Raw genomic sequence first — 57671 nt, 5'->3', positions numbered from 1 at the left:
TAGAGCAAGTAACATTAATGAATTTTGTTTTTTTTAAAAGGAAATCTTCAATCATAAAGTGTTCTGAAATAGCTGCTCATAGTTTTAGTAAGGAAATATTAGGAGCAAAATTTCTTCCTAATATATATGATTATTTATATTTAATAGAATTGGGTAAAATATCTTTAGATGATTTTAAGAAAATAATAATTTGTTTAGAGCAAGAATTGAATAATATGTTATAACTACTAATAAAGCTTAACCCCCTATAATACAGTACTTTGTAAAATTCGTATTATTTGAACAGACTGTTACAATTTGATATAATATATGATAGTATTGTTTTAGGAATGATTAAATTCTGTATATTATTCAAGTTAAAATATACGGATAATCAGGGAGGGCTTTTTAATGAGAAATACTGTTCCAGCAGTTATTGCAAAGATAATTTCAAGACAAAAAAATTTGACTTTTAGTGAAAATGAAATAGCGAATTTTGTCATAAACAATGCAGAATTTGTTATCAATAATACAATTACTAATATAGCAATTGAAACAAAAGTATCTGAAACTAGTATAAATAGATTTTGTAAAAAAATAGGATTCAAGGGATTTAATGATTTTAAAATAGCTTTAGCTCAAGATAATTTTTATCGAAATCTTAAGGCAAATGATAAGAGTAGAGATAACAATAGTCTTATTGATTCTATAGCTTCAGATTATAATGAATTGATACTCAATACATGTTCTTTAATAAATGAAATGGATTTAATTAAAGTAGTTGAAATGATTAAATCTGCTAAGAAAGTTAACATATTTAGTGTATTTGGTTCATGGCAGTCGGCTATTGAACTTAAACAAAGACTAAATATGATGGGAATAAAAGCTGAATCTTATAATGATGTGTATAGTATGAAGCTCTGTAGTGCTAATTCTTCTCAAGATGATTTAATTATAGGTATAACACGTAATATATCAGTAAGAGATATTCAAGAACCTTTAATTAGTGGGCGACAAAATAATGCTAAGATTGTGACAATTACAAGTTATGATTCTCCAAAACTTAGTGAACTTACAGATATTAAGATAATTACTTCAGATAAGTTAGCTATTGAAAATAACACGGTTATTTCAGATAATATGACTTTTCTGTTTACTATTGATGTTATAGTAGGAATGCTTATTAAATCTAACAAGAAGTATTTGCAAAAGAAATTGGATAGCGATGCATTATTTGAAAGTGAACAAGATTACAGTAATTACTATTATAATCTTTAAGATGCAAGGCTAAAGACAAGACTGGTATAGGATTTAAGTTCAACTCCAGTCTTTTTTTTAACTGTTTATAAGTCTTATCTATATTAAGTCTATTAATCTTACCTATATTATTTAATGAAAATCATTATAATAAATTTCGGAAAACAAATCATAAATCTTGTATATTTTAAATGAAGGGATAATTTTGAATCTTTGTATCCAAAATATCCGGAAAAAATGAAAAAAAATTTCAAAAACTATTTACAATGATTCGCGTAAATGATATCCTTTAAATAAGGATATTTAATTAATTTGTGATAAAACCAGGAGGTTAAGGAGGAGATTGTATGGCTAAGAAGGTTAGAATTGGTATCGATGTAGGTGGAACTTTTACCGATGCAGTAGTAATAGATAATGATACATATGAAATTATTGCAAAACAAAAAATAAGTACAACACATAGTGAAGCAGAGGGAGTTGCAGGTGGTATAGTCAAAATAATAAATAAAGTATTGACTGACAATAATATATCCCCTGATGATGTGGTGTTCATTGCTCATGGAACAACACAAGCAACTAATGCTTTGCTTGAAGGGGATGTAGCACAAGTTGGTATAATAGGTATGGGAACAGGTATGGATGCTGGAAGTGCAAAAAATGAGACAAATACAGCAGATATAGAATTGGCTCCTAAAAAATATTTAAAAACATATCATACTTTCATAGATTCTAAGAATTTAAATAGCAAAATTGTAGAGAAATCAATTAATGAACTTCAAAGTCAAGGTGCAGAAGTTATAGTTGCATCAGAAGCGTATAGTGTTGACAATCCTAAAAATGAGCAGGATGTAATAGAGATAGCTAATAATAAGTCACTATATGCAACAGGAGGACATGAAATATCACAGCTATATGGTTTGAAAACGAGAACACGAACAGCAGTAGTAAATGCGAGCTTAATCCCTAAGATGATGGAAACAGCAAATATGACCGAAAAGGCAGTAAAGAATGCACAAATAAAATCTCAATTAATGATAATGAGATGTGATGGTGGAGTAATGAGCGTTGATGAAGTGAGAAAACGTCCTATACTTACAATGCTATCTGGTCTTGCAGCGGGAGTTGCTGGGGCTCTTATGTATGAAAAAATTTCAGATGGAATATTCTTTGAAGTTGGAGGTACAAGTGTAGATATTTCTGTTATTAAAGATGGAAAGGTAATGATAAAAAATGCACAGGTTGGTGGACATAAAACTTATTTAAGATCACTTGATGTTCGTACTTTAGCGGTAGCAGGCGGTAGTATGATAAAAATAGAAAATAATAAAATTAGTGATGTAGGACCAAGAAGTGCACATATAGCTGGAGTGGATTATGAATGTTTTGCAGATCCTGAGAATATCCAAGAACCTAAAATCAAATTCATAAGTCCAAGGGAAAGCGATCCAAAGAATTATGCAATTATTGAGTGCTCAAATGGAAAGGAATTTTCTTATACACTTGCAGGTGCTTCAAATCTTTTAGGTTATGTACCAGAGGGGGATTATGCTAGAGGTAATGCGGAAAGTAATAAAAAAGCATGGCAGGTTTTAGGAGATTACTTAAATATTTCTGCTGAGGAAGCAGCTAAGCAAGTTATGGATATAGCGGTAAATAAAGTAATGAAAGTCGTTAACGAAATGGTTGAAGAATATGAATTAGATAGAAAATTCATTACACTTGTAGGTGGTGGCGGAAGTGGAGCTGTGCTTGTTCACGCACTTGCTGATAAAGGTGGATTTAAATCAAAGGTAGCAGAAAATGCACCTTACATATCCACAATTGGTGTTGCGCTTGCTATGGTTCGTGAGCAGATAGAAAGATCGGTAGTTGCTCCTTCAGAAGATGATATTAAGAAAATTAGAGAAGATATAATTGAAAAAATAGTACAGTCTGGAGCAAATGAAGCTACTGTTGATGTAACTATCGAAATAGATTCGCAAAAAAATATACTTAGAGCAATTGCAACAGGATCAACTGAACTTAGATCAAAAGACCTTGCTCAAAGTGTTGCATCAGAAGATGATATGAAGGAAGTAGTATCAGGTGCACTTAGTGTTGAAAAATCAACAGTTGAATTAGTATCTAATACAGGAAGATGGTATTTATTTAAGGCTGTTACTCAAAAGAAAGCTTTTTTTGGACTGTTCAAAAAAACATTAAACAATATTTGTATGGTTGATAGAGAAGGCGTCGTTCGTTTAAAGAGAGAAAATGCATATAACTTAACGTTTAGAAAAGATGCAACTTTATCAGATTTTGTAGCTTTTCTTGATCAACACACAATATATTCTGATGCTAATGCTACTATACCAAAGGTATTCCTATTCTATAAAGAGAAGATGCTTGATTTAACAGGCATGCAAACAAAGGAACAACTTCTTTCTATAATAGATGTAGAAACTAAGTTTATGGAAAATGATGAAAAAATTATTACTGTTGTATATAAGTAATTATAATAACACAGAAATATTTTATGGTAGGAGGTATGGGAGTGAAAATAGAAAAGATAACGTGGTCTGGAGAAGAAGCAGTATATTTCACTGCTGGAGATTATGAAGCAGTCATGATACCTAAAATCGGAGCTAATATTATTGAATTAAAGCATAAAGTACTAGGTTGCAATATCATAAGAACTCCAGAAACATTAAAGGAATTTAAGAGTAAGCCAATAATATTTGGAATTCCAATTTTATTTCCACCAGGAAGAATTGAAGATGGAAAATATTCAGTTAATGATATGGCATATGAACTTCCAATAAACGACACTATAAGAAATAATCATTACCATGGAATAATAAATAAATTGCCTTTTACAGTAACTAGCACTAAGGTTAATAAGATTGAAGAGTATGTCGAAATTGAAGTATCCTTTTGGAGTAATTCATTTAATGAAGATGTATTTAGGTATTTTCCACATGAGTTTCAATGCCAAATGACCTATAAATTATCTAAAAAAGGATTAGAACAAAAAATAACCTTTATAAATTGTAGTGAAAAACTAATGCCTTTAGGAGTCGGATTCCATACAGCTTTTAATGTTCCATTTCAAGCTGACAGCAAAAAAGAAAATTATGCATTAACTTTATCAGTAGGAGATAAGTGGTTAGTTAATTCAAGATATTTACCCACTGGGAATAAGGTTAATTTATGTGATTATGAGAAGAAATACAGGGATGGTGGAGTAATTCCGCTTGAACATCCGGTGAACGATACATACACAGTACAGCCTTTAAGTTTTCAAGGTACACCTTTTAATGGTGCTATTATTGAGGATAAAGAAAAAAATATAAAGTTATATTATGAGTTTGGTAAAGACTATAAATTTTGTACAGTATGGAATAATGAAGCTTCATCAGATTTTATTTGTATCGAGCCACAAACATGGATGAATAATGCACCAAATTTAAAATTGTCTTCAGAAGAGACAGGCTTTAGAGTATTACTATCTGGTGAGAAGTGGAGCGAAACTACTAAAATATTTATAGAGTAATGGATAAACTTTCTCTTAAATTATTCAATAGTTGAACCATATTATTTTGGCGTTCACTTTCATTATTAGAGGGTGAACGTTATTTTTATTAAGGTGGAATTAATAAACAGTGGTGTGAGTGGAAATACTAGTACTCAGAGACTTGAGAGAATAGAAAAAGATATTCTTACTCATGGAAAAAAGGAATAAATCTAAAGTAAATATATTCAAGCAGTAAGAGAAATAGATAAAGCAAAAAAATAGATACTATAGATATTAGAGCTATATATGAAAGATATAGATAGATATAAATTCTTGAGGTCATTGCAAAAGCACATTTGTGCTGATGGAGTTCATCAACATATATTTGGAGCATCAATATATGTATAACTTATTGGAGATCACCTAGATGAAAAGTATATTTGATGATAAATGTGAATGTTAAATAAGAGAAAATGTATGAGTATCTGATAAGTAAATAAGGAGGATTTAAAAATGAAATATTTTATAGGAATTGATATAGGAGGCACCAACTTAAGAGCTGCCATTTTAGATAATGAATATAATTTAATTGATAAATTTAAAATAGATAATATTGTAGAAAAGGGAGCAAAATGCAATATAGATAATTTAATAAATATGATAAAAGAAAAATGGAATAAATATAAAGTTGAAGCTATTGGTGTAGCATGCCCAGGCCCTTTGGATATAAGAAATGGAGTGATAATCAATCCTCCTAATTTAAGAGGATGGGAAGGCTTTAAGATAAAGAAATATTTTGAAGAACATTTTGAATTACCTGTAATTGTAAATAATGATGCAAATTTAGCGGGATATTGCGAAGCCAAGATAGGTGCAGCTAAAAATGCTGAAAGTGTATATTACATTACTCTATCAACAGGAGTAGGTGGTGGATTTATTTATAAAAATCAAATAGTCAATGGCTTTAACAATATAGCTGGAGAAGTATGCAACATGATAATAAACGAAGATGAATATAGACATGCAGGTTTAAATTCAGGAGGATTAGAAGGACAATGCAGTGGTGTAAGTATTTCTAGAATAGGCAGTGAGAAATGTGGACAAGAATTTTCTACAAAAGATATTTTTGATAAAGCGAGTGGAGGAGACGTAGACTGTTTAGACGTTTTAAATGAATGGACTATAAATTTATCTAAAGCAATTGCTAATATAATAACTACAGTAGATCCAGAAGTTATAGTACTTGGCGGATCAGTTATTTTAAACAATTCTAATTACTTAGAAAAATTAATTAATGAAGTTAAGCTAAGAGTATTTAACAATATTAATGTAAATATTAAATTGGCTAAAATAGGTGATGATGCAGGATTGCTTGGAGCGGGTATTCTAGCATCTTGCTTAAACTGATAGATATAATAAATGCAGATAGTGGATTTCAAAGGTTGCGTTTTACCTCGACAATTAACCCCCTCGACAGAAGTGTTGAGGGGGTTATCATTTTCTGAATTAATTTTGATTAGATAACACTTGATGACAGTTTTTTAATATTCAAATTTTCACTTCTTATAAGTTAGAAGATTCAGCGACATTCTTATAGTTTTCGGAATAAAAATATTTATAGATTCGGTAATACATTACATAAGATGTACTAATGATATGCTTGTAACGATAAAAGAAAAGAAAAATTATAGGAACCACAAAGAAACTAAAGAATAAAGTAGTTAGAGTATGTAACTTATTCAGCTGTGGTGTTAAAGAATTTAACATAATATATTCTCTTAATTCTTATAAAAATCAACTATTCCCCTCAACTTTATTATACCATATGAAATTTTTAAATAACAGGCTTATAATATGTGCTTATTCTGTGTATCATAGGAACAGAATCACTTCGTAGAAATTGCTTCACTCGTATATAGAAAAGGAATTAAAAGTTTAAATGGTTTTTAACGAGAAGTATAAGAGTGCGAGCAAGTGAATTAAACTACTCAGGGTTCCGACTTAAAAGAGGAAGGGGAATGTGTATGAATTCATATGTACTTAGCTTTCAGGAGATTGATAAAACAAAGATTTCCATGGTTGGAGGGAAAGGCGCTAATCTAGGAGAATTATCTAGAATTACTGAAATTTTAGTACCAGAAGGTTTTTGTGTTACAACAGAAGCGTATAAAAAAATAACTGAAAATAATGAAGAACTTAAAGGTTTATTAGATGAATTATCGCATTTTGGAGTAGAAGACATAGAAAAAATAAGAGAAATTAGCAGTGAAATTCGCAAGGTAATTGAAGGGATAACTATACCTGAGGTTATTAACGAAGAGATTGCAAGATTTATATTAAGACTTGGTGAAAAAGATTCATATGCTGTACGTTCTAGTGCAACCGCAGAGGATTTGCCGACAGCCTCTTTTGCAGGTCAGCAGGATACGTATTTAAATATTATTGGAAAGGAATCAATTTTAAAACATATCAGAAAGTGCTTGGCATCACTGTTTACAGAGAGAGCAGTAATTTATCGTATTCAAAACGAATTTGACCACAATAAAGTGCACCTTTCTGTGGTTGTTCAGAAGATGGTATTCCCTAAGGCGGCAGGAATTTTGTTTACTGCTGATCCTGTTACTTGTAATAGAAAAGTGGTATCTATTGATGCAAGCTTTGGACTAGGAGAGGCTTTGGTTTCTGGATTAGTGAATGCTGATAATTATAGAGTACGCAACGATAAGATAGTAGATAAGAAAATATCTACTAAGAAGCTAGGTATCTATTCTTTAAAAGATGGTGGTACCGAAAAGTTGGCGATTGAGCCTGAGATGCAAAATAGTCAAGTGCTCACAGATGAACAGATTTTGAGACTTACGCATATGGGTAGAAAGATTGAAGAGCATTTTGGATGTCCACAAGACATAGAATGGTGTTTGGATCACGATACCTTTTATATTGTTCAGAGCCGACCAATCACTACTTTATATCCAATTCCTGAAACGAATGATGAAAAAAAACATGTCTATTTATCTGTGGGGCATCAACAAATGATGACCGATCCTTTGAAGCCACTCGGAATGTCTTTAAAGGAGTTAATATCTTTTGGTCGATGGTTTAAGGCTGGTGGAAGGTTGTTTGTTGATGTAGCACCAATGCTCGCTTCACCAGATGGCAGAAAAAACTTATTAAATAATATGAAACAACTCGAACCTCTCACAGAAGATGCAATTATGACCATAATAGAGCGAGATTTCATAAAATGCTTACCAAATGATAAAGAGGAACAGAGCGACATTAAAAGTAAATCAGCTGCAGGTTCAGAGCCACAAAAGGAATTGGATCCGACAATCGTTTCTGAGCTGATTAAGAAGAGTCAATCATCCATAGAGGAGTTAAAACAAAAAATCCAAACTAAATCAGGAGTAGATTTAATTGATTTTATTCTAGAAGATATAAATGAGTTAAAGAGGATTTTATTTGACCCACAAAGTACAGCTGTATTTATGTCTGCTATAAATGCTTCGCTTTGGACTAATGAAAAGATGAACGAGTGGTTAGGTGAAAAAAATGCAGCCGATATCATTTCTCAATCAGTACCAAACAACATTACTTCGGAAATGGGTCTAGAGTTAATGGATGTGGCAGATGTGATACGTCCTTATCCAGAAATAGTTGATTTTTTACAACATGTAAAAGATGATAACTTTTTGGAGGAAGTGATTAAGTTTTATGGTGGAAAGGAAACCAGAGATGCAATCTTGTCTTATCTTAGGAAATTTGGGATGCGCTGCAGCGGAGAAATAGATATTACTAGAACTAGATTTAGCGAAAAACCAATTACACTTGTCCCTATGATTTTAAGCAATATCAAAAACTTTGAGCCGAGTGCTGGCAAAATGAAATTTGAGCAAGGGCGACAGGAAGCTTTGAATAAAGAACAAGAGTTATTAAGTCGGTTACGAGAGTTACCTGATGGTGAACAAAAGGCAAAAGAAACAAAACGAAATATCGACTTGATCAGGAATTTTATAGGTTATCGTGAATACCCAAAATACGGTATGATTAGCCGCTATTTTGTTTATAAGCAGGCCCTAATGAAAGAAGCGAAACGACTCGTACAAGATGGTGTTATTCATGAAAAAGAAGATATTTATTACCTTACTCTTGAGGAACTTCGCGAAGTAGTACACACAAATAAACTTGATTATGATATTATAATCAAGCGAAAAGACGAGCACAAATTAAATGAAAAACTAACACCACCACGTGTTATGACCTCTGATGGTGAAATCATTACAGGTAAATATAAACGAGAAAATCTTCCAGCTGGTGCGATTGCAGGTCTAGCTGTTTCGTCTGGAGTAATCGAGGGAAGAGCACGTGTCATCTTAAACATGGAAGATGCTGTGCTAGAAGCAGGAGATATATTAGTCACCTCCTTTACAGACCCTAGCTGGACACCATTATTTGTATCAATAAAAGGTCTAGTGACTGAAATTGGTGGACTCATGACTCATGGAGCCGTTATCGCGCGTGAATATGGATTACCAGCAGTTGTAGGTGTAGAGAATGCTACTAAACTGATAAAAGATGGGCAGAGAATCCGAGTGAATGGAACTGAAGGATATATAGAAATTTTATAGTGATGTAGATAGTGTCAAATGAAATTACCAGACAGAAGGGTGGAAACTTGATAAAAATAATTACTGAGGACCAACCAATATTCATTTGACTATAATATTGATTCCAAAGAGGTCAGAAATTAAAAATAAAAGAACTGAAAGGAGTGAGTACTCTATGACAGGACCAGACAAGGAAAAGCTATATCCAAATACAAATATAAAGACGGTTTGTTATATAAGTAATCTACCTAAAAAATCTAATGTTGAGATTGGAGAATATACTTATTATAGTGATAATAAAAAATCTCCTGAGAAATTTTATGATAATATAGAGCATCATTATGAATTCCTGGGAGATAAACTTATAATAGGCAAGTTTTGCGCAATTGCAGAGGGGATTAAGTTTATCATGGATGGAGCAAACCACAGAATGGATGGAGTTACAACTTATCCCTTCAATATCTTTGGAGGTGGTTGGGAAAAGGTCACTCCAACAGTAGAACAGTTGCCTTTTAAGGGAGATACAGTAATTGGAAATGATGTGTGGATGGGTCAAAATGTAACTATTATGCCAGGGGTCAAGGTTGGTGATGGTGCGATTATTTCTACAAATTCAACTGTAGTGAAAGATGTTGAGCCGTATACTATTTATGGCGGTAATCCAGCCAAGTTTATTAAAAAGCGTTTTAGTGATGAAAAAATTGAATTTTTACTGAAGCTTCAATGGTGGAATTGGGACGAAGAGAAGATATTTAATAATATTGAAAAGTTAACATCAGAAGTTGGTTTAGATCAATTAATGAAAGAATATATATAAATCATAAGCTATGTATAGCTTGGACAATAATATAGGCTAACAAAATTTCATATATTCGAAAATGAATTTGCTGGAGGCCATATATCATTAGAAGACTACAAGTTAAAAATGTCAAATATAAATAATGATAATAAGGTTTTTTTAAGCTAAAAAGTATGGTAGAAAGTTAAATGAGGAAGTTTATTTTCCTCATTTAATACATAATATTAAAGGATTTCCTATTGGCAAGTAAGTTCAAAAATTTCTAATAGTCTAATTTAGTGCGTAGTTCATTTTTATATAATCAATCCATTCGTTATGAAGCTCATCTTCGGTTATTCCGAAAACATCTACAAAACTATTAGGTTCTTTTATCAAATTGCACAGCTTGTCATAGCCAAATAATTTGATTATTGATTCTACTATAGTATATGAGTATTGATATCCATCATATTTGAAAAAAGTTTCAAAATCATCGCCTGTATCTAAATCTTTAAATGTAGGAACAATATCATTTGCTAGTCCATTTTTAACAGTTTTTATTATCCAGTTTTCATTATTGTCTTTTACTTCATAACATGCAATTCCTTCATCCAACCATCTTGGTGTATTCTCATTTATTTTATTTACTATGATTATGAACAAATTCGTGAACAGCTGCAGCGGATTATAAAATGCTGAGTTTTTTCTAAATAGGAATGATTTTATTTATTCATAAAACTATACTAGCATCAAGGCTATAAATACGCAGATTATTTTTTACCATAAATATGGTGAAGAATAAATATTCTAAACAATATTTATGGTAAAGAATATTAGAATATATATTCTTCAGAATATGCTTGAATAATGCGGGTTCGAAGGCCACGAATTTAAAAACTCCTGGATTTTCACATAATTTAAGATAGGAAAATTTTGAGTTGATAATAAAATAAATAACTTCAACAGGCTACTAGAAATAAAAGACCTAGAAGTTAAAAACTTTACTATAATTAATGACAAAATAATATATTCGTCTCGATTTACTTTCCCGATGTTGATAAAACAATTATGCCTTGCTATTATGGATTAAAAGATTAAACCATTGACATATGCGAATGAATGAAGTTTGTATGGGGAAAAGCACTAATGATTACAATTTAATTAAAGGAGATATATAATGAACGAACAAGATAAATTAAGGCAACTAGAAAATGAGTTCAAAGAATGTAGATCAGTGCTAGCTGCTATTGGGGATGAGACAAGGCAATTAATTATTTTAAGCTTAATGAAAGGAACATATCCTGGAATAAGGGTTGGAGAAATAACTAAAGGGACACATTTGTCACGTCCAGCTGTTTCGCATCATTTAAAAATATTAAAAGAAGCCAAAATTGTAACTTTAGTCAAGCAAGGAACGATGAATTTCTATCATATAAATCCAGCTAAAAGCGATTTGATTCTGATGAAGAGGTTATTTTCTCATGTTGAAGAATTTATGTGTGATTGCTGGAAGGACAACTAGAATAATGGCAGAATCTAAAGGCGATATTTAGTTGATTTGGTTTAAAATAATTTGTTCTGGAGGGTATAAGAGATGAATCTAATAAATAAAGAAATAAAAGCAGTAAATGGCATTAAAATACCTCAGGTTGGTTTCGGGGTATATAAACTAAATAAAGGGGAAGATTTTGAAACTGCTGTGGGTGAAGCTATTAAAATTGGATATCGTCATTTTGATACTGCTAAAATTTATGGCAATGAAAAAGATTTAGGATTAGCAATTGAAAAAAGTCAGATACCAAGGGATGAATTTTTTATTACTTCGAAGGTTTGGAATACGGATCATGGTTATGAAGCTACTAAGAAAGCCTTTGAAAAAACTTGTAAAAATCTGAACGTAGAGTACCTTGATATGTACCTAATTCATTTTGCTTCACTTTATTATTTAGAAACGTGGCATGCTATGGAAGATTTATATTTACAGGGTAAAATCAAAGTGATTGGAGTTGCAAATTTTGAGATACAACATCTTGAAGAATTAATGAAAAACTCAAAGATTACACCGATGATTAATCAGATTGAGACTCATCCAGAGTTTCCACAAAATGAGCTACATCAATATCTTACTAAACATAAGATTCTGCATGAAGCTTGGGCACCCTTAGGTCAAGGAAATAAAGCTTTGCTGGAAAATACAGTATTGAAAAAAATTGCAAATCATCATGAAAAAACAGTGGCTCAAGTAATTTTACGTTGGCATATACAAAGGGGAATTATTATTATCCCCAAATCGTCAAATCCCAAAAGAATCAAAGAGAACATTCAGTTGTTTGACTTTGAATTATCAAGTGAAGAAATGGAAAAAATTAATCAACTAAATACAGGGAAAAGGTATTCTCATAGTCCTACAGGCTATATGATTAATCCACTTTATAATAAACTGATGAAAATTTTCATTAAATAAATTTTTAATCTATCTAAAATTAGCGATTGATATTCTAATGTTAGATATAACTTAGAAAGTCCTACGTATATCTGTTACAGTGAACCCTATATATGGAGAATCAAAACAAATAGGACATGATTAAGTATTAAAACATAAACCAATGATATTAAAAGTGTCATTGGTTTGTGTTATAATTTTTTTAGTCATAGATGTGTATTAAATAAAGAACTTATAATTAATTATACAAAGTATATAGTTATGCAAATTTATTTAGTAGGATTAGGTTATAAGATGTATTTTAAAACTACATTCTATTCCTTATAAAAAATATAACTGAAAAAGAGGTAAATAGTATGATAAAACCAATAGTAAAAGATATATTATTTTTAGGACAAAAATCAGAAGAGGCAACTAAAAATGATATGGTAGTAATTGATGATTTAATAGATACATTAAGAGCAAATTTAGAGCATTGTGTTGGATTGGCTGCTAATATGATTGGAGTAAAAAAGCGTATATTAGTATTTACTGTAGGCAATCTTATTGTACCTATGATAAATCCAGTTATATTAAAAAAGGAAAAGCCTTATGAAATAGAAGAAAGTTGCTTATCTTTAATTGGATTTAGAAAAACAAAGAGATATGAAACGATAGAGGTTATGTATCTTGATAGAAACTTTAATAAGAAAAAGCAAGTGTTTAATGGATTTACAGCACAAATAATTCAACATGAAATGGATCATTTTGAAGGTATAATAATCTAATCATCAAGTTAAAAACGTAGCTTGATAATACTAAAAATAAATGCTTAAATGCAAAAGGAAAGCACAATATTCAATTTATATTTGCTTTTAATAACTGCATTTACATCAGCATATATGTATGTTAGAATTTGGTACAAAGTAGAATTCTTTAGAAAAAGTTAGGTAGATTTGGGGTGTTAATAATGAATATAAAGATAGTTCCTGGCCTTAATAACTCTGGGCCAGAACATTGGCAGACTATTTGGGAGAAAAAGTATGGATTTAAAAGAATAATCCAAGAGGAATGGGATTATCCTGTATATAAAGAATGGGAAAAAAATTTAATAGAAAATCTTTCAAGAGGAAATAGCTTTGATGTAGTATTGGTTGCACACAGCCTTGGCTGCTTGCTTACTGTAAAAGCTATGCCTAAGATACGAAAGTACTTGAAAGCAGTCTTCTTAGTGGCTCCACCTGATCCAAACAAGGAACAATTTCCGAATTTTTTAGATTCCTTTGAACATTTGCCAGAAGATAACCTGCAGCTACCTGGAATGCTAATTTATAGTGAGAATGATCAATATTCCTCATCTCTGTTTTGTATAGAAAAAGGCAAACAGTGGGGCCTTGAAACAGTATCTGTGGGCAAAAAGGGTCATATAAACAGTGAATCCAATATAGATGATTGGAATGAAGGATTTAATTTATTTCAGAAACTATTGGAAAGAATCCGATAAGGTTAATCACTTTTAATTGTTAATTGTACAGTGTTAATTTGAAGGGAGTTACGATTTTATGCATGATGTGGTGGCAAAAGGTATATTATCTAGTAGTAATGGAATGAACATTTATAGAGGATGTACTCATGGATGTATATATTGTGACGCCAGAAGTCATTGTTATGGAATGGATCATATTTTTGAAGACATTGAGGTTAAGGCTAATGTGCTGCAGCTATTAGAGGATGCACTTAAGAAAAAAAGAAAAAAGTGCATGATTGGAACCGGTGCAATGAGTGATCCATATATTCATCTAGAAGAAAATCTTCAAAATACAAGAAAATGTTTAGAGATAATTGATAAGTATGGATTTGGACTCGCAATACAAACTAAATCAAATAGAATATTAAGAGACTTAGACTTGCTAAGAAGTATAAATAAAAAAGCAAAGTGTGTTGTGCAGATGACATTAACAACTTATGATGAAGAATTATGCAAGATTATTGAACCTAATGTTTCTACAACAAAAGAACGATTCGAAGTTTTAAAAATAATGAGGGATAACAGAATTCCTACAGTAGTCTGGTTAAGTCCTATTTTACCTTATATAAATGATACAGAGAAAAATATAAGAGGAATTTTAGATTATTGTATAGAAGCTAAAGTTAAAGGAATTGTAGTATTTGGTATTGGATTAACATTAAGAAATGGAAATAGGGAATATTATTATAAGAATTTAGATAATCATTTTAAAGGTTTAAAAGGAAAATATATAAGAGAATATGGGAATAGTTATGAGGTGTTAAGTAAGAATCATGAAAAATTAATGAAAATTATTAAAGACACCTGTCAGCAGAATAATATTATTTTTGGAGTGAAAGAAGTTTTTAATTATATGAAAGCATTTGAAGAGGAGAATAATGAAGTTCAAATAGGTTTTGATATATAGGAAATAATTTATATGATAAAAAGGTGTTATCTACTTTGTATATAACATTTATATACAAAGTAGAATAAAGAGCTCCTATTTTTATTGTGCCCAAACTATAACTGATTGAGCTTGCTTTCAGGCTCTTCACCATTCTCTACACGCTTTATATTATTCACGAAAAAATCATATCTTTTTTTATGGAATTTGAGACCATCAGGCAAGCCTGCTGTATGAGGAGTAAGTATAACATTTCTTAGATTTCGGAGTTCACTTTCAATTGGAAGAGGTTCAGATTCAAACACATCAAGGCATGCTCCTGAAATGTCCTTGTTTTTTAATGCATCTATCAAGTCTCTTTCATTGACAATTCCGCCGCGGGCTGTATTGACAAAAAGTGCAGTATTCTTCATTTTTTTGAATACATCTTTGTTGATTAGCTGTTTGGTTTGCTGATTTAAGGATACATGAACACTTACTATGTCTGATGAGCCTACAAGAGTATCGAAATCCGTCATTTTCACAAAATCGTCAGACTGTACAACGGGATTTCTAGCATAAACAAGAACATTCATATCAAAGACCCTGCAAAACTCAGCTACTTTTTTACCGACGGAGCCAAAGCCTATAATCCCGATGGTTTTGCCTTTTAATTCACTTCCTGTATACTGCAATTCATTTTCATCTATCTTATTCTTCATGAAAGAATCAAGAAACGGTATGTTTTTATAATAAGACAATATCAGCGCCATTACGTGCTCGGCAACTGCCTGGGCATTCACTCCTGCAGCATTGGCAGCCCAAATGCTGTACTACGTGCAGGCATCTATATCTACATTGTCAAATCCTGCACCCGTCTGTACTAACTTTAATTTTTTTGCTATAGAAAGCAGACTGCAATCTACTTTAATATGTTCAGGTATGAGTACCTGACAATCTTCAATATGATGCAACATTTCTTTTCCGGGCTGGACAATTACAATGTGCCAGTCTTCTGGAAAATGCCTTATAATATTTGATTTTGAGGTCTCAGTAAAATATCCGACTATAAGAATTTTCATTTTTAAACCACCTTTCATGCCCTATATCATTTCGAAGAAAATCCGTTTGATGTTAGCAATTACAAGCCAGGCATCTTCTATATCATATACTGCGAGCGAAATCTCAGAATTTTTCATATTTTGTTCGTTATTATAATATACATAGTCCTTCTTATTGTCAAAGTAAGTTAAGATCTATTTAGTATTAATATTCTATGAATATTGCTATTCTCACTGCACTGCTATCTAGATAACAATTGCAAAATATTTGAAGTTATATCTTTGCTGAATTGATACTTTTCTTGTGATGCAGCAGGATTAATTGTTGCTAAAGGTATTTCCCTTTCATAAAGGGAGCCGTGAGTTCGTACGTCTTTAGTATTTAAATAAATACCTTCAATTTCGGCAAATGCATAATCTTCAGAGGCAAAAATGACGTAGTCTCCTATACTATTTATTGGCAAATGATAAAGTTCAGAAGCTTCTTTTTTGTTCAAAATTTTGTCAACTGATATTTGAGCGGACACAAATTGAAGATACTTTTCCATTTCATCTGCATTTTGCATATACACATAAAGTGTTCCACCTTCTTGATATGCATGATTTTCAATATATCTATCTTTCATTGGAGGTACGCATACAACATTAAAACCTGCTTGTTCAGATAAATTTTGAAAATTTACAAGAGTAGTTTTCTTATTCATTCCATGATCAGCAGTAATATAAATCTGGCGGGTTGTCTCTAATTCGTGTATTTTTTTGATGCAGTTATCAATATCGCTTATTTGCTTTTTAGCCTGTTCGGAGTTTGGTCCATAATGATGCATAATATAATCATTAGTAGTACAGTACACTATTTCAGGAGATTCTTTTTGTATGCACGTATAGGCTGAATCTAAAATCCATTTGCTACTTTCTACACTTTGTATTTTTGGCGGCATAGAAATGCCTAGCTGCTCTAAAAGGTTAAGGTCAGGCTTTTCAGCACTAATTCCTAAATCAACATCTTCTCCATATACTTCAAGAATCTTTCCTTTTACTGTCAATAAAGCAGTTTTACCACCAATACTTTTAATGTGCTGTAATATTGTAGTAGCTTTCATAAATCCTTTCTCTTGTATAAATCCAGACTTTCCTGTTATGTGATTATAAAAGAAATTTCCTACCATTTGTGTCTCATTTGGCCAAAGCCCTGACAGAATAGAGGCATGATTAACATTGGTTACCGTAGGAACTGCACCATAGATATTTTTTATAAATCCCTTTTGCTCACATAAACCATAAATATTTGGTGCATTTTCCAAAGTAAAATACTCTGGAGAGCACCCATCAATGACAACAATCAATATTTTTTGCATAATTTACATCCCCTTTAATCAAGACACTTATTTGTTTTTAGATTATCATCTCTATAATGCTTTGTAAAATATGAATAATATTATATAATGATTAGTAAATACTTAACTATATGGAATGAGGGATTTCAATTGACAATTCGTGATTTAGAAATATTTGTAGAAGTTTGTACTCAAATGAGTATGAGTAAAGCCGCTCAAAAATTATATATATCCCCATCATCCGTTAGTCAGTCAATATCAGCGCTGGAGAATGAATATAATACAAAGTTATTTGAGCGATTATCTAAAAAACTATATTTGACTTCTAATGGAAAGGAATTGCTTTTCCATGCAAAACAATTATTATATGATTTAGGGCAAATGAACCTAAAAATGAGAAATCTGTCCTATCAAGGACTAGTACGCATTGGGGTTTGTACCACAATTGGTCATAAATTGATTTACCCAATATTAGAGAAATTCCAGAACCTTTATCCTTCTGTAAATATTCAAGTTGAAATTGGAAATAGCTCCTACATAGAACAAAAGATATTATCATATGATTTGGATGTAGCCATTATTCAAATGGAATCTCCTTGCAGTGAGTTAACATATGTTGATTTTTTAGATGATAAACTAATGCTTGTTTGCCATCCAGAAAATCCCCTTGCTGAACAAACAATTAAAATTAACCAATTAAGCTTAGAACCAATAATAGCTCGTGAACCTGGAAGTAGAACTCAAAAAATGCTTCAAGATATTTTTGATGGATCGCATATCATTCCTAATGTTACATGGGTTTGCAAGAGTATTGATTCTATAAAAGAAGCTGTAATTCATAATAAAGGAATAGCACTTTTATCTCAATACTTAATACAAGACGAATTAAAAAACAGAAAAATCGCAAAAATAAATTTAGAAGAATATAACTTTACAAGGAAGTTCTATGTTTCATATCATAAAAACAAGCATTTAACGGAATATATAGATAACTTTATAATGCTGTGTAGTACAATAAAGGATGAGAATCCCCTAAAGGTACGATAGCACTTTGGATATATTATGTATATGTTGAATTGTGCATTTATATAGAAAATTATTTTGATAAGAAAAAAGCCCTAATTTATAATTTTACTAAAATTGGACAATAGGCACTAACATGGACAGTTTAAATCAACAATGAAACCAACTAAGCGTAAGCGTCAAAGAATCGACGCGTAGCGATAGCGCAATTTAAGTGATAAAATATACCCAACAGAAAGGTTTAAATTCTCTGTTAGGTATATTTTTATATGTAAATAATTATTTGGTAGTCTTGACACGCAGTTGATCTGGAATGTTTTCCGACCATGGCATACATTTTTCTAGTATGTCCCTTTCTTTAATTTCCGAACTTGCTAACACTTCAAATAAATATACTAAATACTTTTCAGTTGCTAAGCCATTGGCTTTAGCCGTTTCAATAATACTATAAAGAAGTGCGCTTGACGATGCGCCTTTTGAAGTCTTGGAAAACATCCAATTTTTTCTGCCAATTACAAATGGCTTTATAGCTCTTTCGGCTGCATTATTATCAATTTCAAGACATCCGTTCGTTAAGAAAGTTCTCATATATGGCAATAACTTTTGCGCATATGCAAGAGCTTTACCTAAAGGACTTTTAGGAAGAGCATCAACAATTTCACTATCTACATATTCTTGAAATTTTTTAAGGATAGGGTCAGATTTCTTGAGCCTTATTATATGTCTATCAGCATAATAATCATCACTCCCCATGTATTGTTCCCTTAGCTCTTTTTCAATTTCATAAAGTTGCTCACAATAATTAAACCCTTCTAATGCATGTGATTGCTTTAAAGCTTCAGGGCTTAATGATGATATTATTTCAAAGAATTTTCTTCGAATATGAGCCATGCAATATAATCTTTTTATATTTTTAACCTTATTATAGCCATCATATCCATCTGTTTGAAGATAGCCTGAGAATCCTTCAAGAAATTCTTCTGCACAAGATCCAGATCTTGTTTTTTGATAATCATATAGAATTACTGGATTTTCAATGCCTCCGGAGCGATATAACCACATGAATCTTTTTGAGTTAGAATCTTTTCCGTTTTCTTCAATAACCTTCAGATATGTTTCATCGGCATGTATATAATTTCTTTTTAAGAGATCCTCTTTCATATAGTTAAAAACAGGCTTAAGCTCAGTTGCACAACTTATTATCCAATTAGATAATGTCTGTCTTGAAAGATTAACATCCATCATCTTAAAATATGATTCCATTCTATATAACGGCATTGCATATTGATATTTCATGCTCACAACATGAGCTAATAATTCATTTGAAGCCATACTTTTATATAAGAATGTATTTGGTATTTTTGCTGAAATTATATTGACTTTATCTGCATCCGCTTCGCAATTTTTGCATGCATATGTATATGAAATATGTTCCTCTATGTAAAGTTCTGCTGGCTTATACTTTAAAATCTCTTTTGATTTTTTGCCTATTACAACTAAATTATTTCCGCATTTATCGCAAACTGCTTCGGAATCATTAATTTTATGCTCAATTATGACTCTATCTAGGCCGGATAAGTTATCTTTTTTCCCTGAATGAGAAGATGATTTCTTTCTTTTATATGTAATTTCTTCAATGGTAGGTTCCTCTATTTTTAGATCACTGTTTTTTTCAGCATCATTAAAAAGAGATATCTGTCTTGAATCAACTTGCTCACTAGATTGTCCAAAAATTTTTCTGTTTTTATTAAGAAGTTGTCCTTTAAGAAAAGCTAATTCCTTTTTTAAATTATCAATTTCTTTATCTTTTGATTGAATTTGTTCTTCCATTTTAGAAATCAATAATTTTGTTTTTTCATCGAGCTGATTCTCTAAATCTAAAATATCCATTTTTATACCTCACAACAAATATAGGCATATATTACCACAAAGCCCTTAATTCCGAAACTTGTAAAAGTTCAAAATTAAGGGCTTATAGCAATATTTGCTTTAAAAGCTGTTTCTTACTTCAATTGGCTTAAATTTAGACTTAGTTCTAACTTCATATCCCATAAGCAGCCATTTCAATTCTTCTTTGTTAATCTTAAGAGCTTCGTCTGGAGTCATCGGCCATTTCAATTTACTATTTTCAAGTCGAAAATAATATAGCCAGAATCCTTCATCAAAGTGGAGGATTTTAATTCTATTCATTTGCCTATTACAAAAAACAAACAAGGCTTTTTCAAACGGATCCAGCTTTAGCTGCGTTTGCACGATAACTACTAGTCCATCAATGCTTTTTCGCAAATCTGTTATACCACATGCAAGATAAACTGTATTAACTTTATTAAGATTGAACATTTGTAATCAGATCCTTAAGTAAATTACTTAAAATAGCTATTTCATTAGCCGGTACATGTACTTTAGCTACTCCTATTTCTATTATTATATTAGGTCTATCAGCTTGAACTACAGTAATCTCAGTTCTTACTCTTTTTTCTTTCATAGAAATTGCATGAAACTGTAAATTATTATTTTCATTATTAAGCTTCTTTTTATAGTAATAGAATTGACTTTTAGTAATGTGATTTGAATTGCAGAAATTTCCTAACGTTCCTTCGTAAGAAGAAAAGCCAGCAACTATTTCTCTCCAATTTATATTTTCATTATTATTCATATAGATAAACCTCCATTGTTAAAATCTATGCTAATTTTAACAATGGAGGATTGCATTTTCTATCCGTTAATTTTTTTACGCTTACAATAATATATCTAAGCTAATGCTTTTAAGTTTGAATAAGATTTATATGCTTGTAAAATACCTCCGATAAATAAACCAACTGAAAAGCCAGATAATAATGAATACAAAATATTAAAGAAAAGTGTACTGTATAGCAATGGATTAACAGCCATAGCAACATTTAGCAGATATTTAGCAAAAAAATTAGTCATCATAATAGTTATTGATAAATATGAGCCAGTTTTATATAGAGAGCCATCCTTTATATATATTTTTCTATATCGAGAATATAAATAATATGATATTAAAGTACCGAAACACATACAAATACTATAGAAAATCATAGAAATGCCTATATAGCTAAAGTTTGTTAGTAGCTTTTCTAAGCCCCAAATAATAAAAATAGATGGCATAATGAACATTTTAGGAAGTGATAACTCACCATCTCTACTAGCTTTAATTCCACGCTTTAAAAGATAAATAAATATAACCCAAACATAAAAAGGAGTTTGGCTAAATACCTCTGAAATAATATTAATAATCATCATAATAATATAACCTTCTTTCTTAATTCATATCATGTTGTAAGAGTACAATACAAATTAAATAAGAACAATACGTATTTACGTAAGCGGTATATTTATATAACTAAGCGGTATTAAAACTAATATAAAAATAAGCAGAAGCCTACTGTTGTTTGTTGTTTTTTCTATTTCTATCTAAAATCTCATTCATTTTTTTTACGTCTATTTTCTCATATTGATAATTAATGAGTCGTACACATATGTAAATTAATATAACTTCAATAAATGTTGAGAGCATTAATAATAAGGACATATTCCAGTTAAAAAGATAATTTGACGCAGCAATCATTAAACAAATTACAATTATATATAATAATGGGTTAAATATTGAGTCCTTAGAAATAATATATTTATTGATAACTATCTTTATTAATGAAAATGATAATGATAAAGCTAATAATTCACAAATCTTTTCATTATCTAAAGATTGTTTTGTAATAAGCTGAAATATTGTTATTACTGTAAAAACTACTGAGGTTAATTTTAATATTTTGTTTAAATATTTAAAGGTCATTTGCTATCCCTCATTCCCAATTTGTTTTTTAAATTTGCAACATATCTTCTTGAAATTATTACTTTTTCATTATTAGTTAAAAGGGTCTCTAGATTTCCGCTTAACTTTGGATAAAAAGAGTGTATCTTATCAATATTGAGTAGCAAGGATTTGGAAATTCTAATAAAATTCATACTAGATAATTGTTCCTCAAGAACATACAATTTCTCGGAAATTTCATATGTTTGAGTTTTGGTATAGATGAATACTTTTCTATCTATTGATTCTATATAAAAAATTTCATCCACGTTTACTTTGTAATATTTTTCTTCTTTTCTTCCAAGTAAGTGTTTAATAACCTCATTTGATGATGTCAGTAATTCTATGGCTTCAGTAATTTTTTCTTGAACATTGTGTACGTTAAAAATAACTTCTTCCTCTAATTCAGAAGAGATAATGTTTATACTAACCTTCATTTTTACACTCCTACAAATTAAATACTGTTAATATATAAAATCATATAGCACAGTTTCATAAATAATCATTATTTTTATTTAAACATTCTTCTAAACAAAATATGATAATCATTTTCCATAAAGTACATACTTATTTATATATAAAATATCATATAGACTAAAATAAGTAAATTGCAGAAATTACTTCCTTAAGAATGGAAATTTAATATTTTATATAGTAAGTTTTTTTATATTACGTTTTAAATGTAAACTTATTATGGAAATATATATTTTATAAAAGCCTATGTTAGATTTAGTATAAATCCGACATAGGTTAAATTTAATAATGAAATAGAAGTTAATTTTAGGAAAAAGAAAACACAAAAAGGTTGATTAAAATTTATTATATTCCTTGGCGATAAATAGATGGATTCTTATTCATTTTCTTTTTAAAGCAGGAGCTAAAATAATATTGATTTACATAACCAACCTTTTCGCTAATTTCTTTTAAAGATAGATTTGTATTTTCTAAGAGTTTGCAAGCATTTTCTATTCGTATATTTGTTATAATAGCACTTATGTTTTCACCAATTTGCTTTTTGAATAATGCACTTAAATATGCTGGACTAACATTTACATATAAAGCAATTTCGTTTAAGGATAAATCTTTTTTACTATAATTATCTTGAATATATGTAATTACGTTGTTACAAAGATATTCATGCTGATTTTTTATTGATTCATCAAGTCTATTACAAATAATCTTGAAAATATCAAAAAGCCAATTAATTATTTCGGAACTGTTACAAATTGTACTTAAGTTACTGTATGTATTTACTATAATATTTTCAATATCATTAGTATTTATAGACATGTTATATAATAGTTTTAGCACATTACTTAAAATGGAATATATATTGTTAAATATTAAATACTTATTGTTACAATTTATTAGAATTTCTTCATAAAAATCTTGTATCCAGTTTTTTATGGAGTTTAAATCTTTTTTATAAATAAGTTGAATTAGCTTATCTTCTTTGGCATAAAGATAAACACTATTATTTACATTATTTTTTCTAACAATATCATGAATATCAAATATGTTTTTTTGAGGAAAGAAAAAATTATATTCAAGTGCTTTACATGAATTATCATAAGAAATTTTCATGTTCCAAAAAGAATCAATAACGCTTCCTATGCCTATATTTAATTCAAATATATCACTTTTATAATGTTCCATGAATGAATTAAGTATATCGTGAACTTTATTCAGCAAGTAATTTCCATTTGGGTAATTTCCACCAATAATTGTAATTATATCGTCCCGTTCGATTAAAAGATGATATAATTGAAACTTAGAAAAAGCAGATTTAATATGATCACCTAAGTCTATTAATGAAATATGATATTTTTCAATTCCTAAATCATTTTTTAATGTTTTAGAGTTTGTTATTTTAAAATTTAATGTCAAAAAATATTTTGAATTTAAATCTATATTTAAGTAATCCGGATATTTAGAAAGATTGTATTTTGCTTCATCAGTGTTTAAATGTATTAATTCTGAAAAAAACTTACTTATCATTAATGGGCGACTTTCATTTAAGATTTTACGATTCCTTTTTTCTTTCTCTAATTGGACGAATGCATTATTAATAATTGTGCTGAGATAATTATAATCAATAGGTTTTTCTATGTAATCATAGACCCCAACTCTGATAGCCTCTCTTGCGTATTCAAATTTATCAAATGCGCTTATAAGTATAATCTTTATATTAGGATTAAATTTTAATATTTGCTTTGACATCTCTAGTCCAGATATTATAGGCATTTCTATATCTGATATTATTAAATCAATATTAGCAGATTTAACAGCATCAATAACAGATTGTGAATCATAAAACATATATGCTACTTCTGAATTTAAAGATTTCCAGTCTATATTTTTATAAATACCTTCAACAGATAAATGATTATCATCTACTATAATTACTTTTCTCAAAAATACGTCTCCTTACATATATATTTTAAATAATTTGATTTAATATCATTTGAATTTTGGTGCCACTGTCTAGATCACTAGTAATTTTTATATGTTCTTTAGATATCTTTGAAGAAGCTAACCTAGCATTTACATTACTTAACCCTAGATATTTATTATCGACACCATTATTTTTTAGGATAGATTGTATGTCAATAAGCTTGTCAGTATTAATACCAATGCCATTGTCTTTAATGGTAATTAAAATATAATTTTCATAATAAACGATAGATATATCTATACTGATTTTATTTTTACATTGTCCAATTCCATGCTTAATGCAATTTTCAATAAGTGGCTGAAGTGTAAGTTTTGGAATTAGAAAGTTTTCGATACCTTCATCCAAATAAAAATTCCAAGCTATATTTCCATCTTTGCATATGCTCTCCATTGATAAATATAATTTAGAAATTTCTAGTTCTTCTTTAATTGGTATTAAATTTTCAGAGGTACGAAGTACGTATCGATAGAACTTTGATAAGTCTATAATAATTTGATTTGCAATATCAAATTTGCCTATGGAGTTACATATGTGAATAGAATCCAGTATATTATATAAAAAATGAGGATTGATTTGTGTTTGTAGTAAATCATAATTCAATTTTTCTTTTTTTATTGATAAATCTAAGATGGTATTGAAATTATTATTTATTGTATTTATCATATCTTGAAAAATTAATGCTATATAATCAATATCGTCACAATGTACGGAGTTAGGATCTATCAATTCATTAAGATTGTCAATTTGTATGCTATTATTATTAAGCTTAGCAGATTTTATTATTGTGGATAGTTTATTAAGCCTTTTTGTCAGTTCTTTTCCAAGAGAGATAGCAATAAATATGAATACAGGAGTTAGCAGTAAAATAGAGAAGAAAATTAACTTAATAAGCGGAAAAGTGTTATATAATATATATTTTTGAGGAATATCAGTAACAATATACCACTTATTCACTAGTTTTGAAGATAGAATTTCTGAATCCTTATATGAAGATAAACCATTGTGAAGATCATTTTGTTTAATAATTGAAAGTTTTTCATTATCTAAAGTACTGCCTACCTTACTTTTATCAGAGTGAGCTACAACAACTCCATCATCATCAATAATATAATTAGATATTGAATTATCTACAGTAGAATTTTTTAGTATATCTGAAAATTCATCTGATTTAATACTTACAAAATATGCGTACAATAAAGAATCATTTTTATTGTATTTAACGCTCCTATAGCAAAATATAGAATCCACTCCTAAGTTAGTATTAGAAATCATATAAGGGAAGACTTGTTTTGGTCTAAAAACCCATTTTGGAGATATACCTAAATTTATCAATTCGTTTTCAGAAACCCCATATTTCTCAATTGCCTTTAGACTGTTAAAATTTAGCTTATTATTGCTTATAATTAAACTTGGATCTACAAAAGCATTTATATAAAATATATTAAAATTATTTTTTAATACATCTATATTATTAGAAGTATTGTTAAAAGTATTTAAATAATTTGATAGAGGAAAGACAGGAGTATTATTTAAAGAATACAAATAAAATTGAATGGAATCAGCAACATGCTCAATTTGCATTATACGATTATTAATATCAACTTTTAACTGATTATTTATAAGGAGATTACTATTAATTATCTTATCTCTTGCTATTTTTACGGATGTATTATAAGAAATTAAGCCAATAGCTAGAAGAGGAATGGTAGTACAAAGTATAAAACACACTATTATTTTATTTTGAAAATTAGAAAGATATTTTTTTATAAATTTATTTACAGACTTTAATTTATAAATAATAATCATCAAGTATCCCTCTCCTTTGGCTGTGTAATATTTTAACATTAATGTTATTATAGATAATAACTATGTACATTACAATATTTATAAATTGTAAAAATCAAAAACAAAAAATATTATAAATTATAAGAAAAATAATATATTTAAATTTACTATTGGATTTAATAAAATGAATATGAAATTTAACTGAAAACGTTATATATTTAAGGGGGAAAGTTTATGAAATTAACTAAAATCATGTGTTTATTGACTTCGACAGTTATGGCAGTAACATTTTTTACAGGGTGTGGAAGCACAAAACCATCAAGTGCTGAAACTTCAGCAAATAAAACTGAAAAAATAACATTAATGACAGTTGATACAACTTTTAATGAGGGTTTTCAAAAGTATATTGAAAAAGCAGAAAAGGCTACAGGAATAAAAATAGATACTATTGCTTGCCCAACTAATACAGACGATAGACAAGCCAAAATTACAACTATACTTTCATCAAAAGATTCTAGTGTAGATGTTATAACAATCAATGATGAAATGATCAGTGCATTTAAAAATACTGGCTTCTTAGAACCTCTACAAAATACTGTTATGAAAAATGATGTAGTATCGCAATTTCCTAAAGATTATATAAAAGATTTAATACAAGTAGGAGACAATATATATTCCGTACCTATGTATATGGAGATACTAGGCTTTTGGGTTGATCAGTCAAAAGTAAAAGCACTTGGTTTAGATGCAATAAAAACAAAAGAAGATTTTGAAAAGTATGTTAAGGCCTACAGCAAAGATGGGAAGTATGGATATGGTGGTGCATGGGAAAAAACTTATGTATTTAATGAAATCGGAACTTTTGTAAATTTGTTTGGTGGAGACTATTATGATTGGACAAACCCTAAAACAAAAGAAGCAGTTAAATTCATGCATGATATGGCTAAAAATGGCGAAACTCCTATAGCTCAATTGGCTGATCAATATGATCCAATGATGCAAAAATTCTTTGATGACGACTATGCATCAATATTTATGTATACAGGTGCTATGAAGAATTTTGTTAATTCTGGTAGATATGGTGAAAACGGAATAACTTTAGCGCCAATGCCTACTTTTGAAAAAAATAGTGCTTATATAGCTTGCTGGAATTATGTATTAAATTCAGCATCAGAAAATAAGGAAGCTGCAATTAAATTCTTGAATTATGCAGCAAGCCCACAAGGAGAAAAGGACTATTATGAGATGACTTCAAGGTTGCCTGCAAGGTCTGATGTAATAAATGATTCAAACTTTAAAATAGAAGGGCTTAGTGCAATTAAGGGGTATTTACAAAATACTGAGCTTCACGGACGCCCAATGGCACCTCAAGCTATGGAATTTATAAGTTCTATGGGATCATTATTCCAAAGATATGTCTCTGATGAAATATCTCTAGATGAGTTCTGCCAAAAGGCACAAGTAGAAGTAAATAAATATGCTAAAAAATAATTAAGTCTAAATATTAAAAAATTCATGCCTAAATTAAATAGTAGTAGCATTAAGAGTTGTTAGTTTATTTAGGTATGAGTTAATTATAGAAATACGTTATAATCTTATTTTTTAACAAAGGAGTTTATAGTAATAGAAAATTCAAATTATTATAGCAATTATCAAAGATTGGAGGAGAATATGAGTAATAAACGTAATAAGATATGGATAGCCTGGATGTTAGTAGCACCTGTATTAATACTAAGAGGTTTCACAACAATATATCCAATATTCACTACCTTTAAGAATAGTTTTTTTGATATGAGCTTACTAAGAGGTGGAGAAGCGAAATTTATTGGTACTCAGAACTTCATACAAATGTTTACTGATGAAAAACTAGCTACATCAATAGAATTCACTGTTATATTTACAGTAGTTTCTATGATATTACACGTTGTATTAGGTGTAGGACTAGCATTAATGTTAAATATAAAATTTAGAGGTAGAAAGTTTTTAAGAACAATTGTCTTAATACCATGGGCAATGCCAATGGTTGTTGCAGGCCTTGCTGCAAGATGGGCTTTTAATGATACTTATGGTCTTATAAATGATTTAGTAAGGCGAATATTACCTAGTTTTCACTACGATTGGTTAATTAATGAATTATCTGCAAGGATAGCGGTAATTTCAGTTGATTTATGGAAGGATGTCCCTTTCTTTGCGATACTAGTATTAGCAGCATTGCAGTTTATACCATCAGATCTTTATGAAGCAGCTAAAATAGACGGAGCAGGAATAATTAAATCATTTTTTTCAATTACATTGCCAGGAATAAAAAACACAGTATTAACACTATGTATCTTTTTTACAATGTGGAGGCTCACTAGTTTTGATGTTGTGTATTCAATGACATCAGGAGGACCGGGAGACTCAACAACATTACTATCTTATAGAATAATGACAGAAGCATTTACAAATTTAAATTTAGGATATGCATCATCACTAGCAGTAGTTTTATTTGCGGCAATGGTAGTTTTAACATTAATTGATGTTAAATATATAAAGAAAATAAATAAATAGGGGTGATAATTATGAATTTTAAAATTAATAAGACTGTACCTTTTGTTGTAAAATGGGGGTTAACTGTTATTATGTCTGCTGCTATATTAATACCTCTATATTGGATTTTTATATCATCCATTAAACCGTCAAATGAATTATTTACAGCACCTATAAAATATATTCCAACTAATATTACCTTTGAAAATTATAAAAAGTTATTTTTTGAGTTAAAGCTAGGAGAAAAAGCTTTAAATACATTATTTATAACTACAGCTGCATTAATAATATCTACTATTATTTGCTTAGTAGGAGCTTATTCATTTTCAAAATATAAGAGTAGAGGTTTAAAAATAGCTTATGGAGCTATAGTATCTTCAGCTTTAATACCAGGAATAGTAACTGCAAGACCATTATACGATTTTATGAACAAATTCAATTTGGTGGATACTTTTTTAGGGTTAATAATATTATATACAAGCGCATTAATACCATTCACAATTCTAATATTGAATAATTTCTTAAATGAAATACCGACATCAATATACGAAGCAGCAGAAGTAGATGGATGCAGAGCTATACAAAAAATGTTTTATGTGACACTACCTTTAATGAAGCCAGCTATAGCAACCATAAGCATAATTAATTTTATTACATGTTTAAATGACTTATTTACACCATTGTTTTTTGCAAGAAAAATAGAAGTATTAAGTGTTGGAATAACTACAATACCTAAAGAAACAACTTATAGCATGCCTTGGGATCTAATTAGCACAATGGGATGGATAATACTTATACCAATAATATTATTTGTATTATTATTTGAAAAGCAAATTATGGATGGTATAATGGCTGGCGGTGTAAAAGAATAATTGATTAGAGAGGAGAGTTTATTATATGAGTAATTATTTATTTGCAAATGGACTTACTAGTTTATCAGTGCTAAAAAATGCACGTTCTCGTGCTATCAATGCAGAAAATCCAAATGGAGAAAAAGGTAAAGGAGGAATGGCTGCAAGTTATTTAGGACCTTCAAGAAAAGGAAGCCCTTGTTTAAGAGATATAGAGCCAGGAAAAACGGTGACATTAGCTGAAGTAGATGGACCAGGGATTATAACTCATATATGGATTACGGTTGATAATAAAACAACTGATGCAGATTGTAATGTTTTAAGAGATTTAGTTTTAAGAATGTATTGGGATGAAGAAGAAGCACCTTCAGTGGAAAGTCCTCTTGGAGATTTCTTTTGCTGTGGCTTTTCAAGAGAGTGTATTGTAAATTCAATGCCAATAGTAGTAGTTCCATCTAGAGGAATGAATAGTTATTTTCAAATGCCATTTCATAAAAAAGCTAAAATTACACTAGAGAATCAACATGATAATACTATACCAGCATTTTTCTATCAAATAGATTACTGCTTGTATGATGAATTACCAGAAGATATTGCTTATTTTCATGCTCAATGGAGACGTGAGCGTATAACAGAATTACAGAAAGACTATGTAATTATTGACAATATAAAAGGAAAAGGGCATTATGTAGGAACATATATAGCATTGACAACATTAGAAAGATATTGGTGGGGAGAAGGAGAAGTTAAATTTTATATAGATGGCGATAAAGAATATCCTACAATTTGTGGAACAGGAATGGAGGATTATTTCGGAGGTTCTTGGAGCTTTGCATCACAGGTTGATGGCAAGACAGTAGAAAATACTTATTGTACGCCGTTTCTTGGATATCCATATTATTCAGCAAATGATGATTTAATACACAATCCATATCATAATAATGATTGTCCACCGATGCGAGGATTCTATCGTTGGCATATACCAGATCCAATTCATTTTCAAGATGATTTAAAAGTTACAGTGCAACAAATAGGAGTATGTTACAAAGGATTATTTGAACGACAAGATGATCTTGCATCAGTTGCATATTGGTATCAATCAGAGCCACACAATAAATTTGAAAAATTAATGGATAAAAAACAACGTTGGCCAAGATAAATAAAAAAATTAGAAAAGATTAGATTGATGTTAGAATTTTAAATATATAAAGAGGGGGGATTATTATGAAATATGGTGCGATTGAAGCAGGTGGAACAAAATTTGTTTGTGCAGTAAGCAATGAAAATCTTGAAATTATAGAAAGAGTCAGCATACCAACGACAACACCTGATGAAACAATGAAATCTGTATTTGAGTTTTTTGACAAATATAATTTAGAAGCTATAGGTATAGGGTCATTTGGGCCTATTGATGTGAATAGAAAATCAAAAACTTACGGATATATAACAACCACACCAAAATTAGCTTGGGCGAACTATAATTTTGTTGGAATTATAAAAGATAGATATAATATTCCAATTGGCTGGACGACAGATGTAAATGCAGCGGCACTCGGAGAGTTAAAAAAGGGTGCAGCATTTGGGTTACAGAGTTGTGTTTATTTAACTGTAGGAACTGGAATCGGAGGAGGTGCAGTGATAAATGGTCAGCTCTTAGAAGGATATGGTCATCCGGAAATGGGGCATATTTTAGTTCGCATGCATAATAATGATAAATATGAAGGTGCATGTCCTTATCATTCAAATTGCTTAGAAGGAATTGCATCAGGCCCTGCTATAGAAGAGCGATGGGGGAAAAAAGCATATGAATTAGAAGAGAATAAAGAAGTATGGAAAATAGAAGCTTTTTATCTTGCACAAGCAGTAATGACATATACGTTAATATTAAGTCCAGAACGTATTGTTCTGGGTGGTGGAGTAATGAAGCAACGTCAATTATTTCCACTTATAAGAAAAGAAGTAGAACAATTAATGAAAAAGTATGTTGCAATGCCGAACTTGGACGAATATATTGTACCTCCAGCTCTTGGAGATAATTCCGCAATTATGGGATGTTTGCTTTTAGCTCAAAAGACAAATGAGAATGTATAGATTAGATTTTTTAGAGTTTTTTGAAATAAGAGTATTAATCTTCTATAGAAAGTGTTCTTTAAAACTTCAGTAACTTAACTTGAAAGAAAATAATCTGCTGAATTAAAGTCAGCAGACTATTTTTTTTAGGGGGTTAAGGTTCTATTGATTGTGGGAATCTGAAAACATTGTCATGGTCATAAATCTTTTTTATTATTCTAAGGGTTCCATAATTTTCACCATAGTATTCATAGCCATAATATTTAAGCCCAGCATAAGGGAAGTTTACATAAGAGCCATTAGTTATGGTTTCCACATATTTAAAAACTTGTGATACCCAGTTTTTAAATATATTGCCATCTTCATATTCTTCCCAATCTGCTGTTATTCCTATAATATAGCTGGCATCTCTATAGTAATAAGCTGAATAATCACTGGAGAAATCTTTTATCTTACCGCCTAAAGTATAAAGTCTTATAAAACAATCATCTCCAGGGCTACAATCTATATACTTAATTAAGTTTCTGATATTTGTTTTACTTAGATGACAATAAACAAATCTTCCAGTAGCTTTAAATCTATCAGGAGGCCCATAAAAAGAACCAATGGCTTTAACAGCATCTATAAAAGGTACATATTCTATTAAAGAGTTATCTAGTAAACCTGGGAGCAGCAAAAACTCTTTTAAAATCTTTTCAGCTTCAGACTTAGGTCCATAGAAGAATCCATTTAAATATATGCCTTTTTTACTTAAACCAGCAAAACAGCTAATCCTTTTATCAGCAGTTCTTAGCCAACATTGCCATAGGTTAATAAATTTTCCCCTGGAAATATTATTCCATCTAAGCTGTATAAGAGTAATATAATTTACCTTATGAAGTCTAAAAGTATAGCTAGTTACAACTCCAAAGTTTCCACCACCTGCTCCTCGACAGGCCCAGAATAAATCACGGTGTATATGATTATTGGCAGTTATTAGATCACCTTTGGCATTAACCAATTGCAGCTCTATAAGGTTGTCCGATACTAAGCCAAAGTTTCTACAGGATAAACCTATTCCTCCACCTAATACCAAGCCAGAAATTCCAACTGTAGGACATGTTCCGCCATTAAAGGCATACCCTTTTTCGGCAGTTATTGAGTATATATTTCCAAGTCTTGCCCCAGCTTGAATTTTTACAGTATCATTTTTAGTATTAACTTCAATCTTGTCCATAGGAGTCGTATCTATTACTATTACGCCATTATCTGTTGAATAGCCTTCATAATTATGCTTCCCTGTACGAATGCGAAGTCCTACATGATGTTTTCTGCACCATTTAATAGCGTTGGATACATCTGTTGGTGTATAACAATAAACGATAGCTAATGGAAATTTATTAATAGATAGATTATACTCAAGTCTCAAAGTTGGATACTCTTTATCTGAGGGAGTTATTACCCTTCCTGTTAATCCATTTAATCTCATTTTCTTTCTCCTTTGTTAAAATACATTTTTCTTTATTTTATGTTGCGAGTATCATAGAAGTGATATGGAGAAACTCAAAAAATACCAGTTATCATCATTATTTTGTATAAGAAGAAAGTTAATGACAATTCTATGAATATAAGAATTTGTATATGATAATGAATAAGCTTAAGATTCTAAATAAAATATAAAATTGATAATAGGTTGAGTTGAAAAGATAATATATTTTGAAATTGAATTTGTACATTTTTTTTATTGAGCATTTGGTTTACCAAAATTTTAGATGTAAGTTTATTACTGCAATATATATGTGCATAAATGATACAGAAATATTTAAGAATTAACTATATTGTTTTTGAACATGATATTATTTTCTATAATTGAAATTTTACTAGGAGGACTTAAAATGAGTAAAATAAATGTATTAGATATATCTTTCGATTTTTCAGGACAAAGTGATGCTATACATCCAGTTATATTGGAAGATGAGAATGAAATGATATTAATTGACTGTGGATATCCAAATTTTTTGAGCTTAATAGAAGAAGCTGCATTAGCTAAAAATATTAATGTAAAGGATTTATCTAAAATAATTATTACACATCATGATTATGACCATATGGGAGCTTTAGCAGAATTTAAAAGAAAATATCCTAAAGTAAAAGTATTAGCATCAGAAGAAGATGCTCCATATATTGATGGAAGTAAAAAATCATTAAGATTACAACAAGCTGAAAATATATATGATTCATTATCAGAAAATGAGAAAGTAGAAGCAGATCATTTTCATAAAATGCTTCAATCTATAGAAAGTTGTAACGTTGATATAAAGTTAAAAGATAGGGATTATTTCGATTGTTGTGGAGGAATTGGAATCCTAGCTACACCTGGGCACATGCCTGGACATATATCCATTTATCATAAAGAAAGTAAATCATTAATAACAGGAGATGCCTTAGTTGTAGAAAACGGAGAACTTGTTATTGCAGTACCTCAATATACCCTAGATATGAAAGAAGCCCAAAATTCTGTTAAAAAGTTTTTGGATTATGATATTGAAAGAATTATATGCTATCATGGTGGAATATTTGAGAATGAAATCAGTGATGCTCTTAAAAGAGTTTTTTAAGTTAGGCAATTTTTATTATTTTTTCAATCCAAACATAAATCTTACTTTTAAAATGCGCACTTGTAAGTGAATTAAAGTAAAACTATAATTAATTATATTACGGATAGGTATTAATTCCCATGGATTAAAGAAATGGTTTTAGCCTATAAATTAAAGTATATCTGGAGGTAACATGGCAAGAAAATATAATTTATATCAAGTTGATTCATTTACAAAGGAGAAATTTACAGGAAATCCAGCAGGGGTAATATCAAATGCAGATGGATTAACTGATTATGAAATGCAGAAAATTGCTAGAGAGCTTAACAATTCTGAGACAGCATTTATTTTCTCTTCAAATAGTAGTGAGTATGATGTTCAAGTACGCTTTTTTACACCTATAAGCGAGGTTCCTATTTGTGGACATGCCACTATTGCAGCTCATTATGTACGTGCTATCGAAAATGAACTGGAAACTTCAAGGATTTATCATAAGACAGGAGCAGGAATTTTACCTGTTGATATAATAAAAGAAAATAATGATTACAAAATTATTATGACACAGGGAAAAATTGAGTTTGGTGAAATTATTGATGGTATAAATAAAGAAGAACTTTTAAAAGCACTTAAAATTAAAGAAAGTGATTTACTTGATGATTATAAAATTCAGATAGTGTCAACAGGTCATTCTAAAGTTATGATAGGTATTAAAAGTATTGAAACCTTAAATACATTGCAGCCAGATTATAGTGCACTTTCTAAGTTAAGCGAGATCATTAAATGTAATGGATATTATATTTTTACTACTGATTCAAAAGAAAGTGATATTTTAATACATGGAAGAATGTTTGCACCTTCAATAGGTATCAATGAAGATCCTGTTACCGGTAATGCAAATGGTCCATTAGGTGCATATCTTGTTCATTACAATCTTGTTAAGCATAATAATTCTTTATTTAGATTTAAAGCTAAGCAAGGAGAGGCTATAAATAGGCCTGGTATAATCGAAGTTGAAGTAAAGATAGAAGACAATGAACCAATAGAGACCAAAGTTTCAGGAAACGCCGTTATAATATTTAAATCAGAATTATTATTAAATGATTAAAAAAGTTTATTCTATAATAATCAAATTTTATGGCAGAGTCATTTATACAAAAATATTATTAATAAATTATATAAGCAGTCTAACAAAGAATCTGCAAGCTGAGAACATAGCTAAATGATCAATTCAAAGTAGGCAATGATAATTTTAAAAGAATTTAATTAATTGGATATTATGTGGAGCTATTGAAAGAGCTGTTATCGAAGTTCATTATAGATGGAGGAATTATATGAAAATTGGTAAGTTCGTTAAAGCTAACAATTTAACTATTGATACTGTGCGTCATTATATAAATATGACTTTGATAATACCTGAAAAACATGGAGGGCAATATAACTTTGATGATAGATGCCAAAGTGATTTGGAAGATATACTATTACTTAAAGGAATGGGATTTTCATTAAGTGAAATTAAATCAATTTTCATGTTTAAAAGATTGGCAAAACTTACAAAGTATGAGGAGAATGAATGTTTTAAATCATTTTTCGTAAACAAAGATAAAGAGATAGGAAACAAAATAAGAGAACTTAATTTAATGAAGCAAAAGCTTAAAACAAAACTAGAGTTGCTTTCAAATGTAGAAATTAAAGATAAATCCGTTATAGGTATAGATTTAAAGGCTCTTGATCTTTTGAGATGTTTTAAATGTAAAAAGGATTTAAAGCTTCGTGAAGGAAATATAGCAAATAACCAAGTTATAAATGGGAAATTGATTTGCTCTTGTGGAGAGGAATACATAATTAAAGATGGAGTATTGAGAGTTTCTAATATAAAAATAGATTCTGATTTTAAGTTTGACTTTAATTACATCACAGATTATATAAATTCTACTGATACAACCTATCTTGATAATGTCTATCGTGGAATGGATTGGATTTATAAAAAGATTGATTTTGAAAATTTGCAAAACAAAGTTTTGCTTGAATTAGGTTCAGGAATTGGATTTTTTCTAAGAAATGTTTATAAAAATCTACCTGATGATTCAATATACATTGCTGTTGATAATGATATAAATAAGCATTTATTTTTAAAAAATATATTAGAGAGTATAAATTGTAAGAAAAAGATATTATTTATTTGTTCTGATTTTGAGCAAATCCCTATAAAAGATAAATCTATTGATATGCTTTTAGACATTTCAGGTACAAGCAATTACAGCTTTGATCATGAAGAGTTTTTATTGGAGCTAGCTGATAGATATGTAAAGGATAGTTCAAATATAATAGGGACGTATATTTTATTTAAAAATTTTGCATCAAACTGTTTAATTGAAGATAAATATCGGAAAAATTTTATTTTAAACAATGTTAAAGAACAGATTTCAAAACTTGACTATAATATTTTTGAGGAAAATGTATCAAACTATATAGAAAAAGGTGGAAAATATGAGAGCTATTTTAGAGATGGAGAAAAAGTATATTCATATTTAATCTTTGGTAAAAGGTAGGGTTAACCCTATCTTTTATTTATTTTATCATAAAATTTTGTTAATTAACCTATTGATATGGTGATAAGACCACTATTTAAAATTAAATTAAATTTTAAAAAAGTAAATTATCATTAAGGGAAAGTGAGATTAACAATGTTAATAAAAGTTCTATCACTAAAAAAATTTTCGAGGAATAAAGAGTTATTAAATATAGGTTTATTTTCAATTGCAAACTTTATATCTGTATTTGGAACATCTATATATAATTTTGCTATTAGCTTGTATGTATTAAAAATTACTGGTTCAGGTCTAAATTTTGCTATGACTTTAGTAATAGGAGCATTATCTACTGTTCTTGTAAATCCATTTGCTGGAGTGCTTGCTGATAAAATTAATAAGAAACTACTCACAGTAATTACAGATGCTTTAAATGGTATGCTATTGCTTGTTCTATACATCCTAACCATTGAACATCCTTTGAGTTTATCTATGATTTATTTAAGTACCTTTATATTGAATGTATTTTCTAATATATATGGGATAAGTATTGAAACTGCAAAACCAAATCTAGTATCAGAAAAAAAGCTACTTCAGATAAATTCTATTAGTAAAATAATTGAATCTTCATCTTCCATACTTGGGCCAATGATTGGTGGGATGATTTTCGCTTTATTAGATATAAGGCTTTTCATAATAATCAATAGTTTTTCTTTTGGGATGTCCGCATTTCTTCAGTTATTTATGGATTTTCTATTTAATCACAGCAATGAAGAAAAAGATGGAGAAAAATTTAATATTTTTACTGATATAACTTATGGAGTAACTTATTTAAGAAGTAAAAAAGACATAGTGAATATGCTTGGAATATTTATTGCTTTAAATTTCTTTATCGGTCTTTCAATAAATGTACCAATGCCCTATATAGTAAATAATATTTTAAAATTGAGTTCTAATTTGTTTGGGATAATACAAGCTTTTTTCTCAATAGGAATGATTGTTGGAGCGCTTACAATAAGAAAAGCTCTGAATAAATTCTCACATCAGAAAATCGTAAAAGTAATGACTAATATATTATCAATTTGCATGATAGCAATAGGCTTTTCTGTTATAATTCAGTATAAAATCTATGATAATAATAACCTCTATGTAATATATTTTTGCTCAATAATGTTATTAGCAGGCATATCCATATCAGTAATTGATATAGCTATATTTTATGAATTGCAACAAACTATTCCGAATGCCATTAGGGGGAGAGTACTTAGTATAGGAATCAGCATAGCAAAAATAACTTTACCTATTGCACTAATTATAGCAGGTAGTTTAATAAATCTTATACCAGCATATATTTTGCCTATAATAAGCGGTGTAGGGCTTTGGATTTTTACTATGCTATATGTTAGAAATGACTAATTTTATGTGATAAGAAAATGATATTAAATTTATCCGAGATTATGATGAGGATAAATGGAGATTAGCAGCAAGAACGATAACTATATTATTATATTTAAAGATTACGACTGAGTTATTCAAACAAGAATACAAAGATGCAAATTTTCTAAAGGATTCTATAAAGATATCCTTTAGAAATTGAATAATAGAATTTTATAAAATATGCTATAATTAAGTTACATAAAATGGCTGATTAGTTAATTATAGTATTAGTGTATTCAAATAAATAAATTAATTATGTAGAGAGGAAATTCTAAAATGTATATTGGGTGTAACTGGTCAAAAGCACTAAAATTTCTTATAGAGGAGAACTTGATAAGAGTAGACTATATTAAATCATTTGGATATGGAAATTTTAAAGAAGACTTCAAAACTATGCGTTCAATGCGACCAATTTTAGTACATGGTTTAGGCTATTATGAAAACACAGGAATGAATGATATAGAGAGGATTGATTTTAATTCTGCGAATAGTATCATAAGGAAATGTAATTCACCACATTATGGTCTTCATCTTGCTATAAGATCTAAGGATATGTTAACAGGTATGACAGAAGATGACATATATAAACGCATGTCTAATCAAATTCAGTTCTTTAAAAAGAGTTTATCAGTTCCATTATTACTTGAAAATTCTCCTGATACACCACATGACCGTAAAGTATTTGACCTTTATCCTTATGTAATGCCAGAACAGATTTATAATCTAGTTGTTGAAAATGATGTATCTTTCTTGCTTGATATAACCCATGCAAGGATTACAGCAAAATATCGAGGATGGGATGTTTATGAGTATATTGGAAGGTTACCACTTGATCATGTTGTAGAAATTCATACAAATGGTTCAGGTCATGATGAAAATGGTTTTCCAATGGATACACATCAGGCCATGGAAGAAGAGGACTACGAATTGTTAGAGTGGGTTCTTGATCGTACAAATCCGAAAATAGTTACATTGGAATTTAATGAAGTAGAAACAGAGGATTATAACAAAATCATTTATTCATTAGAAAAACAATTAAATCGAATATATGATATATGCAGTACGAGATAAGTAAAATTAATAAATAAGAATAAAAGTATAAGAGGTGTAAGAATAATTATTTCAAACCAAAGGAACGAGGCTTTAAATGAGTAAAAATGTATACGATGATTTATGGATAGATATTTTGAAAAATAATGGGATTTTCCTTAGTGAAAAAAACATAACTTTATTAAAGAAGATTTTTAAGCCAAAGCTATTAAAAAAAGATATGTTCTTTTTACAGGAAGGTGAGAAGTCTACTGAAATAGGAGTCGTTGTTAAGGGAGTTTTTCGTTCTTATTATACTGATAAAGCAGGCAAAGATACAACAAAATATTTTTACAAAGAGGGTGGGGTACTATTCTCATATGTAGCACATCTATCTCAAAAGGAATCTATGTATTATATACAAGCATTAGAAGATAGCGAAATTATTGTAGCTCAAATTTCTGATTTTGAAAAAATAGTTGAGGAAAACTATGAGCTACTTTTGTTTTACAAAAAGATGATTGATAATGTTCTTATTATGAAAGAAGAGCATGCAATTAGTTTTAAAGTATTAGATAGCATTGAACGTTATAAGCAGTTCCTCAATGCATATCCAGGATTAGAAAAGCGTATTAAACAATATAATATTGCTTCTTATTTAGGAATGACCCCTGTGTCACTTAGTAGATTAAGAAAAGATTTAAATATTAACAAATGATAATGCAGCTAACCTCCATGTGATTTATGATGTATATAAATTTTATTAATGGGGGTAATTTATATGAAAAATGAGACAGTTGTTTTAATTACAGGATGCTCAACGGGGATAGGACGAGAACTTTGCAGCATATTATCTGAGAGAGGATATATAGTTGTGGCAACAGCTAGAAATGTAGAAACTTTAAAAGATTTACCTGTATCATTAAAGCTATCACTAGATGTTACCCAAAAAGAATCTATTTCAGTTGCGATGGAGGAAGTGATAGCACGATTTAAGAAAATTGATATCCTTGTAAATAATGCAGGATACTCAACTAGAGGTGCTTTAGAAGAAATCGATGTAAGAAGTGCAAAAAGCATGTTTGACGTGAATGTATTTGGGATAATTAATATGATTCAGGTAGTTGTTCCGGAAATGCGTAAGAAACAATTTGGCAAAATTATAAATATCGGTTCAATTTCGGGGAAATTTGTTCAACCTATTAATGGTGCATATTGTGCATCTAAATATGCAGTTGAGGCAATAAGTGATGCATTGCGTTTAGAATTGCACAACAATAATATTCAAGCAACTGTAATAGAACCTGGACCAATAAAAACAAATTTTTTTAAAACTATGGCTAATAATTCAAATAATCTTATGACTAATCAAGATTCTTATTATTCAACTTTTTATGAAGCAGATGCTAAATATCGAAATGATCAAAATTTAACTAATCTTAAAGAAGCAGCGAAAACTATTGTTAATATAATTTCGAAAAGGAGACTTAAACCTCGTTATAAGGTTGCTGTTCCGCTTGCATATAATATAGCTATACACTTTCCTGACTTTGTAAGAGAATACTTTATGAAAAAGCGCTAGATTAATGAATAATTATAATTTATAGTAGCAGAATATGGAAGGGGATAAATCAATAATGACATTTTTAAAACAAGTAAAGCTCTATAGAGTAAAAATTACTGAACCTTGCGACAAGAAAAATATATTACAGAAAACATTGAATTTGAATTATACTCTCAATAATTCAGGGATATGTTATAGAGAGTTTAAAAGATTTTCTAAATAGAGTTCAGACTGCAGATATATTAATACCTTATAAGAGAATTGAAGGACATTATTGTAAAATTGATTAGCATTAATTTAGAGTGTTAAATAACCAATTTTTATAAATATGTATTTAAAAAAATATTAAAATATATTACAGAATTAGGTGAGAAGATATGGAATTAATAAATGGAAATTCTAATCAGATTGATAAAACAAGAGAAAGTATAAAAAAATTGATTGAAGATTATAAAATTGAACTTGAAGTTTTGAGTAGAATGATAAATGTGGATTATAACTGGCTAAAAGATTATATGGATGGAAAAAGAAATTTGCATGAGTTTTATGCTAATGCAATGGACTCTATTAAAAACAATAAAGAATTTGTGTGGAATCCAAAGTGTCCCGAGCCTTCATTATTATCAAATAAGATTTATATTCTATCTGAAGGGATACGTAGTATAAATGAAGATGACAGAGTCAAAGGAATAATAGATGTATTGATAATTGACGTTGGAATTAGATACGATACTTTAGCTATGTATGCAGGTATCAGCTTAGAAGATGTTAAGAATTTTATGAATGATACTAATTCTATTACATATGAAAATAAATATAAGTTAGCGGTAGCAAGCTTGTTTTTACATTTTTTGATTAATGGCAAGAAATCAGCAAATTAGTTGTGTAAGGTGATACAAACCATTCCCATATTTGATTTTACAATGTTTCTTGGTGAGATTGTGGCAACATATGCAAAGGAAGATTGTTTGGAAAATGGGAGACCAAATGCCCTAAAAGTTAAACCAACAATATTAATGGATACTGGTTATTTTGATTTAAATAATAGAGTTGGATCAATATTTAAATCATGTGGAGGTAATAGGTAATCAATATTTATGTGAAATTTTAAAGTAACATGAAATAAAAAATAGCCAATATGAAAGTAATCAAAGTATAGCATTTTTGTATGTATGCTATGTAAGAAGTATGTATGAATTTAATAGTTATTTGAAATGCAAAAAAGAGTAATAAACATATGGGGAATATGAATATTACTCTTTGTTTTATATATTTTGGGAAATATATATGAAAAAAAGTTTTTATTAAGTTTATGATTTTATTATAGTTGTTTATTATGTCAGAATAATGGCAAATGTGAAGATAAATTTATATTCCCCAATATGTAAAACTTAATCAAAAGCATTATCTTAGACCATATTCCTCATGTAAACACACAATTACCTATAAATGAGATTCTAGAAATAATACCGTATGGGAAAGTCAGTTTTAAATTAACTTTTATGAAAATATTACATTACCATCAGTAAAGATTATAATTGAAGAAGTGTATGTAAGTGGAGGTAAAACCTGGTGGGTAACTCGAGCATTTAATCTTAATAGAGCTTCCATAGTTTGGTCTGAATCAATAACCATAACTATAGCTTTACTAGTAGATTCGCCAAGTTTTATAGTAAGAGATGAATTGGCTGGTAAGCCTGAATCGCTCCAAGTGTAAATGCCTTGTTTAAATGTTTTAGGGGCGGCAGATACACCTTTAATATTAAAGCAAGTAGATATGAAGAAAAAAATTAAGAATATAGGAATAAATTTTTTCATTAGTTTAACCACCTTTAATGTTAAATTTTATATAATATATCATTTGTATTATGCGTATTTAGGGTTGAAATATTCAACATATAGATTAAACAAAAAATACCACTTGTCGAGGTATTTATGTATGTGATAATTAAAGGGCCTTTTTTAAAAGAATTATTGATTTAAAATAAATAACGCTAAAAAATAAAATAATATATTTCTAAAATAAACGCAAAAAAACAAGGAATATAGAAAGAATTATCGAATATATACCTATCATAGATTGAATTTACTGGAGGGTGTATATATGGAAAATAGACTTGAGGCATTTTTAGAGGTTATTCCTGAATTAAAGGAAATATTACAAGACGATATAGCAGTTGCTGTAGCAGATACTAAGAAATTTATATATTATCGTGATGGTGATTCCATTAACTTACCTATCAAAGTGGGACAAGAATTGAGTCCTGAGGAACCTTTATATAAAAGTATAAAAGAAGGTAAGGTACTGAGTGTGATAGTGCCAAAAGAATTGTTTGGAATATCATTTAAGGGAATTTCCTATCCAATTAAGGATTCAAGTGGAAATATTATTGGTGGGGTTGGAATAGGTAAAAGCTTAAATAAGCAGCTTAAAGTAGAAGAAGTAGCAGAGAATATTTTTAGTTCACTGCAACAGACAAGCTCAAGCATTGAGGAAGTGGCTGTTGATTCTCAAAGACTTTCATCTTCAATGAATAATATTGTAGATGCAACACAAAAAACAGAAGAAAAAATAAAAGAAACGGATACGATATTAAATCTTATTGCCAGTGTTTCTTCTCAATCTAATCTTCTAGCTTTAAATGCAGCTATTGAAGCTGCAAGAGCAGGCGAGGCAGGAAGAGGTTTTTCAGTTGTTGCAGGTGAAATGAGAAAACTTTCACAGATGAGCAGTGAATCGTCAAAGAAAGTATCACAATTGCTTCTTGAAATGAGAAATTCTATTGATGAAGTTATTAAGGAGATTAGCAATACAAACATGATAGCAGAATCACAAGCAGCAGCTACTGAAGAGATAACGGCTACTTTAGAAGAGATTACCTCAAACTCCAAGGAACTAGTGGATATGTCAAAGGTAGTATGGTAAAGATGATTATAGCATTTACTTCAGATACATATAATTTTAGCAATTATCTTATTAGATTATTTAACAACCTTCATAAAATTTATCAGGAAAATTTAATAGGATAATAGTATAAAATAAGCAGAAGATCGCATTGTTCAATAAAATATGAATATGCGATTTTTTTCTGCCTAAATATAAAAGGGCATATAGCTATGAAGTAGTATAAGTATATTATTCGTGGTTGAAGAAAACTTTTGATTATTCATTACAAAGATGTTTCTTTATGTTTATAAACTTCTTCTCCCCATTCGCCAAGATGTTGTAAAGCAACTATGAGCTTTTGACTAAGTTCTGATAATTCATATTCTACTCTTGGTGGAATCTCATTGTATTGGTGACGAATAACAAGAGAGTCTTCTTCAAGTTCTTTTAAGTTTTTTGAGAGCATAAGACTGGATATGCCATCAACTTTTCGCTGTAGTTCATTAAAGCGAACAATTCCATTTTGAGATATAACCCAAATGATTAATAATTTCCATTTTCCATTTATAATTTTTAAAGCATATTCAATAGAACAGTTTTCCATGAAAGCAACCTCCATTACTTATATAAATATTAGTAGCTAAACATTTTTTGCGTACTTGTTGATTTATATGTTACTTAATATAATAAAGTCAGTCAATAGATAATTGATTGGCTTAAGAGAATTTTATATTTAAAAGGAGAGATAAGATATGTCAAAGGTAGTTATTTTTAAAGGCAGTCCAAGAAAGAATGGATATACTGCAAAATTATTAGAACAAGTTGCAAAAGGAGCTAAGTCTAAAGGTGCTGAAGTTATTGAATTTGATTTAAATGATTCTGGAATTCGTGGATGTCAAGGATGTATGTATTGCCGTACCCATGACGGATGTGCTGTTAAGGATTATTTACAACCAATGTATGAAGCTATTAAGGAAGCAGATGCTATCGTTTTTGGGTCTCCAATATATTATTATACAATTACAGGACAATCAAAAGTTTGGTTTGATCGTACATTCCCAATGATTGGAAATGATTATAAGGCAAAATATCCAGGTAAAAAGTTAATAACAATATTTACTCAAGGGAATCCTGATCCTAAGATAGGTGCGGAAGGCGTTAAATTTGCCAATAATATGTTAGAAGAGTTAGGTTGGAAGTTAGAGGATAGCATTCATTACTGCGGAACTAGCCATAATCCTGATTTAGCAGTATTTGATGAGTTATCTTTAAGAGCATTTAAGGATGGAGAAAATTTAGCTTAATAAATTTATAATGCAATATCACTTGGACAGTATAACGAATAATACTGAATTTGAAAATTTGGAACTTAAAGACACACATAGTGTAATGTTAACTTGACATTAAATTCAAAGTGGAATATACTTTTATGTAAGGTAAACATGACAGGAGTGGTTCTTAATGAAAAATAAACTAAAAGAATTTCGTGAAGCTGTTGGATTAACGCAGGAACAATTGGGAGCTCTTGTAGGAGTATCAAGACAAGCAATAAACTCTATTGAAACAGAAAAATATGAGCCATCTATATGGCTAGCTTATGATATTTCTCAAATATTTCATTGTGCAATAGAGGAAGTGTTTCTTTTTGAACAAAGTGAAAGAAAATCAAGAGCACAATTAAGTAGAGGTGTAGTTTAAATGGCATTAAGGAAAATTAGATTATTTGGTGATGAAGTTTTAAGAATGAAAAGTAGGGAAGTTGAAGTGGTAGACGAAAAGATCAGACAAATTCTAGATGATATGGCGGAAACCATGTATAATACAGAAAATGGTGGGGGACTAGCGGCACCGCAGATAGGCATACTAAAAAGACTGGTTGTAATAGATATGGGACAAGGATTAATAAAATTAGTCAATCCAAAGATTATCAAACAAGAAGGAAGCCAAGAAGTTATAGAAGGATGTTTAAGCAATCCACATGTATTTGGAAGATTATTAAGACCAGAAAAAGTTACAGTTCAAGCATTAGATGAAAATGGTAAAGAAATAATACTAACGGGTACAGGAGATTTAGCAAAATGTTTTTGTCATGAAATTGACCATTTAGAAGGTATTCTTTTTACCGATTTTGTTACTGAATATTTAAAATAGTATATTAAACTTTTTGTTACTGTATTATTTAATATATCATGCATTGTTAAATAAAAATGAAAATGTTAATTAATAATTTAATACAATATTTATATAATCAAAAAATCATTAGGCAATGTCTAGTGATTTTTTGATGTCTAAATATAAGGAAAATCATTGATTTAGTAATATGAAGCAAAAGTGATGAAATTTAACTAAAGAATTAATAATATCCTTGTATTTATATATGTTAAAAAGAATAATATTTTTATCATAATTATAAAAAAAAATTAAGAATTTGGCTGTAATTCTAAATTGTGGAACATGAAATGTTATCACGATATAAATTAATATATTTTGCATTTACAGGAAAATATATTAAAAATGGTTGTATTTTACTTTTGATAGTAGTAGTATCTAATTATAGTTCGTATATGGAACTATACTGAAATAGAACTATTATTATGGGAGTGATTTATGTGGAAGGTAATAATAAAAACATATTTAAGGAAAATTCGAAAATAAATTTTAATAGGACAGCTCAAGCTTACGATGAAAGCAGTGATGGAAAGTTTGTAGCCCCAATGTATGAGGAGATTGTTAGTAGGGTAATAAGCGCAAATCCTAAAAAAATATTAGATGTTGGCTGTGGGACAGGTAATGTATTAATAAAACTTAGCGTCAACTATAAGTTCGGTTTATATGGAGTAGATATCTCAGAAAATATGATTAAAATAGCTAAGAAAAATCTTGGAGACAAAGCTGAATTGAAAGTTGGTGATTCAGAGTATATTCCTTGGGAAGATAATTCTTTTGATGTAATTGTATGTAATGCATCCTTTCATCATTATCCAAGCCCAGAAAAAGTATTATTAGAGATGAAAAGAGTATTAAAGAATAGTGGTTTATTAATTATAGGGGATCCAACGGCACCAGTAATTTGTAGACAATTTATAAATTTATATTGCAAAACATCTAATAATGGTGACTATAAAATATATTCTGAAAAAGAAATTAAGGCACTTTTAGTAAAATGCGGATTTGAGCCATTTGATTTTAAAAAGATTAATTATAAGAGTTTTGCAATTAGTGCTAAGGTAAGAAAATAATCGTTAATAGATTGGAGTGACAATATGGATAAAGAATGTAAAAAGCAAATAGATGAATTTAATATATTATGGCATCGTATGTTATTTGAATCAAGCTATAAAGATATTGAAGCTAAATATACTAGAATAAAAGGACTTAGTGATAATGAAATATCCATAATTAGAATTATTTCCGAGAAAGAAGAAGTTATTATTAGAGATATTTTAGAAATATTGAATATTCCTAAAAGTACATTGACTAATATGATCGATAGATTAGAAAAGCGCAATCTTATAATGAGATCTATTAGTAAAAGAGATAGAAGATCTTATAAATTAGAGCTTACGGAAGAAGGGAAAAAAGCACAAGAGGAGCATATAAAATTTGAAGAAGAAATTTATGGAAAAGTAATGATTTCTTTAGATACTTATGAAGAAAGAGAAAATTTATTAAATATTATGAGAAAGATTGTTTATAATATTTCTAGTAGATAATGAAGTTAATTTTCGAGGTCAAATGGTTATTTACTTTTTGTGAATCCATTTACCATGTCACAATTATAGCCTAAAAACAATATTATAAAAAAGAGTATGATTTAAAGAATATTTTCTTATTTGAGATAAAGTTCACATCTGTAAGTGGTTTTTAGATTATATGCGGTAATATTATACAGCCTAATAATTTATAATAACCACTTTTATGTTGAACCATTCACCAGAGCGTTCATAAGTTACTAACCAACAAAATTGAATAACAAATTGTAGAAACGTAATATTCTTTTAATTCACTAATATTGAGTTTGCTAGTGAGTTGTTGTATTATATACTAACTATAATGCAATATATATTTGACATTGTGATTTGTATATGTTACAACAATAATATAAGGAGGAATGCAGGTGAAAAATCTTAAAATGAAATCAGCAAGAGCCTCGATGGACTTATCTCAAGAACAGTTAGCAGATATAGTAGGCGTAACAAGGCAAACAATAGGAATGATAGAAGCTGGGAAATTTAATCCATCATTGCAATTATGTATCGCCATTTGCAAGGCACTTGGAAAAACATTAAATGATATTTTTTGGGAGGATGATGATAATGAATAAAAAAATTGATGAACGCCAACAGCAGGAATTCTATAAATGTGAGCATATGGCGTTTCACATTATGTTTAGTGTATCAGTAATAGTGATTGTAATACAAATGTTATTTATGAAAGCTGCTTTTCAGCAAGTACTTGGTGAAACAGTCATACTTGCATGTGGGGGCATTTCGATGATTTTGAGTTGCTTGAAAAGTGGTCTATGGAGCTACAATAACAATGAACCTTCTGTAAAAAGTAATTTAATTTATAGTATTATATGCTCAGTTGTAGCTACGTTATTGTTTGCAATTATAATTTATACAAGGGCAGGAATCAAAGTGATGACCCCTACTATAATTGGTGGATTCTTTGGTGGAATTTTCATTCTTGGATTTATTGTTTTAACATTACTAGGACAGGTATCAAAGAATACAAAAAAGAAAATAGAAAATAAATATAAGGATATTTAAGTGATACTATAGATACCCAATGTAGAAGTTAGATTACGAATTAGCGCAGCTTAATTTCAAATATCGATGAAGATTCTAAGCTGTAGATTTCACCATTTTAGCATGATCAAACTTTCAGTATGACAAGCTAAAGTGGAACAATCTATAACTAAGAATCTTAGCAACTCATTTTTAAATGTTTTATCCACAAATATATTTATGATTTCTAGCTAAGTTAACCATTTATATAGGGTAAGTATGGAAATATGTCCACATAATAAGTCTAATTAATAATTTGGACATCTATAGTATTAGACAAGAATGAAGGTAAGATATATGGATATTGAAAAACTTATTAAGGAGCTTGGGAAATCCATTGGAAAGATTATTTGTAATAAAAAAGAAGAAAATAATGAGAAAATTGATATAGAGCAAATGAGTTCTATAGATATATTTAAAATAATTCTTAACAAAGTTGTTCATGATGGTGAGTATAATAAAGCAGAAGATTTAATCTTTGATGAACTAGAAAAAAATAATTCACAAGAAGTTTATGAAATTGCAATTGACTTTTATAATTCGCTCCTTAAAAAGAGTGATGAATTCTTGAGGAAAAGTAATTTCCCAAGAGAAGAAGTTTATCAGGGATTAAAAGATATAGAAAAATTTAAAGTTAAATAAGTAGGTGTTTTAGGAGGAATTTTTATGGTAGAAAGGGAAGAGCTTCTTGCTTATGTAAAGGAAAAATTTAATACCAATCCTGACTATCCATGGCCTAAATATCCAGAGTATGCTGTACTTAGACATGAAGTGAATGGCAAATGGTATGGGTTAATTATGAATATACCAAGAATTAAATTAGGTCTAAGTGGAAAAGGAAATACTGAGATATTAAACTTAAAGTGTGACACTGCTCTAAATAGTTTGTTAAAAAGTCAAGATGGAATTTTTCCTGCATATCATATGAATAAAAAGCACTGGATTACAATTGATTTGGACAGCCTATTTTCCAAGGAGGAAATATATAATTTAATTAGCTTAAGTTATGATTTGACAAAATAGAAATTAGTTATCAAAAGTAATGCAATGATTCTAAAATCGCATTATTCAAGAAAATTGAATTTGCGATTTTTTTTGTACGGTAAATTATAGATTTATTGAACGTTGAATATGTAATACTATAAGGCTTTATGGAATTGAAATAATATTTTTTCAAAACACAACAGGATAGCATTTACAAAATATGTTACAATTAACTGGAAGATAAATGGAGATTTAGAGGTGTGAAAATGAAAGTTTTAATAATCGGTCTTGGTGTGATTGGGACAACTTATGGATATGTTTTTCAAAAAGAGGGGCACGAGGTAGAGCATTTAATAAGAGACAGCAAAAAAGCATTTGTACCTGAAAATATAAATGTTAAGTTATTAGATGGAAGATTTAACAATAAAGGCGAAGAAAAAAATGATAATTATAAGATCCATATCGCAAATAAAAACAGTTCTTATGATTTTATATTAGTAAGTGTTCCAGCTGGAAAAATTGAAGGAGTAATAAGAACATTAAAAGAGAATGACATTAATGGTACTTTGATAATTTTCAACGGAATATGGGAAGATAAAAGTTATATTGAAAATTTATTTAAAGGATGGGAGTATATACTTGGTTATCCAGTAGCAGGTGGGAATATAAGTGGCCATGAACTAAATTGCTGTATATTTGATCATATTATGCTTGAAAGCAAAGAAAAAACAAATATTAAAAATTATGAGAAGTTATTGGAATTGTTATCTAATTGCCATATTAAAGCTGAAATACCTTTTGATATGCTCGAATGGATTTGGATTCACATGGCGATAAATGCAGCAGTTATAACAAACGCTGGAGAATATGGTGATATAAAAAATACGACTGAGGCAGCAGAAAAGTTGATGGATTCCTCTAAAATTTTATCAGAAACAATAGTAACTATAAGGGAAACTGTAAAAATAATTGCATCTAGAAATGTAAATCTAAAAAATTATAATAATGAATTATTTGCTTATAAAATGCCTTCAAAATTAGCAGGAATAGTTATGAAAAGAATGTTTAAAAATAATCAGCTGACTCGTAGAATTATGACACTTCATAATAATATAAATGATTTATTATATGTATGCAAGAATGTATATGACTGCGGTAAAAATAATCAAATGGATGCGCCGCTGTTTTCAAGAAAATACAATTTACTAGAAAAGAAGATAAATTGTTAAATTTTGCGCCCAAGCAATTCAATATAGAGAAGTGTATCAAAATTATTAAATTTCTTGTCTTATATGGCTTAATGCTTTCTCTTTTAAAGTCCCTACAATTTTATAAAGAATGAATTAAGTCATTTGAAAATTAATTCTCCAGCGTAACGAAAATCTACTATAGCTTTGATTTATAGCTTATTATAAGCAGAAAAATTTTTATTTTGAGTAATTTTATATAATAATTAACAGATGTATAAAATTGCTATAAATAAAAAGATTCAAGAAGCTAATAATAAAGTGAAATAAGCTTTAGATTTATGAGGCAAGTTACAAAGGAGGAAAACAAATTGAGAATTAAATCAAAACATATCTTATTTTTTTTGGCAAGTATATTTTTTATTCTAACTATATTTATAGACAATATAAATATTAATTCTGATTTATGTGATTTAGTATTCAATGAAAATGTTAATTTAAATGAAAAAATAAGTGAGCATAAGAAAAAAACAATTTATTTAACTTTTGATGATGGACCTAGTAGCAAAGTAACAAATGATGTTTTAGACGTATTAAAGGAAAATAAAGTAAATGCAACTTTTTTTCTAATCGGAAATCAAATTGAAGGAAAAGAAGATGTGGTAAAAAGAATTTATGATGAAGGAAACGGAATAGGACTTCATACATATACCCACAAAATAAGGAAAATTTATAGCAGTGAAGACGCATTTATAAAAGAAATGATTAAATGTCGAGATGAGATAAATAAGGCTATTGGAATTTCACCTAATATAATTAGATTTCCATGCGGAAGTAACAAAAGATTGAACAAAAAATATTTAAAAAGATTACATGATGAGGGATTTAAAATATATGATTGGGATTTAGATAATACGGATGGATTAAATTCAAAACTCTCACCAGATACTTTATATAGAAAAGCAATCAAAGGAAGTGAAAATCGCGAAAGCATAATATTACTTTTGCATTGTACAGATATGCATAAGAACACATGCAAGGCTCTTCCACAAATAATAAAATATTATAAATCTAAGGGATATGAATTTAAAGTTATTACAGAAGATACTCCAGAATTATATTTTCATATGAGAGGAAAATTATTTAAATAAAAATATATTTGCCTAAACAATATAACATTTAAAAATAGAGGCAGCATGTTATTCATGAAGATTAAGCATGAAAAATCTAGAAAATAGTAAATACTAAATAAGAAAAATTATATAAATTAAGCCTAGAATGTAAATTCTAAGAACACCTATAGAAATATAGGTGTTTTTGTTGTAAAATTGTAATATATAGGAGAAAATTAGATGGTTTTGTTTAATTATTTTAAAATGATTTATTAAAACAATGAAAAATGGGGAGGGGTTCTTTGAAGATTATAGTCAGACATGTACCTAATTTAATTACAATAGCAAGAATAATACTATCAGTATCATTTGTTCAAAACATAATTGAGCAATTTATATATGCGAAGGAAAGAAATGTGAATTTGAGCGTTTTATTTTTATCAATATGTATTTCAGATTTATTAGATGGCAAAATTGCAAGAAAAACTAATTCAACTTCGATAATAGGAGCAAAACTAGATGTATTTGCAGATTTGTTTTATATTATGATTTCATATATAGCGTTAATAAGCATAAAAATTTTGCCCATATGGTATTTTGGATTCGTATGCTTGAAATTCACTGAATTTATAATAACATCAAAGCATATCAAAAATATTAAAAAGTCGGACAAGTCATTTATTTTCGATAGAGCGGGTAGATTAGTTTCGGCTACATTTCTAGTAATTCCGGGCATTGTATGTATATATGGATATATTGGGGCTCATAATGCAATAATTACAATAGATTATATTATATATATAACATTTATAATTGGAGTTTATTCTTCTTATTCAAGAATAAAACTTTGCTTTATCAGAAAGGAACTTGTATAAATATATAGAGTTATGAAAGGATGATGAGGATGAGGAGAAGTATATCAGGAAAATTAGTTATATTTATTAGTATGATAATAACATGGGGATTATGGCTATTTGTTGAGCCTATAAGAGAAATATCTACAATGAGTGGATATTCTCAGTTAATAGCTGCATTTGCATTGGTAGTATTTGCATTTATTAATTTCATTTCAACTAGACACAAAATTTTAGATGGCTTATTTGATGGACTAGATAAATCATATATTTACCATAAGTATTTAAGTATTTGTGCGTTAGCTTTGGCTGTTATTCATAATATAACAATAAGTATGGGGAAAAAAATTGAAAGGGCAAATGGAATAAAAATTCCTAAAGATCCTTATGCTATGTATGGGACTTTTAGTATGTATATATTTATAATACTTATATTAATCGCTCTTGTGGCTAAAAAATTAAATTATGAGAAGTGGAAAACAATTCATAAATTTATGATTATTCCTTATGCATTTGGAATTTATCACTATTATGGAAGTGCAACTTACGCTGTATTTTCATTGGAACCTTTTTGTATATGGCTAAATCTTATAAACATCATAGGTATAATATCTGCAATTTATAGTGTATTCCTTTATGAAAAAATTTCATTTAAGTATAAATATAAGGTGAAAAAACTAGATATAGTAGCTAATGGAACCTTTGAGATTACAGGTGATTCTAATGGAAAAGAAATAAAATTCAAACCTGGGCAATTCGCTTTTTTGAAGATTTTAAATAATGAAAATGGATTTGTTTCACATCCATTTACAATAAGTGAAGCACCTAAGAGCGGAGAATTACAATTCACTATTAAAGCATTAGGAGATCATACAAAGGAGTTGTTAAATACACTTAAGATTGGAGATGAATTTGTTGTCTCAGGACCTCATGGTAAATTTAATTATAAAACTGGTGTCAAGAATCAAATATGGATTGCAGGAGGAATTGGAATAACACCTTTTAGGAGCTTTGCTCAATCAGGTGTAGGGGAAGAATTCTCGGTAGATCTTTTTTATGCATACAATAATGAAGCTGAAGGAGCATATAAAGAAGAATTGCAGCTATTAAACAGTAATAATTTAAGAGTGCACTTATTTAATTCAAAAGAAAAGGGATTTTTATCAGTAAATGAAATATCTAAATTGGTGAATATAAAAGATAGTGTTGATGTTTACTTTTGCGGTCCAGCCCCAATGAGAGAAAATTTAAAAAAGCAGTTTAAAGATAGCAATTTTAATATTATAAATTTTAATTATGAGCATTTTCAATTTAAATAGATAAGATATAGATTTATTGAAATGTCACACTACTCAGAGGTAAAAGTGTGACATTTTTAATTGTATAATATGGAGATTTAACTTGGGAGTTAACAGAATAATGTTACTTTAAAACTGAGTAATATAATACGTACAAGCTATGTTATAATTAGTCCCAAATAGTAAATTATTTTTCATATTAAGGAGGACTCAGATATGACTGTATATATAGCATTGTTAAGAGGAATTAACGTAGGTGGAAAAAATATAATTAAGATGGCAGATTTGAAACAAGTATTTGAATCAATCGGACTTTGTGAAGTAAAAACCTATATTCAAAGTGGAAATGTTTTATTCAAATCAGATGAAACAGAAGATATTCTGTGCAATAAAATTGAAAATGGGATTGAGGCGGTCTTTGGGATTTCTACAAAAGTCATTTTGAGGACTTCTACAGAATTAGAACAGATTATCTTAAATTGTCCATTCTCCAACGACGAAATAACAAAAGCAGAGACATTATCCAAAGTAGAGTGTTTATATGTTGCGTTATTGAAACATAATCCCTTAAGAGAAAAGATTGAGTGCATAGATGTTTATGGAAGCGAAAGTGATAAGTACCAAATTATAGGAAGAGAAGTATATCTATTATTCCATCATAGTATTCGAAATTCAAAACTTGCTAATAATCTTAATAAATTGAATGTACCAACAACTGTGCGCAATTGGAAAACATTAAGTAAACTTTCTGCATTAGCAAAAAATATGGAGTAATAATGTAATTTGCTATGAAATAAAATGCAATGCTGAAACACATAAAATAGTAATATGTATATGATAGATAAAGTATAAAGATAAGTTGCAAAATCTTCTTGAATTATGTAAAAATATTGAGGGAAATATAAAGGCTTAGAGGCTTTACGGAGGTAAAAATGAGCAAAATATTAGTAGTATTTTATTCTTTTTCAAATACAACAAGAATGTTAGCAGAAGAAATAGCAAAACAAACGGGAGGAGATATCAGGGAGTTAGTTCCTGAAAAGTCCTACGCTTTCAATTATAATACAGCAGCAAAGGAAGTAAGGAATGAAATTGAAAATGGATATTGTCCCAAATTATTGTCTGGAGAAGAACCAGTTAAGTCTTACGATTACATTTTTTTAGGTACTCCCAATTGGTTTAAATCATTTGCCCCACCAATACTAAGCTTTTTAAGAAACGTGGATTTGCAGGGAAAGACTGTTATTCCTTTTTGCACTCATGGTGGGGGAGGTTTTGGGCAAATTCAAATTAATATTGCAAAAGAATGCCAGAAATCAACAGTCCTTCCTGGTTTTGAAGCTATGAGTAATTTTAGTGAACAGCAGGTTAAAAACTGGATTGAGCAAATTGGTTTATAGAATAAAAAGAACTTATAGTTATTTACATATCTGCGTCAGATATAGTGTTGATGCAATAAATCAAAAGAATCCTATTAATAATTGAATAATATTTCATTAGTAAAATGTATCACAAATTATTTGTAGCATTGAAAATTATATATTAATAAATAAAAGCTTAGAAATAATCTTGACCCTCACCTTACAGGAGGTCTTATTATTATAAACGAGGTGAAGAATTATGCTATACACGGTTAAAGAAGTTGCAAAATTTACAGGAGTCACTGTAAAAGCACTACATCATTATCATAAAATAAGATTACTATTTCCACATGAGGTAAATGAAGCCGGCTACCGCCTTTATGGTGAAAAAGAGCTTGAGCGACTTCAGCAAATATTATTTTATCGTGAGCTTGATTTTTCTCTTAGTGATATTAAAAAAGCACTTGAGGATGAGCCGAATCGGTTAGAGTGTTTAGTTAAACAACAGGAACTGCTAATTGCGCGCAAGCAGAGGACTGATCGTTTGCTAAAGACTATAAATGAATCAATTGTCCTTGGTAAGAGAGGAGAAATTATGGATAAGTCAGCAATGTTTAAGGGATTCAACAAAGAGGAATGGAAGTATGCACTTTCAAATCAGAAAAACTACCTTAAAGGTAAGTATGGATATGATATGCCTGAGGTAGATGAAGCTCAAGTTAATAATATGAATGAGGCAGCTATGGAAGCACAGCAGTTTATGAACTATATAAAAGATGCTCTAAAAAATGGTGTAAAGGCTAATGATACAAGTGTACAGGAGACATTAAAAAATCATATTCAATTTTTAAATGATCATGGTCATAGGGTGGATGCAAAATCATTTGTATCTCAAACAAAGTTCTTTTTAGATGATGATTTTCATAGGAGCATGCTTGAAAATCAATTAACGGGACTTTCTTACTACCTTTATACAGCAGCAGAAATGTATGCTTCTTTAAATCAGTAAATACTTATAGGTAGTATATTTAAATTAGCACAAATATTTTATAGTAGGTGAGCTTATTTAGAATAGAATTTTATAAAACCATTGTATTCTAATATGGTTTACCATAAATATTGTTCAGAATATTTATTCTTAACAATATCTATTCTGAAGAATATTACCATATATATTCTTCAGAATATGCTTAAATAATGAGGGTTTGAAGGCTATACCTTCATAGTGTTTTTATTTCAATTGTATAATTAGCCATAAATCTAATGGTATAAAAAATAATTCGACCTATAAGCCATACTGTTAAAAATTAATTACTGAGAATTTAAAAGATGATTATTTGTTACACTAATAAAACTTTTAAGTAAAGGATTGATTTTTAAATTCTTATTGATTACAAACTTAATTTCTAATTCAGTAAATTCATCTTTTAAATCATAAATGAAAAAATTATGATTTTTAGGCAAAATACTTTTTGGTAAAAGTGATATGCCAAGACCTTCATCTATGCCCCTAAGGATAGATTCTAGTGAATCAAATTCAATAATGGCAGTAGCCTTAGAGTTGTTATAACTCAGCCATTTTCGTAAGAGCTTACGATAAGGGCAATCAGCATCTGAATTTACTATTATAGGAGTTTGTAAATCACTAATAGAATCAATGCTTATAGAAGATACTAATGCAAGCTTTTCTTTAAAGGTAATAACTTTTTTTATTTTTGAGGATGTAATTTCATCAGATATAAAAGCCCCATCTAATTCATTCTTTAAAATCATATCTAGAAGATTTTTCTGAGTTTCTGTTTTTAAGGTTAAAGATACTTCGGGATTTTTCTCATGGAATAAATAAAATAATTTAGGTAAAACAGATGCAGAAATAGTCTGAGTAGCACCTATTTTAATAGTAGAAGAAATTTTAGGAGTAAGGAACTCGCTATTAACTTCATCAATTAATTCAAGAATTTTATCTGCATACTTAAGCAATTTTTCTCCATTAGGTGTAATTACAGTTCCTTTATTGTTTCTTATAAATAAAGTAGTGTTTAATTTATTCTCCAGTAATTTAATTCGTGCAGTTATATTTGATTGAGCATAACCAAGTCTTAAAGCAGCTTTTGATATAGATTTTTCATAAGCAACTATCTGAAATATTCTTAGATCATTAATTTCCATAGTATAGAAACCTTTCGTTA

59 protein-coding genes and 1 pseudogene (1 of these 60 cut by a window edge) are annotated in these 57671 nt (G+C 29.2%); 44 read left to right on the top strand and 16 right to left on the bottom strand.

Translation table 11 applies throughout. From position 1 onward, the window contains the following. The 7 genes from KEC93_RS17820 to KEC93_RS17790 form a co-directional block, all read left to right on the top strand. Positions 1 to 224, top strand: the final stretch of a protein-coding gene (locus KEC93_RS17820; RefSeq protein WP_077867805.1) for a hypothetical protein. 448 nt of this gene lie to the left of the window's left edge; the window shows 224 of its 672 coding nt (coding positions 449–672); the start codon falls outside the window, past its left edge; its stop codon occupies positions 222 to 224. A gap of 166 nt (positions 225 to 390) precedes the next feature. Continuing rightward, a complete protein-coding gene (locus KEC93_RS17815) occupies positions 391 to 1257 on the top strand; it encodes a MurR/RpiR family transcriptional regulator (protein ID WP_012059693.1) in 867 nt (288 codons plus the stop codon). A gap of 326 nt (positions 1258 to 1583) precedes the next feature. Continuing rightward, positions 1584 to 3728 (top strand): hydantoinase/oxoprolinase family protein, encoded by a 2145-nt coding sequence (locus KEC93_RS17810; RefSeq protein ID WP_077831176.1) that lies wholly within the window; start codon positions 1584 to 1586, stop codon positions 3726 to 3728. Between the two features lie 41 nt (positions 3729 to 3769). Continuing rightward, positions 3770 to 4768 (top strand): aldose 1-epimerase, encoded by a 999-nt coding sequence (locus KEC93_RS17805; protein WP_038457764.1) that lies wholly within the window; start codon positions 3770 to 3772, stop codon positions 4766 to 4768. Positions 4769 to 5242: 474 nt separating this feature from the next. Continuing rightward, the gene (locus KEC93_RS17800; protein ID WP_039769051.1) at positions 5243 to 6136 is read left to right on the top strand and encodes an ROK family protein; all 894 of its coding nucleotides are present in this window, start codon (positions 5243 to 5245) and stop codon (positions 6134 to 6136) included. A 617-nt stretch (positions 6137 to 6753) separates the two neighbouring features. Continuing rightward, the gene (ppsA, locus tag KEC93_RS17795; RefSeq protein WP_077867804.1) at positions 6754 to 9357 is read left to right on the top strand and encodes a phosphoenolpyruvate synthase; all 2604 of its coding nucleotides are present in this window, start codon (positions 6754 to 6756) and stop codon (positions 9355 to 9357) included. 154 nt (positions 9358 to 9511) lie between these two features. Beyond that, a complete protein-coding gene (locus tag KEC93_RS17790) occupies positions 9512 to 10153 on the top strand; it encodes a Vat family streptogramin A O-acetyltransferase (RefSeq protein ID WP_077867803.1) in 642 nt (213 codons plus the stop codon). Positions 10154 to 10405: 252 nt separating this feature from the next. On the opposite strand, the gene KEC93_RS17785 is transcribed toward KEC93_RS17790, so the two are convergent. After that, entirely contained in the window at positions 10406 to 10777 is a 372-nt protein-coding gene (locus KEC93_RS17785; RefSeq protein ID WP_241394830.1) for a gluzincin family metallopeptidase, read from the bottom strand. Between the two features lie 514 nt (positions 10778 to 11291). On the opposite strand from KEC93_RS17785, the gene KEC93_RS17780 reads away from it, so the two are divergent. The 5 genes from KEC93_RS17780 to KEC93_RS17760 all read left to right on the top strand — a co-directional run bounded on the left by KEC93_RS17780 (position 11292) and on the right by KEC93_RS17760 (position 14971). Then, positions 11292 to 11636, top strand: a complete 345-nt coding sequence (locus KEC93_RS17780) for an ArsR/SmtB family transcription factor (protein WP_077867802.1) — start codon at positions 11292 to 11294, stop codon at positions 11634 to 11636. A gap of 72 nt (positions 11637 to 11708) precedes the next feature. Further along, positions 11709 to 12578 (top strand): aldo/keto reductase, encoded by an 870-nt coding sequence (locus tag KEC93_RS17775; protein ID WP_077867801.1) that lies wholly within the window; start codon positions 11709 to 11711, stop codon positions 12576 to 12578. 335 nt (positions 12579 to 12913) lie between these two features. Continuing rightward, positions 12914 to 13324: a peptide deformylase gene (locus tag KEC93_RS17770; RefSeq protein WP_023974056.1), complete on the top strand. Its 411-nt coding sequence runs from the start codon at positions 12914 to 12916 to the stop codon at positions 13322 to 13324. Positions 13325 to 13506: 182 nt separating this feature from the next. Then, the gene (locus tag KEC93_RS17765) at positions 13507 to 14040 is read left to right on the top strand and encodes an RBBP9/YdeN family alpha/beta hydrolase (RefSeq protein ID WP_077867800.1); all 534 of its coding nucleotides are present in this window, start codon (positions 13507 to 13509) and stop codon (positions 14038 to 14040) included. Positions 14041 to 14098: 58 nt separating this feature from the next. After that, positions 14099 to 14971, top strand: a complete 873-nt coding sequence (locus KEC93_RS17760; protein ID WP_077867799.1) for an SPL family radical SAM protein — start codon at positions 14099 to 14101, stop codon at positions 14969 to 14971. 95 nt (positions 14972 to 15066) lie between these two features. On the opposite strand, the gene KEC93_RS17755 is transcribed toward KEC93_RS17760, so the two are convergent. The 3 genes from KEC93_RS17755 to KEC93_RS17750 all read right to left on the bottom strand — a co-directional run bounded on the left by KEC93_RS17755 (position 15067) and on the right by KEC93_RS17750 (position 17348). Beyond that, positions 15067 to 15732, bottom strand: coding sequence for an NAD(P)-dependent oxidoreductase (locus KEC93_RS17755; protein ID WP_242997564.1), 666 nt, complete (start codon positions 15730 to 15732; stop codon positions 15067 to 15069). A 30-nt stretch (positions 15733 to 15762) separates the two neighbouring features. After that, positions 15763 to 16011: a Rossmann-fold NAD(P)-binding domain-containing protein gene (locus tag KEC93_RS26580; RefSeq protein WP_241394829.1), complete on the bottom strand. Its 249-nt coding sequence runs from the start codon at positions 16009 to 16011 to the stop codon at positions 15763 to 15765. A gap of 221 nt (positions 16012 to 16232) precedes the next feature. Then, a complete protein-coding gene (locus KEC93_RS17750) occupies positions 16233 to 17348 on the bottom strand; it encodes an alkaline phosphatase family protein (RefSeq protein ID WP_077867798.1) in 1116 nt (371 codons plus the stop codon). 129 nt (positions 17349 to 17477) lie between these two features. Between KEC93_RS17750 and KEC93_RS17745 the strand changes: the two genes are divergently transcribed. Continuing rightward, a complete protein-coding gene (locus tag KEC93_RS17745) occupies positions 17478 to 18374 on the top strand; it encodes a LysR substrate-binding domain-containing protein (protein WP_041898295.1) in 897 nt (298 codons plus the stop codon). Between the two features lie 255 nt (positions 18375 to 18629). On the opposite strand, the gene tnpC is transcribed toward KEC93_RS17745, so the two are convergent. From tnpC to KEC93_RS17705, 8 genes are all read right to left on the bottom strand, one after another. Continuing rightward, positions 18630 to 20180 carry an IS66 family transposase gene (gene tnpC / locus KEC93_RS17740; protein WP_420022550.1) on the bottom strand — a complete coding sequence of 517 codons (1551 nt, stop codon included), beginning with the start codon at positions 20178 to 20180 and terminating at the stop codon, positions 18630 to 18632. Positions 20181 to 20339: 159 nt separating this feature from the next. Further along, a complete protein-coding gene (tnpB, locus tag KEC93_RS17735) occupies positions 20340 to 20690 on the bottom strand; it encodes an IS66 family insertion sequence element accessory protein TnpB (RefSeq protein ID WP_008419068.1) in 351 nt (116 codons plus the stop codon). After that, the gene (tnpA, locus tag KEC93_RS17730) at positions 20677 to 21006 is read right to left on the bottom strand and encodes an IS66 family insertion sequence element accessory protein TnpA (protein ID WP_008419070.1); all 330 of its coding nucleotides are present in this window, start codon (positions 21004 to 21006) and stop codon (positions 20677 to 20679) included. The genes tnpB and tnpA overlap by 14 nt, the downstream gene beginning before the upstream one ends. Positions 21007 to 21101: 95 nt before the next feature. Beyond that, positions 21102 to 21617, bottom strand: coding sequence for a hypothetical protein (locus tag KEC93_RS17725; protein ID WP_023974515.1), 516 nt, complete (start codon positions 21615 to 21617; stop codon positions 21102 to 21104). A 139-nt stretch (positions 21618 to 21756) separates the two neighbouring features. Beyond that, positions 21757 to 22167 (bottom strand): DUF3021 family protein, encoded by a 411-nt coding sequence (locus tag KEC93_RS17720; protein ID WP_077870067.1) that lies wholly within the window; start codon positions 22165 to 22167, stop codon positions 21757 to 21759. Continuing rightward, the gene (locus tag KEC93_RS17715) at positions 22164 to 22622 is read right to left on the bottom strand and encodes a LytTR family DNA-binding domain-containing protein (RefSeq protein ID WP_012059677.1); all 459 of its coding nucleotides are present in this window, start codon (positions 22620 to 22622) and stop codon (positions 22164 to 22166) included. The genes KEC93_RS17720 and KEC93_RS17715 overlap by 4 nt, the downstream gene beginning before the upstream one ends. A gap of 382 nt (positions 22623 to 23004) precedes the next feature. After that, entirely contained in the window at positions 23005 to 24600 is a 1596-nt protein-coding gene (locus tag KEC93_RS17710; protein ID WP_017210470.1) for a response regulator, read from the bottom strand. Between the two features lie 25 nt (positions 24601 to 24625). Continuing rightward, positions 24626 to 26446, bottom strand: coding sequence for a sensor histidine kinase (locus KEC93_RS17705; RefSeq protein WP_077869290.1), 1821 nt, complete (start codon positions 26444 to 26446; stop codon positions 24626 to 24628). Between the two features lie 213 nt (positions 26447 to 26659). Between KEC93_RS17705 and KEC93_RS17700 the strand changes: the two genes are divergently transcribed. From KEC93_RS17700 to KEC93_RS17680, 5 genes are all read left to right on the top strand, one after another. Continuing rightward, positions 26660 to 27916 carry an ABC transporter substrate-binding protein gene (locus KEC93_RS17700; RefSeq protein ID WP_077869291.1) on the top strand — a complete coding sequence of 419 codons (1257 nt, stop codon included), beginning with the start codon at positions 26660 to 26662 and terminating at the stop codon, positions 27914 to 27916. A 180-nt stretch (positions 27917 to 28096) separates the two neighbouring features. Beyond that, a complete protein-coding gene (locus tag KEC93_RS17695; protein WP_023974509.1) occupies positions 28097 to 28975 on the top strand; it encodes a carbohydrate ABC transporter permease in 879 nt (292 codons plus the stop codon). Positions 28976 to 28986: 11 nt separating this feature from the next. After that, positions 28987 to 29826, top strand: coding sequence for a carbohydrate ABC transporter permease (locus KEC93_RS17690; protein ID WP_077869292.1), 840 nt, complete (start codon positions 28987 to 28989; stop codon positions 29824 to 29826). 25 nt (positions 29827 to 29851) lie between these two features. Beyond that, positions 29852 to 30964 (top strand): glycoside hydrolase family 172 protein, encoded by a 1113-nt coding sequence (locus tag KEC93_RS17685; protein WP_023974507.1) that lies wholly within the window; start codon positions 29852 to 29854, stop codon positions 30962 to 30964. Between the two features lie 65 nt (positions 30965 to 31029). Continuing rightward, positions 31030 to 31896 carry an ROK family protein gene (locus tag KEC93_RS17680; protein ID WP_039769089.1) on the top strand — a complete coding sequence of 289 codons (867 nt, stop codon included), beginning with the start codon at positions 31030 to 31032 and terminating at the stop codon, positions 31894 to 31896. A 133-nt stretch (positions 31897 to 32029) separates the two neighbouring features. On the opposite strand, the gene KEC93_RS17675 is transcribed toward KEC93_RS17680, so the two are convergent. Next, on the bottom strand, positions 32030 to 33343 hold the full coding sequence (locus KEC93_RS17675) for an FAD-binding oxidoreductase (protein WP_039769090.1): 1314 nt from the start codon (positions 33341 to 33343) through the stop codon (positions 32030 to 32032). A 406-nt stretch (positions 33344 to 33749) separates the two neighbouring features. Here KEC93_RS17675 and KEC93_RS17670 point away from each other — a divergent pair, with 406 nt between their 5' ends. From KEC93_RS17670 to KEC93_RS17630, 9 genes and pseudogenes are all read left to right on the top strand, one after another. Beyond that, positions 33750 to 34472, top strand: coding sequence for an MBL fold metallo-hydrolase (locus KEC93_RS17670; RefSeq protein WP_077869293.1), 723 nt, complete (start codon positions 33750 to 33752; stop codon positions 34470 to 34472). Between the two features lie 172 nt (positions 34473 to 34644). Then, positions 34645 to 35556, top strand: coding sequence for a PhzF family isomerase (locus KEC93_RS17665; RefSeq protein ID WP_077869294.1), 912 nt, complete (start codon positions 34645 to 34647; stop codon positions 35554 to 35556). A gap of 226 nt (positions 35557 to 35782) precedes the next feature. Further along, complete coding sequence (locus tag KEC93_RS17660; RefSeq protein WP_077869295.1) at positions 35783 to 37000, top strand: MerR family transcriptional regulator; 1218 nt, start codon at positions 35783 to 35785, stop codon at positions 36998 to 37000. A 135-nt stretch (positions 37001 to 37135) separates the two neighbouring features. After that, positions 37136 to 38395, top strand: coding sequence for an MFS transporter (locus tag KEC93_RS17655; RefSeq protein WP_077869296.1), 1260 nt, complete (start codon positions 37136 to 37138; stop codon positions 38393 to 38395). 297 nt (positions 38396 to 38692) lie between these two features. Next, positions 38693 to 39487: a multinuclear nonheme iron-dependent oxidase gene (locus KEC93_RS17650; RefSeq protein WP_077869297.1), complete on the top strand. Its 795-nt coding sequence runs from the start codon at positions 38693 to 38695 to the stop codon at positions 39485 to 39487. A gap of 76 nt (positions 39488 to 39563) precedes the next feature. Then, positions 39564 to 40163 carry a Crp/Fnr family transcriptional regulator gene (locus tag KEC93_RS17645; protein WP_077869298.1) on the top strand — a complete coding sequence of 200 codons (600 nt, stop codon included), beginning with the start codon at positions 39564 to 39566 and terminating at the stop codon, positions 40161 to 40163. Between the two features lie 63 nt (positions 40164 to 40226). Beyond that, a complete protein-coding gene (locus KEC93_RS17640; RefSeq protein WP_077869299.1) occupies positions 40227 to 41027 on the top strand; it encodes an SDR family oxidoreductase in 801 nt (266 codons plus the stop codon). 359 nt (positions 41028 to 41386) lie between these two features. Continuing rightward, positions 41387 to 41890 carry an HTH domain-containing protein gene (locus tag KEC93_RS17635; RefSeq protein WP_023974500.1) on the top strand — a complete coding sequence of 168 codons (504 nt, stop codon included), beginning with the start codon at positions 41387 to 41389 and terminating at the stop codon, positions 41888 to 41890. Next, positions 41891 to 42097 (top strand): annotated as a pseudogene (locus tag KEC93_RS17630) (flavin reductase family protein); the annotation flags it as partial. A 412-nt stretch (positions 42098 to 42509) separates the two neighbouring features. On the opposite strand, the gene KEC93_RS17625 reads toward KEC93_RS17630, so the two are convergent. Next, a complete protein-coding gene (locus KEC93_RS17625; RefSeq protein ID WP_039769103.1) occupies positions 42510 to 42827 on the bottom strand; it encodes a hypothetical protein in 318 nt (105 codons plus the stop codon). 286 nt (positions 42828 to 43113) lie between these two features. On the opposite strand from KEC93_RS17625, the gene KEC93_RS17620 reads away from it, so the two are divergent. After that, positions 43114 to 43935, top strand: coding sequence for a methyl-accepting chemotaxis protein (locus KEC93_RS17620; RefSeq protein WP_077869300.1), 822 nt, complete (start codon positions 43114 to 43116; stop codon positions 43933 to 43935). A gap of 244 nt (positions 43936 to 44179) precedes the next feature. Here KEC93_RS17620 and KEC93_RS17615 read toward each other — a convergent pair whose 3' ends face one another. After that, positions 44180 to 44500: a winged helix-turn-helix transcriptional regulator gene (locus KEC93_RS17615; RefSeq protein WP_077854849.1), complete on the bottom strand. Its 321-nt coding sequence runs from the start codon at positions 44498 to 44500 to the stop codon at positions 44180 to 44182. A 148-nt stretch (positions 44501 to 44648) separates the two neighbouring features. Between KEC93_RS17615 and KEC93_RS17610 the strand changes: the two genes are divergently transcribed. The 16 genes from KEC93_RS17610 (at position 44649) to KEC93_RS17535 (ending at position 56491) form a co-directional block, all read left to right on the top strand. After that, the gene (locus KEC93_RS17610; RefSeq protein WP_077829838.1) at positions 44649 to 45200 is read left to right on the top strand and encodes a flavodoxin family protein; all 552 of its coding nucleotides are present in this window, start codon (positions 44649 to 44651) and stop codon (positions 45198 to 45200) included. A gap of 157 nt (positions 45201 to 45357) precedes the next feature. Further along, on the top strand, positions 45358 to 45594 hold the full coding sequence (locus KEC93_RS17605; protein WP_012059657.1) for a helix-turn-helix transcriptional regulator: 237 nt from the start codon (positions 45358 to 45360) through the stop codon (positions 45592 to 45594). Beyond that, complete coding sequence (gene def, locus KEC93_RS17600) at positions 45595 to 46047, top strand: peptide deformylase (RefSeq protein WP_023974495.1); 453 nt, start codon at positions 45595 to 45597, stop codon at positions 46045 to 46047. 458 nt (positions 46048 to 46505) lie between these two features. Then, the gene (locus KEC93_RS17595; RefSeq protein ID WP_111944673.1) at positions 46506 to 47135 is read left to right on the top strand and encodes a class I SAM-dependent methyltransferase; all 630 of its coding nucleotides are present in this window, start codon (positions 46506 to 46508) and stop codon (positions 47133 to 47135) included. A 24-nt stretch (positions 47136 to 47159) separates the two neighbouring features. Beyond that, positions 47160 to 47609 carry a MarR family winged helix-turn-helix transcriptional regulator gene (locus tag KEC93_RS17590; RefSeq protein ID WP_012059654.1) on the top strand — a complete coding sequence of 150 codons (450 nt, stop codon included), beginning with the start codon at positions 47160 to 47162 and terminating at the stop codon, positions 47607 to 47609. Between the two features lie 404 nt (positions 47610 to 48013). Next, a complete protein-coding gene (locus KEC93_RS17585; RefSeq protein ID WP_012059653.1) occupies positions 48014 to 48220 on the top strand; it encodes a helix-turn-helix transcriptional regulator in 207 nt (68 codons plus the stop codon). Further along, positions 48213 to 48668, top strand: a complete 456-nt coding sequence (locus tag KEC93_RS17580; protein WP_077854852.1) for a DUF6773 family protein — start codon at positions 48213 to 48215, stop codon at positions 48666 to 48668. The genes KEC93_RS17585 and KEC93_RS17580 overlap by 8 nt, the downstream gene beginning before the upstream one ends. Before the next feature lie 315 nt (positions 48669 to 48983). Next, a complete protein-coding gene (locus KEC93_RS17575; protein ID WP_077869302.1) occupies positions 48984 to 49328 on the top strand; it encodes a DUF6483 family protein in 345 nt (114 codons plus the stop codon). A gap of 24 nt (positions 49329 to 49352) precedes the next feature. Continuing rightward, positions 49353 to 49709, top strand: a complete 357-nt coding sequence (locus tag KEC93_RS17570) for an MmcQ/YjbR family DNA-binding protein (protein ID WP_077869303.1) — start codon at positions 49353 to 49355, stop codon at positions 49707 to 49709. A gap of 227 nt (positions 49710 to 49936) precedes the next feature. After that, a complete protein-coding gene (locus tag KEC93_RS17565) occupies positions 49937 to 50899 on the top strand; it encodes a ketopantoate reductase family protein (RefSeq protein WP_077869304.1) in 963 nt (320 codons plus the stop codon). Between the two features lie 329 nt (positions 50900 to 51228). Then, on the top strand, positions 51229 to 52008 hold the full coding sequence (locus tag KEC93_RS17560; protein ID WP_077869305.1) for a polysaccharide deacetylase family protein: 780 nt from the start codon (positions 51229 to 51231) through the stop codon (positions 52006 to 52008). Positions 52009 to 52271: 263 nt separating this feature from the next. Continuing rightward, positions 52272 to 52844: a CDP-alcohol phosphatidyltransferase family protein gene (locus KEC93_RS17555; protein WP_077869698.1), complete on the top strand. Its 573-nt coding sequence runs from the start codon at positions 52272 to 52274 to the stop codon at positions 52842 to 52844. 29 nt (positions 52845 to 52873) lie between these two features. Continuing rightward, entirely contained in the window at positions 52874 to 54142 is a 1269-nt protein-coding gene (locus KEC93_RS17550; RefSeq protein WP_077869699.1) for a ferredoxin reductase family protein, read from the top strand. A gap of 195 nt (positions 54143 to 54337) precedes the next feature. Next, positions 54338 to 54895, top strand: coding sequence for a DUF1697 domain-containing protein (locus KEC93_RS17545; protein ID WP_077869700.1), 558 nt, complete (start codon positions 54338 to 54340; stop codon positions 54893 to 54895). Between the two features lie 158 nt (positions 54896 to 55053). Continuing rightward, entirely contained in the window at positions 55054 to 55521 is a 468-nt protein-coding gene (locus tag KEC93_RS17540; RefSeq protein ID WP_077869701.1) for a flavodoxin, read from the top strand. 220 nt (positions 55522 to 55741) lie between these two features. Next, positions 55742 to 56491, top strand: a complete 750-nt coding sequence (locus KEC93_RS17535; protein ID WP_077869702.1) for a MerR family transcriptional regulator — start codon at positions 55742 to 55744, stop codon at positions 56489 to 56491. Between the two features lie 302 nt (positions 56492 to 56793). On the opposite strand, the gene KEC93_RS17530 is transcribed toward KEC93_RS17535, so the two are convergent. After that, positions 56794 to 57651: a LysR family transcriptional regulator gene (locus KEC93_RS17530; RefSeq protein WP_077869703.1), complete on the bottom strand. Its 858-nt coding sequence runs from the start codon at positions 57649 to 57651 to the stop codon at positions 56794 to 56796. Positions 57652 to 57671: the final 20 nt, after the last annotated feature.

Origin of the sequence: Clostridium beijerinckii (assembly GCF_018223745.1) — a bacterium.
Taxonomy (GTDB): domain Bacteria; phylum Bacillota; class Clostridia; order Clostridiales; family Clostridiaceae; genus Clostridium; species Clostridium beijerinckii.
The sequence above is the reverse complement of the archived record's forward strand: the minus strand, read 5'-3'. Positions and strand labels throughout refer to the sequence as shown.

Bases quoted from the DNA above. Each gene is read 5' to 3' on its own strand.
- KEC93_RS17705 (WP_077869290.1), bottom strand. From the start codon at position 26,446: ATGATTATTATTTATAAATTAAAGTCTGTAAATAAATTTATAAAAAAA.
- KEC93_RS17680 (WP_039769089.1), top strand. From the start codon at position 31,030: ATGAAATATGGTGCGATTGAAGCAGGTGGAACAAAATTTGTTTGTGCA.
- KEC93_RS17540 (WP_077869701.1), top strand. From the start codon at position 55,054: ATGAGCAAAATATTAGTAGTATTTTATTCTTTTTCAAATACAACAAGA.
- KEC93_RS17675 (WP_039769090.1), bottom strand. From the start codon at position 33,343: ATGAGATTAAATGGATTAACAGGAAGGGTAATAACTCCCTCAGATAAA.
- KEC93_RS17685 (WP_023974507.1), top strand. From the start codon at position 29,852: ATGAGTAATTATTTATTTGCAAATGGACTTACTAGTTTATCAGTGCTA.
- tnpC (WP_420022550.1), bottom strand. From the start codon at position 20,180: ATGGAAGAACAAATTCAATCAAAAGATAAAGAAATTGATAATTTAAAA.
- KEC93_RS17775 (WP_077867801.1), top strand. From the start codon at position 11,709: ATGAATCTAATAAATAAAGAAATAAAAGCAGTAAATGGCATTAAAATA.
- KEC93_RS17700 (WP_077869291.1), top strand. From the start codon at position 26,660: ATGAAATTAACTAAAATCATGTGTTTATTGACTTCGACAGTTATGGCA.
- KEC93_RS17665 (WP_077869294.1), top strand. From the start codon at position 34,645: ATGGCAAGAAAATATAATTTATATCAAGTTGATTCATTTACAAAGGAG.
- def (WP_023974495.1), top strand. From the start codon at position 45,595: ATGGCATTAAGGAAAATTAGATTATTTGGTGATGAAGTTTTAAGAATG.
- KEC93_RS17640 (WP_077869299.1), top strand. From the start codon at position 40,227: ATGAAAAATGAGACAGTTGTTTTAATTACAGGATGCTCAACGGGGATA.
- KEC93_RS17610 (WP_077829838.1), top strand. From the start codon at position 44,649: ATGTCAAAGGTAGTTATTTTTAAAGGCAGTCCAAGAAAGAATGGATAT.
- KEC93_RS17550 (WP_077869699.1), top strand. From the start codon at position 52,874: ATGAGGAGAAGTATATCAGGAAAATTAGTTATATTTATTAGTATGATA.
- KEC93_RS17765 (WP_077867800.1), top strand. From the start codon at position 13,507: ATGAATATAAAGATAGTTCCTGGCCTTAATAACTCTGGGCCAGAACAT.
- KEC93_RS17650 (WP_077869297.1), top strand. From the start codon at position 38,693: ATGTATATTGGGTGTAACTGGTCAAAAGCACTAAAATTTCTTATAGAG.
- KEC93_RS17570 (WP_077869303.1), top strand. From the start codon at position 49,353: ATGGTAGAAAGGGAAGAGCTTCTTGCTTATGTAAAGGAAAAATTTAAT.
- KEC93_RS17810 (WP_077831176.1), top strand. From the start codon at position 1,584: ATGGCTAAGAAGGTTAGAATTGGTATCGATGTAGGTGGAACTTTTACC.
- KEC93_RS17720 (WP_077870067.1), bottom strand. From the start codon at position 22,167: ATGACCTTTAAATATTTAAACAAAATATTAAAATTAACCTCAGTAGTT.
- KEC93_RS17760 (WP_077867799.1), top strand. From the start codon at position 14,099: ATGCATGATGTGGTGGCAAAAGGTATATTATCTAGTAGTAATGGAATG.
- tnpB (WP_008419068.1), bottom strand. From the start codon at position 20,690: ATGTTCAATCTTAATAAAGTTAATACAGTTTATCTTGCATGTGGTATA.
- KEC93_RS17815 (WP_012059693.1), top strand. From the start codon at position 391: ATGAGAAATACTGTTCCAGCAGTTATTGCAAAGATAATTTCAAGACAA.
- KEC93_RS17615 (WP_077854849.1), bottom strand. From the start codon at position 44,500: ATGGAAAACTGTTCTATTGAATATGCTTTAAAAATTATAAATGGAAAA.
- KEC93_RS17690 (WP_077869292.1), top strand. From the start codon at position 28,987: ATGAATTTTAAAATTAATAAGACTGTACCTTTTGTTGTAAAATGGGGG.
- KEC93_RS17645 (WP_077869298.1), top strand. From the start codon at position 39,564: ATGAGTAAAAATGTATACGATGATTTATGGATAGATATTTTGAAAAAT.
- KEC93_RS17635 (WP_023974500.1), top strand. From the start codon at position 41,387: ATGGAATTAATAAATGGAAATTCTAATCAGATTGATAAAACAAGAGAA.
- KEC93_RS17545 (WP_077869700.1), top strand. From the start codon at position 54,338: ATGACTGTATATATAGCATTGTTAAGAGGAATTAACGTAGGTGGAAAA.
- KEC93_RS17750 (WP_077867798.1), bottom strand. From the start codon at position 17,348: ATGCAAAAAATATTGATTGTTGTCATTGATGGGTGCTCTCCAGAGTAT.
- KEC93_RS17535 (WP_077869702.1), top strand. From the start codon at position 55,742: ATGCTATACACGGTTAAAGAAGTTGCAAAATTTACAGGAGTCACTGTA.
- KEC93_RS17625 (WP_039769103.1), bottom strand. From the start codon at position 42,827: ATGAAAAAATTTATTCCTATATTCTTAATTTTTTTCTTCATATCTACT.
- KEC93_RS17780 (WP_077867802.1), top strand. From the start codon at position 11,292: ATGAACGAACAAGATAAATTAAGGCAACTAGAAAATGAGTTCAAAGAA.
- KEC93_RS17530 (WP_077869703.1), bottom strand. From the start codon at position 57,651: ATGGAAATTAATGATCTAAGAATATTTCAGATAGTTGCTTATGAAAAA.
- KEC93_RS26580 (WP_241394829.1), bottom strand. From the start codon at position 16,011: ATGAAAATTCTTATAGTCGGATATTTTACTGAGACCTCAAAATCAAAT.
- KEC93_RS17655 (WP_077869296.1), top strand. From the start codon at position 37,136: ATGTTAATAAAAGTTCTATCACTAAAAAAATTTTCGAGGAATAAAGAG.
- KEC93_RS17575 (WP_077869302.1), top strand. From the start codon at position 48,984: ATGGATATTGAAAAACTTATTAAGGAGCTTGGGAAATCCATTGGAAAG.
- KEC93_RS17695 (WP_023974509.1), top strand. From the start codon at position 28,097: ATGAGTAATAAACGTAATAAGATATGGATAGCCTGGATGTTAGTAGCA.
- KEC93_RS17725 (WP_023974515.1), bottom strand. From the start codon at position 21,617: ATGATGATTATTAATATTATTTCAGAGGTATTTAGCCAAACTCCTTTT.
- KEC93_RS17715 (WP_012059677.1), bottom strand. From the start codon at position 22,622: ATGAAGGTTAGTATAAACATTATCTCTTCTGAATTAGAGGAAGAAGTT.
- KEC93_RS17565 (WP_077869304.1), top strand. From the start codon at position 49,937: ATGAAAGTTTTAATAATCGGTCTTGGTGTGATTGGGACAACTTATGGA.
- KEC93_RS17605 (WP_012059657.1), top strand. From the start codon at position 45,358: ATGAAAAATAAACTAAAAGAATTTCGTGAAGCTGTTGGATTAACGCAG.
- KEC93_RS17800 (WP_039769051.1), top strand. From the start codon at position 5,243: ATGAAATATTTTATAGGAATTGATATAGGAGGCACCAACTTAAGAGCT.
- KEC93_RS17660 (WP_077869295.1), top strand. From the start codon at position 35,783: ATGAAAATTGGTAAGTTCGTTAAAGCTAACAATTTAACTATTGATACT.
- KEC93_RS17590 (WP_012059654.1), top strand. From the start codon at position 47,160: ATGGATAAAGAATGTAAAAAGCAAATAGATGAATTTAATATATTATGG.
- tnpA (WP_008419070.1), bottom strand. From the start codon at position 21,006: ATGAATAATAATGAAAATATAAATTGGAGAGAAATAGTTGCTGGCTTT.
- KEC93_RS17670 (WP_077869293.1), top strand. From the start codon at position 33,750: ATGAGTAAAATAAATGTATTAGATATATCTTTCGATTTTTCAGGACAA.
- KEC93_RS17770 (WP_023974056.1), top strand. From the start codon at position 12,914: ATGATAAAACCAATAGTAAAAGATATATTATTTTTAGGACAAAAATCA.
- ppsA (WP_077867804.1), top strand. From the start codon at position 6,754: ATGAATTCATATGTACTTAGCTTTCAGGAGATTGATAAAACAAAGATT.
- KEC93_RS17620 (WP_077869300.1), top strand. From the start codon at position 43,114: ATGGAAAATAGACTTGAGGCATTTTTAGAGGTTATTCCTGAATTAAAG.
- KEC93_RS17790 (WP_077867803.1), top strand. From the start codon at position 9,512: ATGACAGGACCAGACAAGGAAAAGCTATATCCAAATACAAATATAAAG.
- KEC93_RS17580 (WP_077854852.1), top strand. From the start codon at position 48,213: ATGAATAAAAAAATTGATGAACGCCAACAGCAGGAATTCTATAAATGT.